The 52,446-nt window shown below is 69.7% G+C and carries 66 protein-coding genes and 3 pseudogenes (1 of these 69 running past the window's edge); 13 read left to right on the forward strand and 56 right to left on the reverse strand.

Features of this window, described 5'->3' with window-relative positions; all coding sequences use genetic code 11:
• Positions 1 to 1,057 carry the 3' portion of a class I SAM-dependent methyltransferase gene (locus C3488_RS01860; RefSeq protein ID WP_258053251.1) on the forward strand. 116 nt of this gene lie to the left of the window's left edge, so 1,057 of the gene's 1,173 nt are visible here — the last part of the coding sequence; its start codon lies off the left edge, out of view; its stop codon occupies positions 1,055 to 1,057.
• On the opposite strand, the gene C3488_RS01865 is transcribed toward C3488_RS01860, so the two are convergent.
• The 10 genes and pseudogenes from C3488_RS01865 to tsaB all read right to left on the reverse strand — a co-directional run bounded on the left by C3488_RS01865 (position 1,054) and on the right by tsaB (position 7,754).
• Positions 1,054 to 2,337: an RNA polymerase sigma factor gene (locus C3488_RS01865; protein WP_258053252.1), complete on the reverse strand. Its 1,284-nt coding sequence runs from the start codon at positions 2,335 to 2,337 to the stop codon at positions 1,054 to 1,056. The genes C3488_RS01860 and C3488_RS01865 overlap by 4 nt on opposite strands.
• 44 nt (positions 2,338 to 2,381) lie before the next feature.
• The gene (locus C3488_RS01870; protein WP_103837509.1) at positions 2,382 to 2,738 is read right to left on the reverse strand and encodes a YciI family protein; all 357 of its coding nucleotides are present in this window, start codon (positions 2,736 to 2,738) and stop codon (positions 2,382 to 2,384) included.
• Positions 2,739 to 2,860: 122 nt separating this feature from the next.
• The gene (locus C3488_RS01875) at positions 2,861 to 3,940 is read right to left on the reverse strand and encodes an LCP family protein (RefSeq protein ID WP_103837510.1); all 1,080 of its coding nucleotides are present in this window, start codon (positions 3,938 to 3,940) and stop codon (positions 2,861 to 2,863) included.
• Between the two features lie 158 nt (positions 3,941 to 4,098).
• On the reverse strand, positions 4,099 to 4,224 hold the full coding sequence (locus tag C3488_RS42490) for a hypothetical protein (RefSeq protein WP_374955391.1): 126 nt from the start codon (positions 4,222 to 4,224) through the stop codon (positions 4,099 to 4,101).
• Positions 4,181 to 4,884, reverse strand: a pseudogene (locus C3488_RS42495) (substrate-binding domain-containing protein). Before C3488_RS42495 ends, C3488_RS42490 begins: the two are co-directional and overlap by 44 nt.
• Positions 4,885 to 4,965: 81 nt before the next feature.
• Positions 4,966 to 5,145, reverse strand: a complete 180-nt coding sequence (locus tag C3488_RS42320) for a LacI family DNA-binding transcriptional regulator (protein ID WP_308460650.1) — start codon at positions 5,143 to 5,145, stop codon at positions 4,966 to 4,968.
• A 72-nt stretch (positions 5,146 to 5,217) separates the two neighbouring features.
• Complete coding sequence (locus C3488_RS01885) at positions 5,218 to 5,475, reverse strand: hypothetical protein (RefSeq protein ID WP_103837511.1); 258 nt, start codon at positions 5,473 to 5,475, stop codon at positions 5,218 to 5,220.
• Positions 5,472 to 6,569, reverse strand: coding sequence for a tRNA (adenosine(37)-N6)-threonylcarbamoyltransferase complex transferase subunit TsaD (gene tsaD / locus C3488_RS01890; protein WP_103837512.1), 1,098 nt, complete (start codon positions 6,567 to 6,569; stop codon positions 5,472 to 5,474). The genes C3488_RS01885 and tsaD overlap by 4 nt, the downstream gene beginning before the upstream one ends.
• Positions 6,562 to 7,092, reverse strand: coding sequence for a ribosomal protein S18-alanine N-acetyltransferase (gene rimI / locus C3488_RS01895; protein WP_103837573.1), 531 nt, complete (start codon positions 7,090 to 7,092; stop codon positions 6,562 to 6,564). Before rimI ends, tsaD begins: the two co-directional genes overlap by 8 nt.
• 8 nt (positions 7,093 to 7,100) lie before the next feature.
• Entirely contained in the window at positions 7,101 to 7,754 is a 654-nt protein-coding gene (gene tsaB / locus C3488_RS01900; protein WP_103837513.1) for a tRNA (adenosine(37)-N6)-threonylcarbamoyltransferase complex dimerization subunit type 1 TsaB, read from the reverse strand.
• A gap of 123 nt (positions 7,755 to 7,877) precedes the next feature.
• Between tsaB and C3488_RS01905 the strand changes: the two genes are divergently transcribed.
• Complete coding sequence (locus C3488_RS01905; protein WP_181138845.1) at positions 7,878 to 8,432, forward strand: hypothetical protein; 555 nt, start codon at positions 7,878 to 7,880, stop codon at positions 8,430 to 8,432.
• A 43-nt stretch (positions 8,433 to 8,475) separates the two neighbouring features.
• Here C3488_RS01905 and C3488_RS01910 read toward each other — a convergent pair whose 3' ends face one another.
• From C3488_RS01910 to C3488_RS01940, 7 genes are all read right to left on the reverse strand, one after another.
• Positions 8,476 to 8,658 carry a hypothetical protein gene (locus C3488_RS01910; protein WP_103837515.1) on the reverse strand — a complete coding sequence of 61 codons (183 nt, stop codon included), beginning with the start codon at positions 8,656 to 8,658 and terminating at the stop codon, positions 8,476 to 8,478.
• A gap of 150 nt (positions 8,659 to 8,808) precedes the next feature.
• Complete coding sequence (tsaE, locus tag C3488_RS01915; protein WP_103837516.1) at positions 8,809 to 9,336, reverse strand: tRNA (adenosine(37)-N6)-threonylcarbamoyltransferase complex ATPase subunit type 1 TsaE; 528 nt, start codon at positions 9,334 to 9,336, stop codon at positions 8,809 to 8,811.
• Entirely contained in the window at positions 9,305 to 10,537 is a 1,233-nt protein-coding gene (locus C3488_RS01920; protein WP_103837517.1) for an alpha/beta fold hydrolase, read from the reverse strand. Before C3488_RS01920 ends, tsaE begins: the two co-directional genes overlap by 32 nt.
• Positions 10,538 to 10,605: 68 nt before the next feature.
• The gene (gene alr / locus C3488_RS01925) at positions 10,606 to 11,769 is read right to left on the reverse strand and encodes an alanine racemase (protein ID WP_103837518.1); all 1,164 of its coding nucleotides are present in this window, start codon (positions 11,767 to 11,769) and stop codon (positions 10,606 to 10,608) included.
• Positions 11,770 to 11,938: 169 nt separating this feature from the next.
• Positions 11,939 to 13,372 (reverse strand): NAD(P)H-hydrate dehydratase, encoded by a 1,434-nt coding sequence (locus C3488_RS01930; RefSeq protein ID WP_103837519.1) that lies wholly within the window; start codon positions 13,370 to 13,372, stop codon positions 11,939 to 11,941.
• Between the two features lie 83 nt (positions 13,373 to 13,455).
• Positions 13,456 to 13,827: a holo-ACP synthase gene (locus tag C3488_RS01935; protein WP_103837520.1), complete on the reverse strand. Its 372-nt coding sequence runs from the start codon at positions 13,825 to 13,827 to the stop codon at positions 13,456 to 13,458.
• Between the two features lie 269 nt (positions 13,828 to 14,096).
• Positions 14,097 to 14,264, reverse strand: coding sequence for a hydrophobic protein (locus tag C3488_RS01940; RefSeq protein WP_103837521.1), 168 nt, complete (start codon positions 14,262 to 14,264; stop codon positions 14,097 to 14,099).
• A gap of 211 nt (positions 14,265 to 14,475) precedes the next feature.
• Here C3488_RS01940 and C3488_RS01945 point away from each other — a divergent pair, with 211 nt between their 5' ends.
• On the forward strand, positions 14,476 to 14,649 hold the full coding sequence (locus C3488_RS01945; protein WP_103837522.1) for a CsbD family protein: 174 nt from the start codon (positions 14,476 to 14,478) through the stop codon (positions 14,647 to 14,649).
• Positions 14,650 to 14,775: 126 nt separating this feature from the next.
• On the opposite strand, the gene C3488_RS01950 is transcribed toward C3488_RS01945, so the two are convergent.
• The gene (locus tag C3488_RS01950; RefSeq protein WP_103837523.1) at positions 14,776 to 15,504 is read right to left on the reverse strand and encodes an SDR family oxidoreductase; all 729 of its coding nucleotides are present in this window, start codon (positions 15,502 to 15,504) and stop codon (positions 14,776 to 14,778) included.
• A gap of 151 nt (positions 15,505 to 15,655) precedes the next feature.
• Here C3488_RS01950 and C3488_RS01955 point away from each other — a divergent pair, with 151 nt between their 5' ends.
• Entirely contained in the window at positions 15,656 to 16,132 is a 477-nt protein-coding gene (locus C3488_RS01955) for an Rrf2 family transcriptional regulator (RefSeq protein WP_103837574.1), read from the forward strand.
• Positions 16,133 to 16,169: 37 nt separating this feature from the next.
• On the opposite strand, the gene C3488_RS01960 is transcribed toward C3488_RS01955, so the two are convergent.
• Positions 16,170 to 17,150 carry a YafY family protein gene (locus C3488_RS01960; RefSeq protein WP_103837575.1) on the reverse strand — a complete coding sequence of 327 codons (981 nt, stop codon included), beginning with the start codon at positions 17,148 to 17,150 and terminating at the stop codon, positions 16,170 to 16,172.
• Between the two features lie 167 nt (positions 17,151 to 17,317).
• Here C3488_RS01960 and C3488_RS01965 point away from each other — a divergent pair, with 167 nt between their 5' ends.
• Positions 17,318 to 17,740, forward strand: coding sequence for a VOC family protein (locus tag C3488_RS01965; protein WP_103837524.1), 423 nt, complete (start codon positions 17,318 to 17,320; stop codon positions 17,738 to 17,740).
• 136 nt (positions 17,741 to 17,876) lie between these two features.
• On the opposite strand, the pseudogene C3488_RS41230 reads toward C3488_RS01965, so the two are convergent.
• The 4 genes and pseudogenes from C3488_RS41230 to C3488_RS01985 all read right to left on the reverse strand — a co-directional run.
• Positions 17,877 to 17,978: pseudogene (locus C3488_RS41230) on the reverse strand (ATP-binding protein); the annotation flags it as partial.
• A 9-nt stretch (positions 17,979 to 17,987) separates the two neighbouring features.
• Complete coding sequence (locus tag C3488_RS01975; RefSeq protein ID WP_103837525.1) at positions 17,988 to 18,650, reverse strand: M15 family metallopeptidase; 663 nt, start codon at positions 18,648 to 18,650, stop codon at positions 17,988 to 17,990.
• 235 nt (positions 18,651 to 18,885) lie between these two features.
• Complete coding sequence (gene glmS / locus C3488_RS01980; RefSeq protein ID WP_103837526.1) at positions 18,886 to 20,733, reverse strand: glutamine--fructose-6-phosphate transaminase (isomerizing); 1,848 nt, start codon at positions 20,731 to 20,733, stop codon at positions 18,886 to 18,888.
• 107 nt (positions 20,734 to 20,840) lie between these two features.
• Complete coding sequence (locus C3488_RS01985) at positions 20,841 to 21,635, reverse strand: hypothetical protein (RefSeq protein ID WP_103837527.1); 795 nt, start codon at positions 21,633 to 21,635, stop codon at positions 20,841 to 20,843.
• 225 nt (positions 21,636 to 21,860) lie between these two features.
• Between C3488_RS01985 and coaA the strand changes: the two genes are divergently transcribed.
• Together coaA and C3488_RS01995 are read left to right on the forward strand one after the other, a co-directional pair.
• A complete protein-coding gene (gene coaA / locus C3488_RS01990) occupies positions 21,861 to 22,829 on the forward strand; it encodes a type I pantothenate kinase (protein ID WP_181138846.1) in 969 nt (322 codons plus the stop codon).
• Positions 22,830 to 22,845: 16 nt separating this feature from the next.
• A complete protein-coding gene (locus C3488_RS01995; protein ID WP_103837529.1) occupies positions 22,846 to 23,793 on the forward strand; it encodes a DUF389 domain-containing protein in 948 nt (315 codons plus the stop codon).
• Here C3488_RS01995 and glmM read toward each other — a convergent pair.
• From glmM to rplM, 3 genes are all read right to left on the reverse strand, one after another.
• Positions 23,790 to 25,148: a phosphoglucosamine mutase gene (gene glmM / locus C3488_RS02000; RefSeq protein WP_103837530.1), complete on the reverse strand. Its 1,359-nt coding sequence runs from the start codon at positions 25,146 to 25,148 to the stop codon at positions 23,790 to 23,792. The genes C3488_RS01995 and glmM overlap by 4 nt on opposite strands.
• Positions 25,149 to 25,562: 414 nt before the next feature.
• Positions 25,563 to 26,075 carry a 30S ribosomal protein S9 gene (rpsI, locus tag C3488_RS02005; protein WP_103837531.1) on the reverse strand — a complete coding sequence of 171 codons (513 nt, stop codon included), beginning with the start codon at positions 26,073 to 26,075 and terminating at the stop codon, positions 25,563 to 25,565.
• A 42-nt stretch (positions 26,076 to 26,117) separates the two neighbouring features.
• Positions 26,118 to 26,561 carry a 50S ribosomal protein L13 gene (rplM, locus tag C3488_RS02010; RefSeq protein WP_103837532.1) on the reverse strand — a complete coding sequence of 148 codons (444 nt, stop codon included), beginning with the start codon at positions 26,559 to 26,561 and terminating at the stop codon, positions 26,118 to 26,120.
• Between the two features lie 316 nt (positions 26,562 to 26,877).
• On the opposite strand from rplM, the gene C3488_RS02015 reads away from it, so the two are divergent.
• The 6 genes from C3488_RS02015 to C3488_RS02040 all read left to right on the forward strand — a co-directional run bounded on the left by C3488_RS02015 (position 26,878) and on the right by C3488_RS02040 (position 35,300).
• The gene (locus C3488_RS02015; RefSeq protein WP_103837533.1) at positions 26,878 to 27,753 is read left to right on the forward strand and encodes a hypothetical protein; all 876 of its coding nucleotides are present in this window, start codon (positions 26,878 to 26,880) and stop codon (positions 27,751 to 27,753) included.
• Positions 27,754 to 27,777: 24 nt separating this feature from the next.
• Positions 27,778 to 29,148, forward strand: a complete 1,371-nt coding sequence (locus C3488_RS02020) for a glycoside hydrolase family 26 protein (protein ID WP_103837534.1) — start codon at positions 27,778 to 27,780, stop codon at positions 29,146 to 29,148.
• A 261-nt stretch (positions 29,149 to 29,409) separates the two neighbouring features.
• Entirely contained in the window at positions 29,410 to 30,861 is a 1,452-nt protein-coding gene (locus C3488_RS02025) for a glycosyltransferase family 2 protein (protein WP_103837535.1), read from the forward strand.
• 20 nt (positions 30,862 to 30,881) lie between these two features.
• Positions 30,882 to 32,108: a hypothetical protein gene (locus C3488_RS02030; protein ID WP_103837536.1), complete on the forward strand. Its 1,227-nt coding sequence runs from the start codon at positions 30,882 to 30,884 to the stop codon at positions 32,106 to 32,108.
• 16 nt (positions 32,109 to 32,124) lie between these two features.
• Positions 32,125 to 33,225, forward strand: coding sequence for an NDP-sugar synthase (locus tag C3488_RS02035; protein WP_103837537.1), 1,101 nt, complete (start codon positions 32,125 to 32,127; stop codon positions 33,223 to 33,225).
• 47 nt (positions 33,226 to 33,272) lie between these two features.
• The gene (locus tag C3488_RS02040; protein WP_103837538.1) at positions 33,273 to 35,300 is read left to right on the forward strand and encodes an acyltransferase family protein; all 2,028 of its coding nucleotides are present in this window, start codon (positions 33,273 to 33,275) and stop codon (positions 35,298 to 35,300) included.
• A 58-nt stretch (positions 35,301 to 35,358) separates the two neighbouring features.
• Here C3488_RS02040 and truA read toward each other — a convergent pair whose 3' ends face one another.
• The 30 genes and pseudogenes from truA to rplC form a co-directional block, all read right to left on the reverse strand.
• The gene (gene truA / locus C3488_RS02045) at positions 35,359 to 36,201 is read right to left on the reverse strand and encodes a tRNA pseudouridine(38-40) synthase TruA (RefSeq protein ID WP_103837539.1); all 843 of its coding nucleotides are present in this window, start codon (positions 36,199 to 36,201) and stop codon (positions 35,359 to 35,361) included.
• Positions 36,202 to 36,274: 73 nt separating this feature from the next.
• On the reverse strand, positions 36,275 to 36,781 hold the full coding sequence (gene rplQ, locus C3488_RS02050; protein WP_103837540.1) for a 50S ribosomal protein L17: 507 nt from the start codon (positions 36,779 to 36,781) through the stop codon (positions 36,275 to 36,277).
• Positions 36,782 to 36,969: 188 nt separating this feature from the next.
• Positions 36,970 to 37,992, reverse strand: coding sequence for a DNA-directed RNA polymerase subunit alpha (locus C3488_RS02055; protein WP_003966937.1), 1,023 nt, complete (start codon positions 37,990 to 37,992; stop codon positions 36,970 to 36,972).
• 146 nt (positions 37,993 to 38,138) lie between these two features.
• Positions 38,139 to 38,543: a 30S ribosomal protein S11 gene (gene rpsK, locus C3488_RS02060; RefSeq protein WP_003956432.1), complete on the reverse strand. Its 405-nt coding sequence runs from the start codon at positions 38,541 to 38,543 to the stop codon at positions 38,139 to 38,141.
• A 65-nt stretch (positions 38,544 to 38,608) separates the two neighbouring features.
• Positions 38,609 to 38,989 carry a 30S ribosomal protein S13 gene (rpsM, locus tag C3488_RS02065; RefSeq protein WP_067240336.1) on the reverse strand — a complete coding sequence of 127 codons (381 nt, stop codon included), beginning with the start codon at positions 38,987 to 38,989 and terminating at the stop codon, positions 38,609 to 38,611.
• Positions 38,990 to 39,188: 199 nt separating this feature from the next.
• On the reverse strand, positions 39,189 to 39,302 hold the full coding sequence (gene rpmJ, locus C3488_RS02070) for a 50S ribosomal protein L36 (RefSeq protein ID WP_003998809.1): 114 nt from the start codon (positions 39,300 to 39,302) through the stop codon (positions 39,189 to 39,191).
• 62 nt (positions 39,303 to 39,364) lie between these two features.
• Positions 39,365 to 39,586, reverse strand: coding sequence for a translation initiation factor IF-1 (gene infA, locus C3488_RS02075; protein ID WP_003948620.1), 222 nt, complete (start codon positions 39,584 to 39,586; stop codon positions 39,365 to 39,367).
• A gap of 345 nt (positions 39,587 to 39,931) precedes the next feature.
• Positions 39,932 to 40,768, reverse strand: a complete 837-nt coding sequence (map, locus tag C3488_RS02080; protein WP_103837541.1) for a type I methionyl aminopeptidase — start codon at positions 40,766 to 40,768, stop codon at positions 39,932 to 39,934.
• 202 nt (positions 40,769 to 40,970) lie between these two features.
• Positions 40,971 to 41,633: an adenylate kinase gene (locus tag C3488_RS02085; protein ID WP_103837542.1), complete on the reverse strand. Its 663-nt coding sequence runs from the start codon at positions 41,631 to 41,633 to the stop codon at positions 40,971 to 40,973.
• A complete protein-coding gene (secY, locus tag C3488_RS02090) occupies positions 41,633 to 42,946 on the reverse strand; it encodes a preprotein translocase subunit SecY (RefSeq protein WP_103837543.1) in 1,314 nt (437 codons plus the stop codon). The genes C3488_RS02085 and secY overlap by 1 nt, the downstream gene beginning before the upstream one ends.
• A 250-nt stretch (positions 42,947 to 43,196) precedes the next feature.
• A complete protein-coding gene (gene rplO, locus C3488_RS02095; RefSeq protein ID WP_059127184.1) occupies positions 43,197 to 43,652 on the reverse strand; it encodes a 50S ribosomal protein L15 in 456 nt (151 codons plus the stop codon).
• 2 nt (positions 43,653 to 43,654) lie between these two features.
• On the reverse strand, positions 43,655 to 43,837 hold the full coding sequence (gene rpmD / locus C3488_RS02100) for a 50S ribosomal protein L30 (protein ID WP_009190145.1): 183 nt from the start codon (positions 43,835 to 43,837) through the stop codon (positions 43,655 to 43,657).
• Positions 43,838 to 43,839: 2 nt separating this feature from the next.
• Positions 43,840 to 44,445, reverse strand: a complete 606-nt coding sequence (gene rpsE / locus C3488_RS02105) for a 30S ribosomal protein S5 (protein WP_003998815.1) — start codon at positions 44,443 to 44,445, stop codon at positions 43,840 to 43,842.
• A gap of 39 nt (positions 44,446 to 44,484) precedes the next feature.
• Positions 44,485 to 44,868 carry a 50S ribosomal protein L18 gene (rplR, locus tag C3488_RS02110; protein WP_028420764.1) on the reverse strand — a complete coding sequence of 128 codons (384 nt, stop codon included), beginning with the start codon at positions 44,866 to 44,868 and terminating at the stop codon, positions 44,485 to 44,487.
• A gap of 3 nt (positions 44,869 to 44,871) precedes the next feature.
• On the reverse strand, positions 44,872 to 45,411 hold the full coding sequence (rplF, locus tag C3488_RS02115; protein ID WP_103837544.1) for a 50S ribosomal protein L6: 540 nt from the start codon (positions 45,409 to 45,411) through the stop codon (positions 44,872 to 44,874).
• Between the two features lie 24 nt (positions 45,412 to 45,435).
• A complete protein-coding gene (gene rpsH / locus C3488_RS02120) occupies positions 45,436 to 45,834 on the reverse strand; it encodes a 30S ribosomal protein S8 (protein WP_103837545.1) in 399 nt (132 codons plus the stop codon).
• Positions 45,835 to 46,047: 213 nt separating this feature from the next.
• Complete coding sequence (locus C3488_RS02130; protein WP_003956452.1) at positions 46,048 to 46,233, reverse strand: type Z 30S ribosomal protein S14; 186 nt, start codon at positions 46,231 to 46,233, stop codon at positions 46,048 to 46,050.
• Between the two features lie 5 nt (positions 46,234 to 46,238).
• Positions 46,239 to 46,799: a 50S ribosomal protein L5 gene (gene rplE, locus C3488_RS02135; protein ID WP_103837547.1), complete on the reverse strand. Its 561-nt coding sequence runs from the start codon at positions 46,797 to 46,799 to the stop codon at positions 46,239 to 46,241.
• Positions 46,799 to 47,122: a 50S ribosomal protein L24 gene (rplX, locus tag C3488_RS02140; protein WP_103837548.1), complete on the reverse strand. Its 324-nt coding sequence runs from the start codon at positions 47,120 to 47,122 to the stop codon at positions 46,799 to 46,801. The genes rplE and rplX overlap by 1 nt, the downstream gene beginning before the upstream one ends.
• Before the next feature lie 2 nt (positions 47,123 to 47,124).
• Complete coding sequence (gene rplN / locus C3488_RS02145; protein ID WP_003998823.1) at positions 47,125 to 47,493, reverse strand: 50S ribosomal protein L14; 369 nt, start codon at positions 47,491 to 47,493, stop codon at positions 47,125 to 47,127.
• A 412-nt stretch (positions 47,494 to 47,905) separates the two neighbouring features.
• Complete coding sequence (rpsQ, locus tag C3488_RS02150; protein WP_031129706.1) at positions 47,906 to 48,190, reverse strand: 30S ribosomal protein S17; 285 nt, start codon at positions 48,188 to 48,190, stop codon at positions 47,906 to 47,908.
• Positions 48,190 to 48,414 (reverse strand): 50S ribosomal protein L29, encoded by a 225-nt coding sequence (rpmC, locus tag C3488_RS02155; RefSeq protein WP_018564811.1) that lies wholly within the window; start codon positions 48,412 to 48,414, stop codon positions 48,190 to 48,192. The genes rpsQ and rpmC overlap by 1 nt, the downstream gene beginning before the upstream one ends.
• Positions 48,414 to 48,833 (reverse strand): 50S ribosomal protein L16, encoded by a 420-nt coding sequence (gene rplP / locus C3488_RS02160; protein WP_103837549.1) that lies wholly within the window; start codon positions 48,831 to 48,833, stop codon positions 48,414 to 48,416. Before rplP ends, rpmC begins: the two co-directional genes overlap by 1 nt.
• Positions 48,834 to 48,838: 5 nt before the next feature.
• Positions 48,839 to 49,657: a 30S ribosomal protein S3 gene (gene rpsC, locus C3488_RS02165; RefSeq protein ID WP_055706471.1), complete on the reverse strand. Its 819-nt coding sequence runs from the start codon at positions 49,655 to 49,657 to the stop codon at positions 48,839 to 48,841.
• Entirely contained in the window at positions 49,657 to 50,004 is a 348-nt protein-coding gene (gene rplV, locus C3488_RS02170) for a 50S ribosomal protein L22 (protein WP_028420772.1), read from the reverse strand. Before rplV ends, rpsC begins: the two co-directional genes overlap by 1 nt.
• Before the next feature lie 41 nt (positions 50,005 to 50,045).
• The gene (gene rpsS, locus C3488_RS02175) at positions 50,046 to 50,327 is read right to left on the reverse strand and encodes a 30S ribosomal protein S19 (protein ID WP_086726223.1); all 282 of its coding nucleotides are present in this window, start codon (positions 50,325 to 50,327) and stop codon (positions 50,046 to 50,048) included.
• 12 nt (positions 50,328 to 50,339) lie between these two features.
• Entirely contained in the window at positions 50,340 to 51,176 is an 837-nt protein-coding gene (rplB, locus tag C3488_RS02180) for a 50S ribosomal protein L2 (RefSeq protein ID WP_103837550.1), read from the reverse strand.
• 40 nt (positions 51,177 to 51,216) lie between these two features.
• Entirely contained in the window at positions 51,217 to 51,636 is a 420-nt protein-coding gene (rplW, locus tag C3488_RS02185) for a 50S ribosomal protein L23 (RefSeq protein ID WP_103837551.1), read from the reverse strand.
• Positions 51,636 to 52,289: a 50S ribosomal protein L4 gene (gene rplD, locus C3488_RS02190; RefSeq protein WP_103837552.1), complete on the reverse strand. Its 654-nt coding sequence runs from the start codon at positions 52,287 to 52,289 to the stop codon at positions 51,636 to 51,638. The genes rplW and rplD overlap by 1 nt, the downstream gene beginning before the upstream one ends.
• A gap of 8 nt (positions 52,290 to 52,297) precedes the next feature.
• A pseudogene (rplC, locus tag C3488_RS02195) lies at positions 52,298 to 52,446 on the reverse strand (50S ribosomal protein L3); the annotation flags it as partial.

Below are 52,446 nucleotides of genomic sequence, written 5' to 3' on the forward strand. Positions count from 1 at the left end.
GCACCCCGCCGAGCTGGTCTCCGCGGCCCTCGCACAGGCGCGGCTGCGCGAGCGGGCGGCGGCGAAGTTCGGCGTGGGCGACGCGCAGCGGATGTTCTTCACTCCGAACGGCGTCGAGCAGTCCACCAGGGCCACGGTCGCCACCCACCGCGCCGAGCGCTTCCGGGCCCTCGGCGTGGCCTCCGTCGCCGACCTGTGCTGCGGCGTGGGCGGCGACGCCATCGCGCTCGCCCGGGCCGGCATCCGCGTCCTGGCCGTGGACCGCGACCCGCTGACGGCGGCCGCGGCGCGCGCGAACGCCGACGCGCTGGGCCTCGCCTCCCTGATCGAGGTCCGCGAGGCCGACGTCACCGAGGTGGACGTCTCCTCGTACGACGCCGTCTTCGTCGATCCCGCGCGGCGAGGAGGACGCGGCCGCATCTTCGATCCGGAGGCGTACTCGCCCCCGCTGTCCTGGGCGGTGGCCACGGCCCTGAAGGCCCGGCACGCCGCCCTCAAGGTGGCGCCGGGCATCCCGCACGAGATGGTGCCCGGCGAGGCGGAGGCCGAGTGGATCTCGGACGGCGGGGACGTGAAGGAGGCAGTGCTGTGGTTCGGCACGCGGCCGGGCGAGGTACGGGCCACGCTCCTGCCCGGACCGCGCGTGCTGCGCGGTCGCGGTCTGCCCGACCCGCCGGTGCGTCCGCTCGGCCGCTACCTCTACGAACCCGACGGCGCCGTGATCCGCGCCCACCTGGTGGCGGAGGTGGCCGAGGACGTGGACGGCGGGCTGATCGACGAGACGATCGCCTATGTGACGGCGGACGGGCGCCGCGACTCCCTGTACGCCACCGCGTACGAGATCACCGACCGGCTCCCCTTCAACGTGAAGAAGCTGAAGGCGCTGCTGCGGGAGCGGGAGGTCGGGATCCTGACCGTGAAGAAGCGCGGCTCGGCCGTCGAACCGGAGGAACTGCGCCGCAAGGTCCTGCCCAAGCCGCACGGCCCGAACGCGGTGACCGTGTTCCTGACCCGGGTCGCCGGGGCGCCCACCATGCTGCTCGGGCACCCCGTCTAACGACAGTCCTCCGCGCGCGCCGTGAGCAGCTCGCGCTCCCGTTCGTTGCGGGAGAGGGCTGCGGCCCGGACGAACTCCTCGCGGGCCTCGGCCGCGCGCCCGAGCCGGGCCAGCAGGTCGCCGCGGACGCTCGGCAGCAAGTGGTAGTCGCGCAGGGCCGGTTCGCCGGCCAGCCGGTCGACGATCTCCAGGGCCGGGCCCGGTCCCTCGGCCATGGAGACGGCGACCGCGCGGTTCAGCTCGACGACGGGTGACGGGCAGCGGGCGGACAGCAGACCGTACAGGGTGGCGATACGCGCCCAGTCCGTCTCCTCGTACGTGTGCGCGAGCGCATGGCAGGCGGCGATCGCGGCCTGCAGGACGTACGGGCCAGGGACCGAAGCCGACAGCTTGGGGGAGACCTCGTCGGCGCGTCCGAGGGCCGCGATGCCGCGGGCGATGAGCAGGCGGTTCCAGCGCGCCCGGTTCTGGTCCTTCAGCAGCACGGGCCCGCCGTCCGGCCCGGTGCGGGCCGCCGTGCGGGACGCCTGGAACTCCAGCAGCGCCGCCAGCCCGTGCACCTCGGGCTCCTTCGGCATCAGCTCGGCCAGCACCCGGGCCAGCCGCAGGGCGTCCTCGCACAGGGCGGGGCGCAGCAGGTCGTCGCCGGCCGTGGCCGCGTACCCCTCGTTGAAGACCAGGTAGATGACCTCGAGCACGGACCCGAGCCGGGCCTCCCGCTCGGGACCGTACGGCACCTCGAAGGCGACGCCCTTCGTCGCGAGCGTCCGTTTCGCGCGGACGATGCGCTGCGCGACGGTGGCCTCCAGTACGAGGAACGCGCGTGCGATCTCGGCCGTGGTCAGCCCGCCGAGCAGTCGCAGGGTGAGCGCGATGCGGGACTCGGCGGACAGCACCGGGTGGCAGGCGGTGAACACGAGGCGCAGCAGGTCGTCGTCGATGTCGTCCGGGTCGGACGGCACGTTCACGTGGTACGGCGCCGCCTCGAGGTCCCGCCCGACCTCCTCCAGCTTGCGCGCGTACCTCTCCCGGCGGCGCACGAGGTCGATCGCGCGGTGCTTGGCGGCGGCCATGAGCCAGGCGCCCGGGTTGTCGGGCACCCCGTCCCGCGGCCACTGCTCCAACGCGGCGACCAGGGCGTCCTGCGCCAGCTCCTCGGCGATCCCGACGTCCCGGACGATCCGCGCGACACCGGCGATGACGCGCGGGGACTCCATCCGGAAGACGGTCTCGATGGCGCCGACCGGGCCGTCGGGGGCAGGGGCGGGCTGCTGTTCCACAGCCCACCATGCAACACCCTCGGCGCGCGGACGCAAAGCGGCGCTCACGCCTCGGCGATCTCCCGGACCTCACAGGTGATCGTCCAGTACTCCTCGTGCACCTTCACGAACCGCTTGGCCCACTCGATCGCCTCGGCCCTGTCCTTGCACTGCATGAGCGCGTAGCCGCCGATGACCTCCTTCGACTCGGTGAACGGGCCGTCCGTGACGGAGAGTTTCCCGCCCTCCCAGCGCACCCGGGCGCCCTGGGCGGCCGGCGTGAGCCCGGCGGTGTCGAGCATGACCCCGGCCTTGGTGATCTCCTCGATCAGCTCGCCCATCCGCTGCATCAGCTCGGGGCTGGGGCCCTCCGCGGGCGCGGTGGTCTCGTCGACGCGCACGATCGACAGGTAACGCGGCATGGTGACTCCTCGGGTACGGCGGCCGGGCTGTTCCCGGCCTCACACCCCATACGTCGAACGACCGCGCCGAGGATCGACACGCCCCGCGGATTTTCTTCGATGAGTTTTTTTCCGCGCCTTCCTCACCGCAGCGAGGCCCACAGATCGCCCGCCGCCGGTTCCTTCGCCACCACGCGGTTGGCGTCCGAGGGGGCGGGCACCACCGGCATCATCACCGTCGTCACGTTCTTCGACGTCAGACCCCTCAGGCTCTCGCCCAGACGCGTCAGCTCCGGCAGCGAGTCCAGGCCCGTGTCCGTGGTCAGGCTGCCGGTGGTCGCGTCGGCGACCCGGTACAGCTTGGCGGGATCGGTGAGCAGGTCAGTCGAGGCGAGCTGGTCCAGCAGCGCCTTCACCAGTTTCTGCTGAAGGGCTATGCGGCCGAGGTCGCTGCCGTCGCCTATGCCGTACCGGGTGCGGGCCAGGGCCAGGGCCTGGGTGCCGTTCAGGTGGTGGGCGCCCGCCCTCAGGTCCAGATGGCTCTTGTCGTCGTCGATGTCCTGGTCCGTGGTCACCGACACACCGCCGAGCGCGTCCACCAGTTTGGCGAACCCCGAGAAGTCGATCTCCAGGAAGTGGTCCATGCGGATCCGTGTGATCGACTCGACGGTCTTGACCGCGCAGACGGGACCGCCCAGCTCGTAGGCGGTGTTGAACATCACCCCGTACGCCACCGCCGTCCTGCCGCCCGACGCCAGCGGGCACGACGGGCGGGTGACGAGGGTGTCGCGCGGGATGCTGACGACGGTGGCCTTCGTGCGGCCCGCGTCGATGTGCACCACCATCGCCGTGTCCGAACGCGCACCCGAGATGTCGCCCCCGCCGAGGGCGGCGTTCTGCTTGCCGCTGCGCGAATCGGAGCCCAGCACCAGGATGTTCAGGGCGCCGCTCGGCAGGGGTGAGGCGGACGCGGAAGGCGAGGGCGCCGGGCGCGTCGGGCGGTCGGTGCCCAGCGCGCGGTCGATGTCGACGCTCTTGATGTTGTGGTTGAGATGCCAGTACGCCCAGGCCGCCCCGGCGGCCGTGAGGACGACGCCGCACGCGATCACCGCGCCGACGAATCTGACCAGCCGTGTCCGCCGGCCGCCGCGTCTTCCCACGCCCCCGTCACCCTCCCCGTCCCCGTCCCCAGGTGCTTCAGCTGAAGCCACACGGAGGAACATAAGTCCGAATTATTGCGAGCAGAGACAGCGGAGCATCATTCTTCGGAAAATCTCACCTTCTCGTCCCACCCTCAGTCCGGCGGCCCTGCGGCCCTGCGGAGGGACACGAAAGTCTCGTAGGCCGGCACGTCAACTCCGGGTCGGCATGGCCCGGTTGGTCACACGGGAGGCGCCCCGGTGCTGCTGCGCACCACCAGGCTGGTCGCCGGCTCGACGCGGGTCGCCGCCGTGGGCGCTTCCTCACGGCCGAGGTCCAGTACCAGCCGCGCCGCCGCCTCCGCCATCTCCGTGAGCGGCTGCCGTACGGTCCAACGGCGGCCCCACCCAGCGAGCTACTGGCAGATCGTCGAAGCCGACCACGCCGAGGTCCTCCGCAATGCGCAACCCCAGCTCCCGCGCCGCCTCGTAGACCCCCAGCGCCTGGAGGTCGTTGCCCGCGAAGAGAGCCGTCGGCCGGTCCGGGCGGCGCAGCAGTTCGCGGCCGAGCCGGTAGCCCGCCTCGTGGTGGAAGTCGCCCGTCCGGACCAGGTCCGGATCCACGGGCGCCCGGCGGTCTCCAGGGGCGCCCGGTAGCCGTCGGCCCGCGCGCGGCTGCACATCATGCGCGCGGGCCCGCTGATCGCGCCGATCCGGGTGTGCCCCAGCTCGATCAGGTGCCGGGTCGCGGCGAGGCCGCCGTGCCAGTTGGTGGCGCCGACGGACGGCACGTCGTCGCCCGGGCCGCCCGCCGGGTCCATGACGACGAACGGGATGGAACCGCTGGTCAGCAGCGCGCGCTGGGAGGCGTCCAGGCCGGACGGCACGAGGATCACACCGTGCGGGCGGCGGGCGGCGACCTGGTCGGCCCAGGTACGGCCGGGAGTGAGCCGTCCCCCGCTCTCGGACAGCACCACGCTCAGCCCCCTCTCGCGCGCCACGTTCTCCACTCCGCGGATGACCTCCATCGCCCAGGAGCTCTCCAGCTCGTGGAAGACGAGGTCGATCAGCGGCGCACGTCCGGCTTCGGCCCGGCGCCGGCGATAGCCCTAGACGCGCAGCGGTTCCTCGACACGGGTCCGGGTCGCCGAAGCGACATCGGCCCGGCCGTTGAGCACCTTGGACACCGTGGGCGCCGACACCCCCGCCTCACGGGCTATCTCGGCGAGCGTGGCGGTCCGCCCGGAGCGCCGCGCTCCGTTCGTGCCGGCGGATTGCGCGGGAGTCATGCGCCGGTTCGCATGCCCGGAAGATTCGACACACCACCCGAACGATGCGGAAAGGGACGGGGTTGAGGCCCGTCAGTCCGCCGTCACCGACTCGAACCGCCACCGGTGCACCGCACGGGCGACCAACTCCCCGTCCGGCTCGGGCAGTTCGGGGAGGTAGGCGGTGAACTCCGCGTCCCACCAGGTGATGACGAGGACGCGGTCCTGCGGAGCCCGGAAGGTCTCGCGGCGCAGCGGCGGAGGCGTCAGCTCCTGGGCGCGGGCCCAGGCGAGCAGTTCCTCGCCCCGGCCGGCGACCGCCCGGGCCTCCCACATCAGCGCGACCGTCACGAGTAGAGGTTCTCCTTGCTCACCTCGTGCACATGGTCGTGGTCGGGCAGGTTGCCCGGCACATGCGGGTCCGTCACCGGCAGCGACGAGTCGGCCGACAGGTCCCAGGACGAAGCCGGACGGCCCCGGGCGACCATCTCCGCGCCCAGCGCGGCGACCATCGCGCCGTTGTCCGTGCAGAGCTTGGGGCGGGGCACGCGCAGGCGGATGCCGGCCGCCTCGCACCGCTCCTGGGCCAGGACGCGCAGGCGGGAGTTCGCCGCGACTCCGCCGCCGATCATCAGATGGTCGACGCCCTGGTCCTTGCAGGCGCGCACCGCCTTGCGGGTCAGCACGTCCACCACCGCCTCCTGGAAGGACGCCGCCACATCACGGACCGGCACCTCCTCCCCCGCCGCGCGCCTGGCCTCGATCCAGCGGGCCACGGCCGTCTTCAGACCGGAGAAGGAGAAGTCGTACGCCGGGTCCCGCGGGCCGGTCAGACCACGCGGGAACGCGATCGCCTCCGGGTCGCCCTCCTTGGCGTACCGGTCGATGACCGGGCCGCCCGGGAAGCCGAGGTTCAGCACGCGCGCGATCTTGTCGAAGGCCTCGCCCGCCGCGTCGTCGATCGTCGAACCCATCGGCCGTACGTCCGAGGTGATGTCCGTGGAGAGCAGCAGCGACGAGTGGCCGCCGCTGACCAGCAGCGCCATCGTCGGCTCCGGCAGCGCGCCGTGCTCGAGCTGGTCCACGCAGATGTGCGAGGCCAGGTGGTTGACGCCGTACAGCGGCTTGCCCAGCGCGTACGCGTACGCCTTCGCCGCCGACACGCCGACCAGCAGGGCTCCGGCCAGGCCCGGCCCGGCGGTGACCGCGATGCCGTCGAGGTCCTTCGCGGAGACTCCCGCGTCCTTCAGCGCGCGCTCGATGGTCGGCACCATCGCTTCCAGATGGGCGCGCGACGCGACCTCCGGGACGACCCCGCCGTAGCGCGCGTGCTCGTCGACGCTGGACGCGACGGCGTCCGCGAGGAGGGTGGTCCCGTGGACGATTCCGACTCCGGTCTCGTCGCAGGACGTCTCGATCCCCAGGACCAGGGGTTGGTCAGCCATTGATCTCGGTTCCTCGTACTGATGGGGAGCCCGCGGCGAAGGCGCCGTCGGGCGTGGTGGTCAGACGCATCACCAGGGCGTCCACGTTCCCCGGCTGGTAGTAGCCGCGCCTGAACCCGATGGCCTCGAAGCCGAAGCGCTCGTACAGCTTCTGCGCGCGTACGTTGTCGACCCGGCACTCGAGCATCACCTCGGCGCACTCGAACGCGGTCGCGGCGCGCAGCAGCTCGGTCAGCAGCCGCCCGCCGAGTCCCGTGCCCCAGTGGTCACGGGCCACGGCGATGGTCTGGATGTCGGCGAGCTCGCCCTGGGCGGCCAGCCCCGCGTAGCCGACGATGCGCTCGCCCACGACGGCCACGACGTAGCGGCGGGTGGCCTCCGGGCCCCGGGAGTGCGCGAGCTCGGACCAGAACATGCCCCGCGACCAGGCGTCCTCCGGGAAGAGGTCCTTCTCCAGCTCCAGCACGGGATCGATGTCCCACCAGCGCATCTCGCGCAGCCGGGGCGTCTCGGGCGGGGTCACGGGCTCGGTCACTTCGGCGTGACCACCTTGTAGCTCTTGGGCACCTGCGCGTCGGGGCGGCGCAGGTACAGCGGACGGGGTGCGGGCAGTTCCTCGCCCCGGGCGAGTTTCTCGGCGGCCAGGGAGGCGAGGGCCGCCGCCGAGACGTGCTCGGGCTCGTGGACGTCCGGGAAGGTGTCCGGGTACAGCAGCGCGCCGGCGCCGACGGCGGGCAGGCCCGCGACCTTCTCGGTGATCTCGGCGGGGCGGTCGACGGCGGGCTCGGTGACACGGGTGCGGGCGTCCTCGTAGCGCGCCCAGTAGACCTCCTTGCGGCGCGCGTCCGTGGCGACCACGAACGGCACGGTCAGGTCGGAGGCGTACGCGAGGCCGTCGAGGGTGCACAGGCCGTACACGGGCACGCCGAGCGCGAGTCCGAACGTGTCGGCGGTCATCAGGCCGACCCGCAGCCCGGTGTACGGGCCGGGGCCCACACCGACGACGACGCCGGTGACGGCGTCGAGCCGGGTGCCCGCCTCGGCGAGGATCCGGTCGACGGCGGGCAGCAGGAATTCCCCGTGCCGCCGGGCGTCGACCTGGCTCGTCGAGGCGACGACGGACGTGCCGTCGTGCAGCGCGACGGTCACGGCGGGAGTGGCGGTATCCAGAGCGAGCAAGAGCACGCAAACAGCGTACGGCGCCCGCGCCCCTCGCACGGCCGGGCCGGTCCGCATCGCGGCTGCTGCTACCGTCACAGCAAAGGTGTGCGACGCAAGCGCGTGCACGGTGTCGAGAGGTGGGCAAGGGTGGCTAGGAGCAGCTCGGGATTCGTGGCCGGGCTCACCGTGGCGGCCGTCGCCGCGGTCGGTTTCCTCGCCTACCAGGCGTCGGCGAACGTGCCCGACACGCTGGGCAAGCCGCAGGTGAAGAAGTCTCCGGGGGCCGGCGCGTCCAAGGCCGCGCGGGACAAGACGAAGGCGGCGGCGCTGCCCGGGAACTCCGGCACCGGGGAGCGGGTCGTGTACTCGCTCGACGACGACCGGGTGTGGCTGGTCGGCACGGACAACAAGGTGGAGCGGACCTTCACCGTGATGCCGGGGACGGTGGACCCGGCACCGGGCACGTACCCGGTGACGTCCCGGACCGCGGCCGGGACCGGTTCGGACGGCAAGCAGGTGGAGCACATCGTGCGGTTCGCGCTGAGCGACGGCGTGGTGTTCGGCTTCAGCGCGGCCGTGGACGGCTCGACGCCGAAGCCGGACGCGTCGAAGAAACTGGGTGGAATCCGCGAGAGCCGTGCGGACGGCACGGCGATGTGGGAGTTCGCGACGATCAACCAGAAGGTGGTCGTGGTCAAGTAGTGGTCGTCGTCAGCCGGCGGACGCCACGCCTTGCGCGACCGCCCTACGCGGCCCTGCGCCGGTCCTCGGTCACGGGAGCCGACTGGGGCTGCCCCGGCGCCGGGTCCCTCGGCGGCGTCGAGACCGCCTCGGCCGCGGCGCACGACGCGAGCAGATCCTTCATCGACACGCTGCCCGACCCGGGCACCACGCGCGGCTGCGCCTCGTCGCGTTCTGAAGCCGGCATGGACGCCTCCTGGTGTCGCGGGGGCGACAGGGTTAGGCAGACCTGACCACGGTCCTTACGACCATGTGACCACGCCGGATGCCCACGGCGCAATATCTTGCCGACGCCTTGTCGGGACGTTGCTCCGCATGGTGCACGGGTCCCACGCCGCTAGAGGGGCGCTCCCAGGTCCACCTGCGCCCAGCGCTCCCCGAACCCCGCGAGCGTCACATGCCTGACCTCGTCCGTCGTGTCGCCCACCGCCCGGTGGATCGTCACGTGCAGGCGGTCCTCCGTCAGCTCCTCGACCTTGCCCTCGCCCCACTCCACGACGACCACCGACTCCGGCAGCGAGACGTCGAGGTCGAGGTCCTCCATCTCCTCCAGGCCGCCGCCCAGCCGGTACGCGTCCACGTGGACCAGCGGGGGGCCGTCCCCGAGGGAGGGGTGCACGCGGGCGATCACGAAGGTCGGCGAGGTGACCGCCCCCCGCACTCCCAGGCCCTCGCCGAGCCCGCGGGTCAGCGTGGTCTTGCCCGCGCCCAGCTCGCCGTTCAGCAGCACGAGGTCGCCGGCGCGCAGCAGCTTGGCCAGCCGGCGCCCCAGTTCCTGCATCTGTTCGGGGGAGGTGACGGTGAGCTCGACGGTGACTCCCGGCGTGGGGGCCTCAGCCGGGCTGTGCGGTGCTGGTGCTTCCATAGCCCCCCACGGTAGCCCCTGCGGGGACCGCTCCCGAGCGCATCAGGAGGTCGGCGAGGCGGTCGGTGACGACCTCGGGGTGCTCCAGCATCACCAGGTGCCCGGCGTCCGGCACGAGCACCAGTTCGGCGTCCGGCAGCAGATCGGCGATCGCCTCGCTGTGCTCGCTGGGGGTGACCAGGTCCTGCACTCCGGCGAGGACGAGCACCGGAAGGTCGGCGAAGCGGGCGAGCGCCTTCGTCTTGTCGTGGTCGGTGAAGGCCGGGTAGAACTCGGCGACCACGTCGATCGGCGTGCTCTCGATCATTCGCTCGGCGAACCGGGCCACGGCCGGATCGATGTCCCGGGACGCGAACGAGTACCGCTTGATGATCCCCGCGAACAGGTCGGCGGTGGCCCTGCGTCCCTTCTCCACCAGCTCGGCCTGCTGCCCGAGTGCCCTCAGCACTCCGGGCAGGATGCGGCGTATCGCGTTGACGCCCGCGACGGGCAGTCCGAAGTTGACCTCACCGAGCCGCCCGGACGACGTACCCACGAGGGCGACCCCGACGACCCGGTCGCGGATCAGTTCCGGGTACTGGTCGGCGAGGGCCATGACCGTCATGCCGCCCATGGAGTGGCCGACGAGCACGATCGGCCCCTCGGGCACGGCCGCGTCGATCACGGCCTTCAGGTCGCGTCCGAGCTGGTCTATGGAGACCGGTGTGCCGTCGGCCTGCGCCATGCCCCGCCCGGAGCGGCCGTGGCTGCGCTGGTCCCAGTGCACGGTGCGGACGACGCCGCGCAGCGCGGCCCGCTGGAAGTGCCAGGAGTCCTGGTTGAGGCAGTAGCCGTGGCTGAAGACGACGGTGACCGGGGCCGGGGCCTTGCGCCCGAAGAGCCGGCGGCGGCGCTGCGCGGGGATCCTCTCCCCCGTCTCCACGTCGTCGACCTCGTAGTACAGCTCGGTGCCGTCGTCCGCGTACGCCTTGCCGGGGATGCCGCGGAGGGTGCCGTACGGCCCGGCCGAGTCGAGGGCCAGCCGGGCCTTCCTGCGCATGCCGCGGCCGACCGTCATCCGCTCGATCGCGACGCCGGCCGCGGCACCCGCCGCGACGACGCCTATCGCGGCGCCGGCGAGACCGGCGAGACGCCAGTTGCCGGCGGCAGCGACGGTCGCGTCGGCGACGGCCCCCGCCGCCTCCGCACTGCTCTCGCTCACGTCCCGCTCCTTCGTGCCGGGCTCCCCGCCCGTTCAGCCGTACGTCTGCCCCGGCTCACCCGTGTGGATTACCCATCCTGTTCCGCGTTCACCTTTACGTAGACGCGCGGGACGCGGGTTCCGATCCGGGTCACGATTTCGTAAGCGATGGTTCCGGCCGCCTGCGCCCAGTCCTCGGCGGTGGGTTCGCCCCGGTCGCCGGGGCCGAAGAGGACCGCCTCGGTTCCGGGCGGGGGCTCGTCGCCGCCCAGGTCCACGACGAACTGGTCCATGGCGATCCGCCCCGCGACGGTACGCAGCTTGCCGTCGACCAGGACCGGTCCCGTGCCGGAGGCGTGGCGCGGGATGCCGTCCGCGTAGCCGACCGGGACCAGGCCGAGGGTGGTGGCGCCGGGAGTGGTGTACAGGTGGCCGTAGCTGACGCCGTGGCCGCCGGGGACCTGCTTGACCAGGGCGAGCGATGCCTTGAGGGTCATCACCGGGCGCAGTCCGAGGTCGGCGGGGGTGCCGAGTTCGGGGCTCGGTGAGATGCCGTACATCGCGATTCCGGTGCGTACGAGGTCGAAGTGGGCCTCGGGCAGGGTCAGCGTGGCGGGCGAGTTGGCGATGTGCCGCACCTCGGGGCGCACGCCCTGCTGCTCGGCGTGCGCCACCATCTCGCGGAAGCGGGCCAGTTGGGCCTGGACGGAGGGGTGGCCGGGTTCGTCGGCGCAGGCGAAGTGGGACCACAGGCCGACGACGGTGACCAGGCCGTCGGCCTGGGCGCGCAGGGCCTCGGCGACGAGTTCCGGCCAGTCGCCGGGCTGGCAGCCGTTCCTGCCGAGGCCGGTGTCGGCCTTGAGGTGGACCCGGGCGGGCACGCCCGCCGCGGCGGCTGCCTCGCGCACCTCGTCGAGGGCCCACAGGCCGCTGACGGACACGTCGATGTCGGCCTCGACGGCACGCTGCCAGGGACCGCCGGGGGTCCAGAGCCAGCACAGGACGCGACCCGGCACTCCGGCCTCGCGCAGCGCGAGGGCCTCCTCGGGCGTGGCCGTGCCGAGCCACTCGGCGCCGGCTTCCAGGGCCGCGCGGGCGCACGGCACGGCCCCGTGGCCGTACGCGTCCGACTTCACGACGGCCATCAGCGCCGCGCCGGGCGCGAGGGCGCGCAGGGCACGCACGTTCGCCCGCAGGGCCGCCAGATCGATCTCGGCGCGGGCACGCAGGGGGGCTGTCTCGATTCGTTCCATCGCGCCCCAGTGTCTCAGAGGGGCCGGACGGCCCGGGGATGACGGTACCGGCGGGTAGCGTTCCGGCAGTCGGCGTCCCCCGACCGGTCCCGTTCCAAGCCCGTCCAGGTCAGTCCAGTTCAGTCCAGGTCAGTCCGGAGCGGTGCGGGGCCCGTGGCGGCCCGCCCGCTCAGCCCCGCACGTCCCGCCATGCCCCGGGAATGGCGTCGGCCACATCGTGCGCCCCCGCCGGCGCGCCGTCCGCCGCGTAGCGGCCCGCCAGGCCGTGCAGGTAGGCCGCCACGCTCGCCGCGTCCCGTGCCGAGAGGCCGGCCGCGAGAAGTGACCCCGACAGACCCGACAGCACGTCTCCGCTGCCCGCGGTCGCCAGCCACGGCGTGCCGGTGGCGTTCACGCGTACCGGGCCGCCATCGGGGTCCGCCACCAGCGTCGTCGAGCCCTTGAGGAGGACGGCCGCCCGGTAGCGGGACGCCAGCTCCCGCACCGCCGCGAGCCGCGCGCCCTCGACCTCCTCGCGCGCCACGCCGAGCAGCGCGGCGGCCTCGCCCGCGTGCGGGGTCATCAGCGTGGGTGCCGTACGGGCGCGTACGGCGTCCGGGTCGGCCAGCCTGAGCCCGTCCGCGTCGACGAGGACGGGTACGTCCGCCTCCAGCACCTCGGCCACGGTCGCCGCGTCGTCGCCCGCGCCGGGACCGACCACCCACGCCTGCACCCGTCCGGCCTTGGCGGGCCCCCGGTCGGAGATCAGCGTCTCCGGGAAGCGGGCGATCACCGCGCTCCCGGCAGGTCCCACGTACCGCACGGCTCCGGCCCCGCCGCGCAGCGCCCCCGAGACGGCGAGCACGGCCGCTCCGGGATAGCGCGCGGACCCGGCGGCGATGCCGACGACGCCCCGCCGGTACTTGTCGCTCTCGGCGCGCGGCACCGGCAGCAGCGCCGCCACGTCCGCGTGCTGCAGCGCCTCCAGCTCGGCCTCCTCGGGCAGTTCGAGCCCGATGTCGACGAGCCGTACGGAACCGGCGTACTCCCGCGCGGGATCGATGAGCAGCGCCGGCTTGTGCGTGCCGAAGGTCACGGTGAGGTCCGCCCGTACGGCGTCCCCCCGCACCTCCCCGCTGTCGGCCTCGACACCGCTCGGCAGGTCCACGGCCACGACGACCGCGCGCGAGGCGCCGGCGAGCGCGGCAAGCCGTGCCGCGTCGGACCGGAGCCCGCCCCTGCCGCCGATGCCCACGATCCCGTCGACGACGAGGTCGGCCGCCCGGATCACCTCCCCGGCGGCGTCAGAGGGGTCCGCGACTGTACCGCCCGCCCGGCGAAGGGCCGCGAGCCCGCCCTGGTGGGTCCTCTCGGGTGACAGCAGCACTGCCGCCACCCCGGCCCCGCGCCGGGCGAGCCGCGCCCCGGCATACAGGGCGTCACCGCCGTTGTCACCGCTGCCGACCAGCAGCACCACCCGGCTGCCGTACACCCGCCCCAGCAACTGGGCGCAGGCCGCGGCCAGTCCGGCGGCGGCGCGCTGCATGAGCGCCCCCTCCGGAAGCCGGGCCATGAGGGCACGCTCGGCCGTCCTCACCGTCTCCACGCTGTACGCAGTACGCATACGGCCGAGTCTCCCCCACCGCGCTCACACCATGACGAAGGGCGCGGAGTTGCCGGCGCCCGCCGCGGGGCCGGGATCGCACGCTATCCCTCGGCGACGACCACCGCCGACGCGACACCCGCGTCATGACTGAGCGACACATGCCAGAACTGCACGCCGAGTTCGGCCGCGCGGGCCGCGACCGTGCCCGTCACGCGCAGTCGGGGCTGACCGCTGTCCTCGACGTACACCTCGGCGTCGGTCCAGTGCAGCCCGCCCGGCGCGCCCAGCGCCTTGGCCACCGCCTCCTTCGCCGCGAACCGCGCGGCCAGCGAGGCGATACCGCGTCGCTCACCGCCCGGCAGCAGCAACTCGCTTTCCAGGAAGAGCCGTTCGGCCAGCCCGGGAGTACGTTCCAGCGCGGCCCGGAAGCGGTCGATCTCGGCCACGTCGATGCCGACTCCGATGATGCTCATGCGGGGCACCCTATGCGGCCCTGACCGCCGCTTCGTCGCGCGGCGGTCCGGAGGCCGGGCGCCGGGTTGGAGGCCGCTGGTTCCGGTTGGCGCACCGGCGCCCGACGGGCCACGGATGCCCTGGCAGCAGGGAGGTACGCACCATTTCACCCTTCCCACTCGTATGTGAGGCCGTATGTGCATACCGAGCAGACGGCAGGGTCCGTCGGCGGACACACGTAGGGCCCCGGACATGTCCGGGGCCCCGTGCGCGCGTTCGACCCGCACCGCTACCAGCGGTACCAGCGCCCCCGTCGGCCGCCACTCGCCGGGCGGACGACAAAGCCCAGCAGCCACACCGCAAGCACGATGACGGCAACCCACCACAGCGCCTTCAAGGCGAAGCCCGCACCGAAAAGGATCAGGGCCAAAAGAAGAACCAGAAGCAAGGGAACCATGTTTCATCAACCTCCGGCCGAGCGGGTTCCCCGTCGATGGCTCGGCACGCATCGAAGAACTCGGGTTTTCTTGAAGGCTTTCAGTGGAATTCTGATCGGTTCGCCGCGAATCCTGGTGCACAGCGCGGCGCATTACTGCGACGTTTGGGCGACACGGCGGGGGAAATCCGATCGTCACCGAACGCCGTGACGACGTAGGGATGTGACACCCATGGCTGAGAACCAGAAGGCGCAGGCCAAGACTGAGCAGGCCAAGGGCAAGGTCAAGGAGACGGTCGGCCGCACCGTCGGCAACGAGCGCATGGAGGCCGAGGGCCGCATGGAGCAGGCGCGCGGCGACGCCCGCGAGGCCAAGGAGAAGACCAAGGACGTCTTCCGGCACTGAGCCTCGCTCGGGGCAGGTTCGGGCACTCGCACCGAATGGGGTGCCCGAACCTGCCTTTCTTTTGCATTTTCGCTCTCGCGGACCATCGCTGAACGGCCATCAAGTGGCCGCCGTTTCGCGCAGGGGTCAGGAGAGCCAGTCGGTGTAGCGGGTGGGGGCGAGGCGGGCGTCCCTGTCGGTGAGGACGTCGCCCTTGACGACGGCGAACATGCCGGCGGTGGGGTCGGTGACGACGGTGCGGTTGTCGCCCTTGTGCGACAGGGTGATCCGGCCCAGCTCGTCCAGGTTGAAGATCTCGGGTCCGGCGATGTTGCGCATGCCGTTCAGCGGGGCACCCGCGGCCACCTCCGCCACCGCTGCGGCCACGTCCTTCGAGGCGATCGGCTGGATCGGGGTGGCGGGCAGCCGGACGGTGTCGCCCTCCGCGGTCCAGGACATGACGGCGTCCATGAACTCCATGAACTGCGTCGCCCGGACGATCGAGTAGGGGATCGACCCGGCCGCGAGGATGTTCTCCTGGAGCACCTTGGCCCGGTAGTAGTCCAGCTCCGGCACCTGGTCCACACCGACGATCGAGAGGATGACGAAGTGGCCGACGCCACCCTTGCGGGCCGCGGCCAGAAGGTTGTCCATCGAGGTCCGGAAGAACTCCGGGGAGGCTTCGTCGAAGGTCGGGGAGTTCGTGAGGTTGACGACGACGTCGGCTCCGTCCACCGCCCCGTCCAGTCCCTGACCGCTGATGACGTCGACTCCGGTGGACTGCGAGTGCGGCACCGCCTCGTGTCCGGCGGCGTTCAGGTCCTTGACGACCTGTGACCCGATCAGGCCGGTACCGCCGATGACTGCGAACTTCATGACACGCCTTCCGTCGGGAATATGTCCGCAATATGGCATATGAACCCTCTACGGGCGCGCCATGCGCCAAACTCGGACACGATCTGTCCGAGACTATACACGGACACACATTGTCCGAGTAACGCGGTCTGATTAGAGTGGCCGCGTGAAGATGTCCGGCGGAGTCGAGTGGGCCCTGCACTGCTGCGTCGTGCTCACGTCGGTCGAGGAGCCCGTGCCCGCGACCAGGCTGGCGGAATTGCACGACGTCTCGGCGAGCTATCTGGCCAAACAGCTGCAGGCGCTCTCCCGGGCCGGGCTCGTACGCTCGGTCCAGGGCAAGTCGGGCGGCTACGTGCTCACCCGGGAACCCGCCTCGATCACGGTGCTCGATGTGGTCGAAGCGGTGGACGGCCCCGGTCAGGCGTTCACGTGCACGGAGATCCGCCAGCGCGGCCCGCTGGCCACCCCCGCCGAGTCGTGCACCGCGCCCTGCCCGATCGCCCGCGCGATGACCGCCGCGGACACGGCCTGGCGGGAAGCCCTGCGCGCGGTCTCGATCGCCGACCTCGTCCAGGACGTCGCCTCGGGCTCCGGCCCCTCCGCGCTGGCCCGCGTCAGCAGGTGGCTGACCATGCCGGAGACCTGAAGCGCCGGACGAGCAGGGCCTGGAGCAGGCCGTCCGGCTACGTCTCGGATGCTCCGCCGCCCGCGTTGGCGTAGCGCACGGCCAGTACCCCGAAAGCACTGGTCAGTTGTGGTGGGCCGATGACTTGGATGTCGGTGTCGAAGCGCCCGACAGCGGCGGCGAGGCCGGTCCACGACCAGGAGCCGAGGGTGAGACGGCAGCGGTCGGGGCCCAGTTCCTCGACGATTCCGTCCTGCACGAAGGGGGCCACAGCCTGTGCGGGGAGGCCGAGGACGACCTCGCCACGGCAGGGCCAGTCGGTGGTGGAGCCGTCAGTCCCTCGGAAGCGGCCGGTGACGAACGCGGCTACGTCGTCGCCGGGGAGACCGCGTCGGGTGAAGCGCGGGCCGGTGGGGGTGCGGGGGCGTACGCGGTCGACGCGGAAGGTGCGCCAGTCGTCACGATCGAGGTCCCAGGCGATCAGGTACCAGTGGCCGCGCCAGGTGACGAGGTGGTGGGGCTGCGTCCGGCGGGGTTGTCCGGCGGGGCCGTTGGCGTCGTGGCCGTAGTCGAAGCGCAGTTCCTCACGGGCCTGGATGACGCGGCTCAGCTCCGTGAGGAGCTGCGTGCCGACGGTGGCCTTGCCGGCCTCGGGCGACCGGACGGCAGTCACCTGCAGCATGTCGATGCGCCGGCGCAGACGGGACGGCATGACCTGGCGCATGGTGGACAGGGCCCGTGCGGCGTCTTCGCCGATCGCGGTGCTGGTTGCCGCGGTCTGCAGGGCGACGGCCAGGGCGACGGCCTGGCCCTCGTCGAAGAGCAACGGGGGCAGGAGCGAACCGGCATCCAGGCGGTATCCGCCGGCCGGCCCCTTGAAGGCCAGGATCCTGTACCCGAGTTCGCGTAGGCGGTCGATGTCACGCCGCACCGTGCGCGGGGTGACGTCGAGCCGCTCGGCGAGGTCGTCACCGGACCAGTCGCGATGCGTCTGAAGCAGCGAGAGGAGCGCGAGCAACCGCGAGGACGTCTTCTGCATGTCGCCCATGCTGCCCTCATCACAGGACACAACCTGTCCGCTACCCGTGGAACGGTGCCTGTCGAGATCCGCCGGCGAGGCCACAGCCCCCGGCCACGAGGTCGCTGCCCGCAAGGCGCCATCACTGCGGCGGCGTATCTCGCCGAACCGCGAGCAAGGAGAAGGCCATGCCCATCACGACCACCACCCACCTGAACCTCCGAGGCGACGCACGGGCGGCGCTGGACCACTACCAGTCCGTCTTCGGCGGACGCCTCACCGCTGTCACGTACAAGGACACGGGCGAAGTGCAGAACGAGAACGAGGCGGACTGGGTGGTGTGGGGCGAGGTGGCGGGCGACAACGGCTTCCACGTCATGGCCTGCGACGTGCCCTCCCACCTGCCCCTGGAGCAGGGCCGCAACCCGTTCTTCGTCTCCGTGCGCGGTGACGACACGGACGAGATCAGTGCCCTGTGGCAGAAGCTGGCGGAGGACTCGACCGTGGTGCAGCCTCTGGGCCCATCGCAGTGGGCACCGCTGTACGGCATGCTCACCGACCGCTTCGGCGTGACGTGGGTCCTGGACGTGACAGCCCCGCACAACGGCTGATCAGCGGTGCCGCGGCCCGGCAGGAGCGAAGCGGAAGGGGACGGGTTCTGCCGGGTTTCCGGCACAGGTGGACCGGCAGGTGGTTGATCCGCAGGTGCAGCAGATTTCCGGGTTCTGTCGCAGTTCGGGGTGAGGCCTATGCGGCGGCAAGCTCGCACCACACGACCTTGCCCCGGTTGCCGCCCCTCGCCAGCGGCTGCCAGCCCCCCAGATCGGCGCACCCCCGGACGAGCGCGAGCCGAGTGCGTCACTCGCCCGCATCCTGCCGGCCCGGCCCGTAACAGGCGCTTGCCGCTCCGGTGACCAGCGCCCAGTAGCGGTCGCCGAACGACCAGTGCCACCACTCCGTCGGGTAGTTCACCAAGCCCGCGGCCGTCAGCGCACGCCGCAGAATCGCCCGGTGCGCGCGCGCCTGTTCGCTGATCCCGGCGGCGTCGGTGTAGCAGGCTCCGGCGCTCTCCTCCGGAGTCGCGTTCATGGGCGTCCCCATATCCAGCTCACGGCCGTCCGCATCCACGAGTGTCAGATCCACCGCCGCTCCCGCACTGTGCGGCGCGATCTCGGGTGGTGACACGAAGCGGCTCGCAGCCGACCGGATCTGCTCGTCGGACCATCCCGGCTGCTCGGCTCGCAGTCTCGTCGCATACTTCTCGAAATAGCGGCGCTGCAGCTCCGGGGGACGATAGCCCTCGACCACCAGGAACCGCAGGCCGGTCGGCAAGAGCGCATGCGCCCGGCGCAGACGCTCCAGTACGCCTTCCCGCAGGTAGAAGAAGGCGTCCGAGTCGCTCTGCTTCCTCAAGTCCACGAGGAGCGGACCGCCCCTTCGGATGTCGATCAGCGGCTCACCGCACTCGCGCACGGGGACGGCCGCGACCCGTGTGTCCGACATCAAGATGATCTCGCTCACCCCGCGATGATCTCGCAGGTGCTGCCGGAGTCATCACCGTGCTGTGGATCACCAGCGACCGGGTACCGGACGGCCTGGACCTCACCCGGCCCACCGGCCGCCGCATCCCCGCACCGGCCGCGTCCAGCGCACTGCACGCCACGCCCACCTACATCCGCGGCGACGACAGGAAGACGGCGTTCCGGCCGCGGCTGCCGCCCGGCCCGCGCCGCCCGGGCCCGGGCGGCACCCGCGCCTACTCCACCGTGACGGACTTCGCCAGGTTTCGCGGCTGGTCCACCTCGTTGCCGCGGGCGGTCGCCAGCTCGCAGGCGAAGACCTGCAGCGGCACCGTCGCGACCAGCGGCTGGAGCAGGGTGGGGGTCGCCGGGATGCTGATCAGGTGGTCGGCGTAGGGGACGACCGCCTCGTCGCCCTCCTCCGCGATCACGATCGTGCGGGCACCCCGCGCCCGGATCTCCTGGATGTTGGAGACGATCTTGTCGTGCAGGACCGAGCGCCCGCGGGGCGAGGGCACCACCACGACCACCGGCAGGTCCTGCTCGATCAGCGCGATCGGCCCGTGCTTCAGCTCGCCCGCGGCGAAGCCCTCGGCGTGCATGTACGCCAGTTCCTTGAGCTTGAGGGCGCCTTCCAGGGCGACCGGGTAGCCGACGTGCCGTCCCAGGAACAGCACCGTGTTCTTGTCGGCGAGGGAGCGCGCCAGCCGGCGTACCGGCTCCATGGTCTCCAGGACCCGCTCGACCTCGTCGGAGATCCTCGACAGATCGCGGATGACGTCGTGGATCTCGTCACCCCACTTCGTACCGCGCACCTGGCCGAGATACAGCGCCACCAGATAGCAGGCGACGAGCTGTGTCAGGAACGCCTTGGTGGACGCCACCGCGACTTCCGGGCCCGCATGCGTGTACAGCACCGCGTCCGACTCCCTGGGAATCGTCGAACCGTTGGTGTTGCAGATCGCCAGCACCTTGGACCCCTGCTCGCGGGCGTGCCGCAGGGCCATCAGGGTGTCCATGGTCTCGCCGGACTGGGAGATGGCGATGACCAGGGTGCGCGGGTCGAGGATGGGGTCCCGGTAGCGGAACTCGCTGGCCAGTTCCACCTCGCAGGGAATCCGCGTCCAGTGCTCGATGGCGTACTTGGCGATCAGTCCGGCGTGGAAGGCGGTCCCGCAGGCCACGATCACGACCTTGTCGACCTCGCGCAGTTCGGCGGGCGGGATCCGCAGCTCGTCCAGGCGCAGCGAACCAGCGGCGTCGATACGGCCGAGGAGCGTGTCGGCGACCGCCTTGGGCTGCTCGGCGATCTCCTTGAGCATGAAGTAGTCGTAGCCGCCCTTCTCGGCGGCCGAGGCGTCCCAGTCGACGTGGTAGGAGTGCACCTCGGCGGGCCGGCCGTCGAAGCCGGTGACCGTGACGCCGTCGCGGCGCAGTTCCACCACCTGGTCCTGGCCCAGCTCGACCGCGGACCGGGTGTGGGCGATGAACGCGGCGACGTCCGAGGCGAGGAAGGCCTCGCCCTCGCCGACGCCCACGACCAGCGGCGAGTTGCGCCGGGCGCCCACCACCACGTCGGGCTCGTCGGCGTGCACGGCGACCAGGGTGAACGCGCCCTCCAGGCGCCGGCACACCAGCCGCATCGACTCCGCGAGGTCCGCGGTCGCGGAGAACTCCTCGGCGAGCAGATGGGCGACGACCTCGGTGTCCGTCTCGGAGGCGAGGGTGTGGCCCCGTTCCTCCAGCTCGGCGCGCAGCACCGCGAAGTTCTCGATGATCCCGTTGTGGACGACGGCGACGCGGCCCGCGTTGTCGAGGTGCGGGTGCGCGTTGGGGTCGTTCGGCGCGCCGTGGGTGGCCCACCGGGTGTGCCCGATGCCGGTGGTGCCGGTCGGCAGGGGCCGGTCGACCAGCTCCTTCTCCAGGTTGACCAGCTTTCCGGCCTTCTTCGCGGCGGCCAGCCCGCCGTCCGCGAGCACGGCGACGCCTGCCGAGTCGTAGCCCCGGTACTCCAACCGCTTCAGCCCGGCCATCACCACGTCGAGCGCCGACTGCGATCCCACGTAACCCACGATTCCGCACATGATCCGCAGCCTACGGTCCGACGACCGCCGATACCCGCCCTCGCGTGCCCGAAATCGGAAATTCCCACCGGGGTACGAACGCCCGGTGGGGTGGTTCCCTCGGCGGCTCAGCCGAGCTTGGCGAGCTGCGCCTCGACGATCTCCGCGGGGAAGTCGAAGTCCTTGCCCGTGGTGGCGGCGGCGAAGTTGATGGCCGGGAAGTACGCGAGGGTGGCGCCCTTGCGGACGACGACGCCCTTCACCGGGGCCTTGACTCCTTCATCGGCGTCCATCGTCGAGGTCAGGGCCAGCGCGTCGTCGGCGCCCTGGGGTGCGGCGGTGGTGGCGACCTTGACGATCTTGGTCTTCTCGCCGTCCACGGTGAAGGCGAAGCCGCCGGCGCACTTGGCCGCGGCCGTCTTCAGGTCCGCGAAGGCCTTCTCGGCGCCGCCGTCGTCGTAGGAGGCCAGTGTCACCAGGACCTTCGCGCGGTCGATGGCGGCAAGCATGCGGTCCTCGGCGCTCGCGCCCGCGGCGGGCTTCTTCGCGTCGCCCGCCCATTCCCGCTTCACGGTGGCCGACGGCTTGCCGACGTAGGAACCGACCTGGAGGTACGCGAGCGGCGTGCAGGCCGCCTCGTCCGTCTTCGCCTTGTCCTGCGCGACGTCGTCCTTCGCCGGGACCTTGGTGACGACCTTGCCGCTCTTGACGTCCGCCTGCGTGAGCGCGGCCTTCTCCAGCTCGGCGACGGTGAGCGCCTTGGATGTGGCGGGAGTCGCCGAGGCCGTCTTGTCGGCCTGGGCGGTCTTGCCGCCGTCATCCTTGTTCCCGCCGTCGGCGGAGCCGCCGCAGGCGGTGGCCAGGACGGCGAGGGCGGCGACAGAGGCGGCGAGGGCGGTACGACGGACCACGACGGATGTCACGAAAGGGGGCTCTCTCTCTTCGAGTTGCGGAAGCCTTCCACAACGTTTTGCGTGCACTTTACGCACAGCGGCGCCACAGATGATCAGTGATTGGCCCCTCGGTGTCCCGACCGAGATGTCGGCGTGATCTTCGTCCCCCGACGTGCCGCTGCCACGTGACGTAGCCCACCCCCCACCCCGTTCAAACTCCGTTAACAATGGACTGTGATCTCTCCGGTCTCCTCGATGCCCCGGAGCGCCCACCGGCCGAAGCCGGAGGCGACTCCCTACGTCGACCTCACCCGTGCCGAGTGGAGTGCGCTGCGCGATAAGACGCCGCTGCCGCTGACCGCCGAGGAGGTCGAGAAGCTGCGCGGTCTGGGTGACGTCATCGACCTCGACGAGGTGCGGGACATCTACCTGCCGCTGTCCCGGCTGCTCAACCTGTACGTGAAGGCCACGGACGGCCTCAGGGGCGCCCTGAACACCTTCCTCGGCGAGCAGGGCTCCCAGTCCGGGACCCCGTTCGTGATAGGCGTCGCCGGGTCGGTCGCCGTGGGGAAGTCCACCGTGGCCCGTCTTCTCCAGGCCCTGCTGTCCCGCTGGCCGGAGCACCCGCGGGTCGAGCGGGTGACGACGGACGGGTTCCTGTTGCCCACGCGGGAACTGCAGGCGCGGGGCCTGATGGCGCGCAAGGGGTTCCCGGAGTCGTACGACCGCCGCGCGCTCACCCGTTTCGTCGCCGACATCAAGGCCGGCAAGGACGAGGTGACGGCACCCGTCTACTCCCACCTGATCTACGACATCGTTCCCGGCCGGAAGCTCACCGTGCGCCGCCCGGACATCCTGATCGTCGAGGGGCTGAACGTCCTCCAGCCCGCCCTGCCCGGCAAGGACGGCCGCACCCGGGTCGGCCTCGCGGACTACTTCGACTTCAGCGTGTACGTCGACGCGCGCACCGAGGACATCGAGCAGTGGTACCTCAACCGGTTCCGCAAACTGCGCGAGACCGCCTTCCAGGACCCCTCGTCGTACTTCCGCAAGTACACCCAGGTCTCCGAGGAGGAGGCCCTCGACTACGCTGGCACCATGTGGCGCACCGTCAACAAGCCCAATCTGGTGGAGAACATCGCCCCCACCCGCGGCCGCGCCACCCTGGTACTGCGCAAGGGCCCGGACCACAAGGTGCAGCGGCTGAGCCTGCGGAAACTGTGACGGCTACCCTGCGGGCATGCTGCATCTGCGCCTGATCACCCCCACCGAGCGCACGGCGGAGGTGGTGCGTCTGGTCGAGGGGACGGTCGGCACCACGCACCTCGTCGTCATACCGGGTGTCGCCCGCAACCCCGCCGGGGACGTCGTGATGTGCGACGTCGCCCGGGAGGCCGCGGACGAACTCCTCACCGCGCTCCAGGAGCTCGGCCTCGAAAGCACCGGTTCCATCGCCGTCGAGAACATCGACCTGTCGCTGTCCAAGCGGGCCGACAAGGCCGAGGCGGAGGCGCCGGGCGAGGGTGCGGACGCGGTGCTGTGGGAGCACCTGACGGAGGCCACTCACGAGGAGTCGACGCTGTCGATCACCTACCTCGCGTTCATCACGCTGGCCACCGTGATCGCCGCCTGTGGTGTGGTGCTCGACAACGCGATCCTGATCGTGGGCGCGATGGCGGTGGGTCCGGAGTTCGGCCCACTGGCGGGGATCGGCACGGCGTTGGTGCAGCGGGCGCCCCGGCTCGCGCTGCGCTCGCTGACCGCGCTGCTGGTGGGATTCGCAGTGGCGATGGCCGTGACGGTGGGGTTCAGCCTGTTCATGGACGCGGTCGGCCTGTTCAGCGAGGAGCAGCTGGAGGGCGCCCGGCCCAACACCGGCTTCGTCTACGCCCCCGACTGGTTCTCCTTCGTCGTGGCGGTCCTCGCCGGAGCCGCCGGCACGCTCTCCCTTACCTCCGCCAAGTCGGGCGCCCTCGTCGGGGTCGCCATCTCCGTGACGACGGTCCCGGCCGCCGCCAACGCGGCCGTCGCGCTGAGCTACGGCGACACCGCGCAGACCTGGGGCTCCACGAAACAGCTGCTGCTGAACCTGCTGGGCATCGTGGTGGCGGGGACGTTCACGCTGCTGGCCCAGAAGTGGATCTGGTCCAAGCAGCGCGAACGTTCCCTCGAGGCGAGGCGTCTCTAGCCGAGCGCCGACTTCACCGCGTCGGCCAGCCGTCCCGCCACCGACCGCGCCTGGTCGATGTCCGCGGCCTCGACCATGACCCGTACGAGGGGCTCGGTGCCCGACGGCCGCAGCAGTACCCGCCCGGTCGCGCCCAGCTCCCGCTCCGCCTCGGTCACGGCGGCCGCCAGGTCCGGAGACGACCCGACCCGGGACCTGTCCACGTCCGGCACGTTCACCAGCACCTGCGGCAGCCGCTCCATCACGGACGCCAGCTCCCGCAGCGTACGGCCGGTCTGGGCGACCCGCGCGGCCAGCAGCAGGCCGGTCAGGGTGCCGTCGCCCGTGGTGGCGTGGTCGAGGATGATCACGTGGCCGGACTGCTCGCCGCCGAGCGCGTAGTCCTTCTCCTTCATCTCCTCCAGCACGTACCGGTCGCCGACCGCGGTCTGCACGAGCTGGATGCCCTCGCGCTCCATGGCCAGCTTGAAGCCCAGGTTGGACATGACCGTCGCGACGACGGTGTCGGAGCGCAGCGCGGAACGTTCCCGCATCGCCAGCGCGAGCACGGCGAGGATCTGGTCGCCGTCCACCTCCTCGCCGGTGTGGTCCACGGCCAGGCAGCGGTCGGCGTCACCGTCGTGCGCGATGCCGAGATCGGCGCCGTGCTCGACGACGGCGGCCTTCAGCTTGTCCAGGTGGGTGGAGCCGCAGCCGTCGTTGATGTTGAGGCCGTCCGGCTCCGCGCCGATGGTGACGATCTCGGCACCCGCACGGGTGAACGCCTCGGGCGATACCCGGGAGGCTGCGCCGTGCGCCTCGTCGAGGACGATCTTCAGCCCGTCGAGACGGTTCGGCAGGACGCCCAGGAGATGGGCCACGTACTGGTCGAAGCCCTCCTCGTACGACGTCACCCGGCCGACCCCGGCCCCGGTGGGCCGGTCCCAGGGGGCGCCGGTGCGGTGCTCCTCGTACACGGCCTCGATCTTGTCCTCCAGCTCGTCGGCGAGCTTGTGGCCGCCGCGGGCGAAGAACTTGATGCCGTTGTCGGGCATGGCGTTGTGGCTGGCGGAGAGCATCACGCCGAGGTCCGCGCCGAGCGCGCCCGTCAGATACGCCACGGCCGGGGTGGGCAGCACGCCGACCCGCAGCACGTCCACGCCGGCGCTGGCGAGACCGGCGACCACGGCGGCCTCCAGGAACTCCCCGGACGCGCGCGGGTCCCGTCCGACCACCGCCTTCGGCTTGTGGCCCTCGAACGTGCCCGCCTCGGCCAGTACGTGGGCCGCCGCGACGGACAGGCCGAGCGCCATCTCGGCCGTGAGATCCGCGTTGGCGACACCGCGCACGCCGTCCGTGCCGAAGAGTCGTCCCACTGTGGTGTCCTCCGAACTTGCTGCGAATGTGCGGCTCTTGCCGAGTGTCCGGACAGAGGCGGAATACGTACGTCCCGCCGACGTCGTCCGCCGGCGTCACCCGGCTGTCGTAGTCCCGCGAACGTACATCCTGTGGACGTGTGTGCCACAGACGTACGTCCCGGCGAAACATGCCCGCGACGTACGTCCCGCGGACGCCACGACCCACCGGCCGACGTACCGCGGCCCTGTCCTGGGATGGCTTCCCCGAAGCCCCCGCCGGGACTGTCAGGATTGCTCCATAAGCCCCAAAAGCCGGTGATAAGCACCGTCCCCCGTAAACGAACCGCCCCGGCGGCACGGAACGTGCTGCCGGGGCGATGCGTGCATGCGCACAGCAGGCAGGGGGTCGCCCGCTGTGACCAGCGGACGCGATTAGCGCTTGCTGTACTGCGGAGCCTTGCGGGCCTTCTTCAGACCGGCCTTCTTCCGCTCGACCGCACGGTCGTCGCGGCGCAGGAAGCCGGCCTTCTTCAGCGGGCCGCGGTTGTTGTCGACGTCCGCCTCGTTCAGGGCGCGGGCGACACCGAGACGGAGCGCACCGGCCTGACCGGAGACGCCGCCACCCGCGATGCGGGCGATGACGTCGTAGCGGCCCTCGAGCTCGAGCACCTTGAAGGGCTCGTTGACCTCCTGCTGGTGCACCTTGTTCGGGAAGTAGTCCTCGAGCGTGCGCCCGTTGATCTTCCACTTGCCGGTGCCCGGGACGATCCGGACGCGGGCGATGGCGTTCTTGCGGCGGCCCAGGCCGGCGGCCGGCTGGGGCTCACCGAAGCGGGAGGCGAGGGACTCGGAGGTGTACTCACCCTCCAGCGGGACCTCGGTCTCGGTGGTGTAGCTGTCGATGTCAAGCTCTTCGAGCGGCTGCTCGGCAGTGGTCTCGGCCACGATTCTCCTCAGATTCTCTTCAGTCTTAGGGGGTGGCCGGACTTACTGCGCGACCTGGGTGATCTCGAACGGCACCGGCTGCTGGGCAGCGTGCGGGTGCTGGTCACCCTTGTAGACCTTCAGCTTCGAGAGCATCTGACGGCCCAGGGAGTTCTTGGGGAGCATGCCCTTGACGGCCTTCTCGATGGCCTTCTCGGGGTTGTTCGCCAGCAGGTCGTCGTAGCGGACCGAGCGCAGACCACCCGGGTAGCCGGAGTGGCGGTACGCCATCTTCTGGGTCCGCTTGTTGCCGGACAGGTGGACCTTGTCCGCGTTGATGATGATGACGAAGTCACCCGCGTCCACGTGGGGCGCGTAGATGGGCTTGTGCTTGCCGCGCAGGAGCGTGGCAGCGGTGGAGGCGAGACGGCCCAGGACGACGTCCTGCGCGTCAATGACGTGCCACTGACGCGTCACATCGCCGGGCTTGGGGCTGTACGTACGCACGGTTCGTAGCCTTCGCTTCTTCAGTGAGGTTCCTGACAAGGTCACCGAAGACGATCACGACAGCCCTGACCGCACAGCGGTGACGCAAGCCGCGTGCTGGTCGCTGGTCATCGGCCCGGTGGACCGGTGTAAGGGCCCCTCACGTGAGAATGAGCAAGCCAATACACACAACGAACAGCCAGGATAACGGCGCCCTCGAGTAGGGTCAAAACGAGGTCTTCGCCGCTGTTGCGCCTCGGGGCCGGTGGCTGTGCGGTCGCTGCCGGGGTTACCGAACGGGAACAAGCGTGCCCGTGGCCCGTCTAAGATGCGCCGCATGAGTTATGGGCAGGGGGAGCCCCAGTGGGATCCCTGGAAACCGAGTTCCCAGCAACCCCAGTGGGGCAGTCAGAGCAACTCGCCGGACTGGGCCGCGCTCGCCGAGGCCTCGGAGGCCCGCAACAAGCGCCGCCGACTGCTGATGATCGTCGGCGGTGCCCTGGCCACGGTCGGGATCGGCGCCGCCGTCGCCGTGGCGGTGGTGTCCGCGAACGGCGGCACCGGGCCCTCGAACAGGCCGGCCGGTGCCCTGCCGAGTACCGCGAAGATCCCGAGTGAGAGCGCCGACGCCGCCCCGTCCTTCGCGCCGACCTCGGCGCCTCCGCCGCTGAACCCGATGGACTTCATATCCAGCGCGAAGAAGGACACGGCCCCGATCAGCGCGGACACGCTGTTCCCCGGCACTCAGCTGACCGTGGGCACGAACGCCTACAAGAAGGGCCCCACCGCCTCCACCACGAACTGCGCGTCGGCCGCCCTCCGCACCCTGCCCGCGGTGCTCACCAGGAACGGCTGCACCCGCCTGATCCGCGCCACCTACACCAAGGACGGCGTCGCGGTCACGGTCGGAGTGGCCCTGTTCGACACCACGGCCAAGGCCACGAAGGCCAGGCAGGAGGCCGACAACAAGAGCATCATCGCGTCGCTGAGCGGCCAGGGCGTCCCCGAGTTCTGCCGTACGGCCGTCTGCCGCTCCACGACCAACACCTACGGCCGCTACGCGTACTTCACGCTCGCCGGGTTCACGGGCGGCAAGGACGTGACGACGAAGGACGCCAAGGTCTTCCAGGCCGGCGACGACCTGGCCGAGTTCACGTTCCGCCAGATCCGCCGCCGCGGCGAGGCACAGGCGTCGGCGGCGGCCAACCAGTGACCCGCCACACCACGGCCTGACGCCATGCGTCTGCGGGGGCGGATCAGGCTGATCGGGGCCGCGGCAGGGGCGGCGCTGGCGGCGCCGTTGGCGCTGTGGGCCTGCTCCGAGGAGCGCGGACAGCACCGGGGCGCGGGACTGGCCCCGACCGACCTGCGGGAACGCGACCCGCAGGCGACGCCCGCCGCACGCCGGGTGTACGCGATACTGGCGGGACTGGAGAACGACGCGCGCCGCGGCCGGCCGAGCCGCACGGTGATCGGCCAGCACGTGGAGTTGCACAACGAGCGGTACAACCCGGGGTACGGCGACTATCGAGGCACCAAGCAGCCGGGCTACTACTACCGCAAGGCGCGGGACATCACCGGACGGCTGCCCGGCTTCGTGGAACTCGACCTCGGTCCCGGCTACGGGCAGCCGGGCTGGGCGGTGGGCGAGGCCCGCTCGTACTCCCGTTCCTGGCCGAGCTGCCGCCGGATGTGGGGGTACGCCGAGGACGCCGTGGACCTGGCCGTCGGCGTGTGGGCGGGCCTGCCCCGCCCGGCCGACGGCTCCTACCACCCCTCCGGCACACACTGGGACTGCGCCTCGGGCACCGATGTCTCGCTGCCGCCCACCGGGGGCGGTCCGGCGGGCATCGTCGGGTTCTCCTTCCACCAGCCGTATCCGGGCAGCCCCGTCAAGGGCTTCGCGCAGACGCTGCACCGCACATCGCCCGCCGCGCAGGACCCCGGCTGGTTCGCCCGGGTGGTCACCCCGGGCAGCACCGAGCACCAGTCCCTCTTGCACGACCTCGAGTACCTCGCCGACCACCTGGGTTACCTCGCCGACCGTGGCGTTCCGGTCCTGCTGCGCCCGTACCACGAGATGAACACGGCACCGGGCAGGGGCTTCTGGTGGGCGGGCCAGGACCCGGCCGCGTACCGGCAGCTCTGGCGTGTGACCTACGACTATCTGGTGGGACGGCGCGGCCTGCACAACCTGATCTTCGTCTGGGCGCCGAACTCCTGGGACGGGTCCTACGGACACGAGCCGCACTCCTATTACCCGGGCGACCGTTACGTGGACGTCGTGGGCGTCGACGACTACAGCGACACCCCTGCCGAGCCCTTCGGCACGGGGGGCTGGACCGAGGTCTGGTACCGCGGCCTGGAGCAGTACGGCAAGCCCCGGATCATCGCGGAGTCCTTCCACGTGCCGCTCAACGCGGCGCAGCCGGACACCCTGTCCCGGACCCCGTGGGTGTTGTGGACGGTGTGGGGCCAGGCGCTGACCTACGACAACCTCTCCTCGCCCCGGGGCAAGAACACCGTGACCGACGTCAAACGAACCTATGGGTCATCCAGAGTGATCAGTGGCGGCGGATGGGCACAACCGGTCACCAACGATCACTAATCGCTGATCGTTGCGTTAACTTTTGACTACATGATTCACACGGGCTTTTCTTAAGGTCCTTAAATGTGTAAGCATCATCCACCTGTTCGGCCGACGATCCTGGCGCCTGGGGGGGCATCTGAGGGCAGCGGCCGAGACGCCGAAGAAGGCGTTGGGGGACGTAGAACCCGGAGTGTGAGTGCGCGACGCGCTTGATGCGTCATGCCGAGATCTGCCGCTTCCTCGACGCGCCACCGATCTCACGGGAGTTCCGCAGTCCGCATGGCATCGACACTTGCCCACGAGGGTGCGCCGCAGTCACGGCACAGCACCAAGCTCGCGAAGCGCACCGCGTCCTGGAAGCCGGGCATCCTGCCCTTCCTCCTGCCGTTCGTCCAGCTGGTCGTCTTCGGACTGTGGTCCTACCGGCCCAGCTCCTCGCCGCTGAGCTGGGCCCTCACAGTCGTCTGGTCCCTGCCGGTGGTCGGTGTCCTCGTCGGCATCCAGGGCGCCCTGCTCATCCGCCGCCGGGTGCGGCACATCGACAGGATGACCCCGCCCGCCCCCGCGGAGCAGGACTTCCTGATCGCCCTCGTGCCGACCATCGGACGGCACGACACCTACCCCGCGCTGGAGCGCTCGGTCCTCTCGTACGTCGAGCACCTGCCGGAGTGGTTTCCGTACATGCGGGTCGACGTACTCACCGAAGAGGGCTGCGAGGCGGCCGAGGCGATCGACCGGCTCGCCGACTCCCACCCGCTGATCCGCGTGGTCACCGTGCCCAAGGACTATGTCCCCGCCAACGGGACCCGGTTCAAGGCCCGTGCCAACCACTACGCCCACGAACTGCGCATCCACGAGGGCGAGGCCCTCGACCACGTCTGGGTGCTGCACATGGACGACGACACCGGAGTCGGCCCCGACACCGCCTCCTCCCTCGCCCAGTTCATCAACCGGCAGCGCCGCGCCCACCCCGACGAGGCCAAACACATGGCCCAGGGGATCCTCACGTATCCCCGCGAGAACGCGGTCAACACCTTCACCTGGCTCGCAGACGCCGTGCGCCCCGCCGACGACATCGCCCGCTTCCGCGCGCTGACCGGCATGGGCACTCCGGCCGCCGGTGTCCACGGCGAGCTGCTGGTGCTGCGCGCCTCCATCGAGGCCACCATCGGCTGGGACTTCGGCCCCAAGGAGATCGTCGAGGACGCCCGCCTCGCCCTGACCTTCTGCCGCAAGTACCCCGGCCGCAGCGACTGGTTCAACGGCCGCTGCTACGGCGCCTCCCCCGCCACCTCCGCCGACTTCGTCAAGCAGCGCGAGAGGTGGGCCTGGGGCCTGGTGGCACTCTGCTTCAACAAGGCCGTGCCCTGGCGCTACCGCTGGTTCCTGTCGATCTGCGTGGCCACCTGGATCCTCGGTCCGCTTCAGCACATCACCGCCGTGCTGCTCATCGGCTGGCTCATCAACGACATGAACACCTCGCCGGTCACCCAGTCGGTGGTCATCCTGTGGGCCCTCAACTTCGCCTACGTCATCTGGACCTACTGGGAAGGTCTGCGGCTGAACGCACTCGCGTCGGTCAGCGGCCGGCGCAAGTGGTGGGAGCCGATCGTCGTCGTCGCTCTCATCCCCGTCTTCTCCGTGCTGGAAGGGCTCGGCGGCTTCAAGGGCTTCATGAAGTTCGTCCGACGCGAGGAGAACAAGTTCGTCGTGATCGCCAAGCCCGCCTGACCACCCGGAAGACAACTGACATGCGTTCGCGACTTCCCCTGCTCGCCATCTTTCCGGTGACCGTCCTCACCGTCGTGCTGGGTGCCCCCTTCGTCGTCGGCAACCACCCGGTGCGCTGGGAAGGGGGCTCCGCCATGCCCAGGATCGTCCTGGACGACTCCGGGAGCGGCAGCACCAAGCACCAGGGCACCCCCCGGGGGACGGCCACCTCGTCCCCGCACTCCTCCGCGGAGGCCCTCAAGGTCGACAAGCCCTGGAAGCCGGGCATGCCGCAGTGGGGCGTGCAGATCTACTGGGAGGAGGAGAAGAACAAACGATCCGACGTGTTCATCGAGGACCAGGCCCGCAAACAGGCGAAGTACCTCATCGGCCTGGGCGCGAACTCGGTGTCCCTCTCCTTCCCCTTCTTCACCGGAGGCCTCACGTCCGACGTGACGTCGGCCGGCGCCAAGACCCCGTCCCCCGAGCGGCTGGGACGGGTTCTGAAGGTGTTCAAGGACGCCGGGTTCCGTACGACGCTCCGTCCCGTCATGGACGAGGCGTCCCTGAACCCGCCGACCGGCTGGCGCGGCAGCATCGCCCCCGCGTCCCGCTCCGCCTGGTTCCGCTCCTACCGGACGTTCCTCACCCCGTATCTGAAGGTCGCCGACGAGGAGAAGGCGGACTCCTTCGTCATCGGCACGGAGCTCAACTCGATGGAGGGCGACCCGGGCTGGGACGCGCTCGTCAGCTTCGCCGAGAAGGCCTTCTCCGGCGACGTCGGCTACGACGCCAACTGGGACAAGTACGTCACCAGCCGCATCAACATGCCGGTCAACCACCTCGGTATCGACGCCTACTTCCCCGTCAAGGTGCCCGACACCGCCCCCGTGGACCGGCTGGTGCGGGGATGGGACGAGTGGCTCGACAAGAAGTCGACCGGCGACCTGCCCCACATCACCCTCTCCGAGGCCGGCATCGGCGCCATGAAGGGCGCGTACCACGCCCCCGGCGACTTCTACACCAGGCGCGCCGTCAACACGCAGGTCCAGGCGAACTGGTACTCCGCGGTCTGCAAGGTCGTCCAGCAGCGCCACATGAGCGGCGTCTACTGGTGGTCGCTCTGGTTCGACGACGACCCCAACACACCGCCGAACGACAAGACCGCATCCCGTCTGGACTTCGCCGGCCGCCCCCAGACCGAGAAGGCCATCAAGTCCTGCTTCACGTCCGATTACGCAGGACCCGGCACCGCCACCACAAACTGACCGAGCGAAGGCAATCATGCAAGAAGCCATCATCCTGGTGGGCGGCAAGGGGACTCGCCTGCGCCCGCTGACGAACCACACTCCGAAGCCGCTGCTCAACGTCGCGGGCTCCTCCTTCATCAGGCACCAGATAGCCAAGCTGATGGACGCGGGCGTGGAGCACGTGGTGTTCGCCACCTCGTATCTCGCCAGCCTCTTCGAGGAGGAGTTCAAGGACTTCACCCAGGATCTGCGGATCTCCTACGCCGTCGAGGAGGTCCCGCTCGGCACCGGCGGGGCGATCCGCAACGCCGCGCGCATGCTGCGGGGCGGCTCGGCGGACGAGCCGGTCCTCATCCTCAACGGCGACATCCTGTCCGGCGTGGACATGCCCGCCATCCTGGCGCGACACGTGGAGCGCGAAGCGGATGTGACCCTGCACCTCACCAGGGTTCCCGACCCGCGCGCTTTCGGCCTCGTCCCGACCGACGAGGACGGCCGGGTGCTGGCCTTCCTCGAGAAACCAAAGACGCCCGAGGAGTGCGTCACCGACCAGATCAACGCAGGCTGCTACGTCTTCACGCGGTCCGTCCTCGACGCCATCCCGGCCGACCGTGAGATCTCGGTCGAGCAGGAGACCTTCCCCCAACTCGTCGCCCAGGGACGGCGCGTGTTCGGCCACACCACCGAGGAGTACTGGCGCGACCTCGGTACGCCGCTGGCCTTCGTTCACGGATCGTCCGACCTGGTCACCGGCAAGGCGACTTCGCCCCTCGTGGGGCGGCCGGCCGACGCCCTGATCCACCCCACGGCGATCGTCGACCCGACCGCGCAGGTCACGGGCGGCTCGACGATCGGCCCGCACTCCGTCGTCGGCCCGCACGTGGTCGTCGACCGCTCCATCATCGGCGCGAGTGTCACCGTGGCCGAGGGCGCCCGGATCCACGAATCCGTGGTGGACCACGACTCCTCGATCGGCAGCGAATCGGTCCTCCACGAGGTCGTGGTGGGCTGCCACTCGCACGTCGGTGCGCACAACGAGCTGCCCGCCCAGCTGAGGCTGTCGTGCGGCATCCGCATCCCGGCCCAAGGGGTGCGTGTCAGCGGTACGGCTGTCGCCTGCCCGACGATCCACTGAACTCGTCTGCCGGCCGAACGGCTTGACCGCACAGTTACTGGAGAACCGTGACCCGCCATAGCTCAACGGCCGTACAACCGGAGCGCCTTCGCACGTACCGGCCGGACATTCAGGGCCTGCGCGCCGTGGCCATCATGATGGTCGTCAGCATGCACTGCGGCATCCTCGACATCCACGGCGGCGTGGACGTCAGCTTCGTGCTGAGCGGCTTCCTCATCGGCGGCCAGCTCCTGGCCGAGATCGACAAGACCGGCAAGGTGTCCCTGACCAGATTCTGGGCCCGCCGGTTCAGGCGGCTCACCCCGCCGATGGCCCTCGTCATCGTCGGCACCGCGGTCCTGGCCTGGATGTACGGCAGCCCGCTCAGGTTCCGCGCCTTCATGGAGGACGGCCTCGCTGCCTCCCTCAGCTTCCTGAACTGGCGCCTGGTCGAGAACGGCACCGACTACTTCGCCAACGACGGGTCGCAGACCCCGTACCAGCACTTCTGGTCGCTGGGCATCGAGGAACAGTTCTACTTCGCCGCCCCGATCCTCCTCGTCGCACTCGTCTGGATCAGCCGCAAGATCTTCCGCAACCGCGCCCTGGTCGCGCTGTTCCTGACGGCCGTAATCGCCGGATCGTTCTATCTGGGCTGGTCGAAGACCTCCGAGAACCAGCCCCTCGCATACTTCAGCACTCATACCCGGATCTGGGAGATCACCTGCGGCGTCCTGCTCGCCCTCGCCGCTCCCCTGGTCTCCCGCATGAACACCGCTGTGGCCGCGATCATCTCGTGGCTGGGGCTCGGCACCGTGCTCGTCACCGCGATGCTCATCACCAGCACGACACCGCTGCCCGGCTATGCGGTGGCCGGCCCGGTCATCGGCGCCGTCATGGTCATCGCCGGTGGCTGCGCCAATCCGCGGTTCGGCGCGGAGCGGCTGCTCGACAATCCCGTCCTCGACTTCGTCGGCAACGTCAGCTACGGCTGGTATCTGACCCACTGGCCGCTCCTGGTGCTCTGGCCGTCCATCACCGACCGGGATTTCACGTTCCAGGAGCGGATGCGTGTCGTCGTCCTGTCGTTCCTGGTGGCCGTCGTCCTGCATTACGCGGTCGAGCGCAGGTTCAAGAAGAACGTGTCGCTGGTCGCCCGCCCCTGGAAGGGCGTGTTCACCGGCGGATTCACCACCGCGGGCACGGCCGGCGCGATGGTCCTCGCCACGATCGTGCCGCTGCACCTGGCGACCTCGTCCCCGTCGAACACGGTCGCGGTCGGGTACACCAGCGAGGCGTCGGTCAAGGACTCCGTGCACCGCACACAGCTCTCCGCGACCGTGCAGGGCGCTCTGCAGAGCGCGCCCAAGAACATCGCCGAGGCCGGCTGCATCGACAACATCGACGTCCCCAAGTTCGTGATGCGCGACGGCTGCGTCGCCGGCGACCCGAAGGGCTCCAAGACCCTTGTCATCATGGGGGACTCCCACGCCTGGCAGTGGAACGACCTCTACGACGAGATCGGCAAGGAACTCGGCGTACGGGTGGTGACCATGGAAAAAGGCGGCTGCTCGCCGCAGGCGTACCGCATCATCAACCCCCAGTTGAACCGCGAGTACACCGAGTGCGACAGCTGGCGCCAGTCGGCCTTCGCGGAGCTCAAGAAGATCCGCCCGGACGTCCTCGTGATTGCCGACCGAGCGCGCGGTGAGGCGAACCGGGCCGGCGCCGAGGCCTCGTTCAAGGTGTTCAAGGGGACCGGCGCCAGGCTCGTCTACATGACGGACACTCCGGAGCCCGGCCAGAACATCCCGGATTGTCTCGCGAGCCACATGGACACCATCACGCTCTGCAACCGCAAGCAGTGGCAGGCGCTGGAGTACACCGAGGTCCGCGCCATGGAGCAGGCAGTGGCCAAGAAGTACGGTGCGGACATCATCGACACGGCGCCCGCGTTCTGCGCCGAGGGCGTGTGCCCGGCGGTCATCGGCGACCAGGTCGTCTACTTCGACAACAGCCACATCACGTCGTCGTACTCCAAGACCCTCAAGCCCTTCCTCCAGCCCACCCTGAAGGAGATCCTGGACAGGGCATAGGCCGCGTCCCAACCGCGCCCCGGCCCGGCTCCGGCCGGGGCCGGCCGGGGCCGGCCCGTCACTGCCCTCGGACCCGCACCCGCCGCGCCTGCCGCTGCCGCTCGGCAAGCTGGTCGTCCGCCGGGTAGGCGACCTCCTCCAGGGTCAGCCCGAGCGGGCGGACGACGTGGACGGCGCTGTCGCGGACGCCGGCGTCGAGGACCTTGCGCGGCCACTCCACGCCACGGTGGCCGTCGCCCACGAACAGCAGGGCGCCGACCATGGAGCGCACCTGGTTGTGACAGAAGGCATCGGCGCGGACCTCGATCTCGACGACACCGTCCGCCCCCCGGCGCACCCCGAAGTCGAAGATCTCCCGTATCGTCGTCGCCCCCTCGCGTTTCTTCGCGTACGCCGCGAAGTCGTGCTCCCCGATCAGGGACTTGGCGGCCGTGTCCATCGCGTCGACGTCCAGGGGCCAGTCGTGCCACAGCACGTGGTGGCGCAGCAGCGGATCGACGCCGCCGGGGTTGTCGGTGACCCGGTAGGCGTAGCGCCGCCAGATGGCGGAGAAGCGGGCGTTGAAGCCGCTGGGGGCCTCGCGCAGGGCCCACACCCTGACGTCCCTGGGCAGCCGTCCGGCGAGCCGCTTGAGCAGCTTGCCGCGGTGTTCGCCCCACACCTGAAGCGGCAGATCGACATGGGCGACCTGCCCCCGGGCGTGCACCCCGGCGTCGGTCCGTCCGGCGACGGTCAGCTCGTACGTCTCCGGGGAGCGGGTGACGGTGCGCAGGGCGTCCTCGATCTCCCCCTGCACGGTCCGCCTGCCGCCGGCCTGCTTGGCCCATCCGTGGAACTCGGTGCCGTCGTAGGACAGGTCGAGGCGGACGCGGACGTAACCGGGCTGTACTTCGTCACTCACGTGGGAATCCTCTCAGGTACGCGAAAGCGGGTCCGCCCGGCAAGGGCGGACCCGCTCAGCGCGAGGTGGAACCTCAGGCGTCCTTCGACTCCTCGGCAGCGGCCTCCTCGGCCGGCGCCTCGGTGGCCTCGTCGGCCTTGGTCTCCTCAGCCTTGGCCTCGGCCTCCTTGACGGCACGCTTGGTCGCCGCCTCGGCCTCGCCGACCGCCTTCTGCTGCACCGTCAGCGCCTCGACCAGCTCGATGACGGCCATGGGCGCGTTGTCGCCACGGCGGTTACCGATCTTGGTGATGCGGGTGTAACCACCCGGACGGTTCTCGTACCGCGGGCCGATCTCGGTGAAGAGCGTGTGGACGATGCTCTTGTCCGTGATGACCTGGAGCACCTGACGGCGGTTGTGAAGGTCGCCCTTCTTCGCCTTGGTGATCAGACGCTCGGCGTACGGGCGCAGGCGGCGGGCCTTCGCCTCGGTGGTGGTGATACGACCGTGCTCGAACAGCGACTTCGCGAGGTTCGCGAGGATGTGCTTCTCGTGCGCGGCACTGCCGCCCAGACGGGCACCCTTGGTGGGCTTCGGCATCGTGTTTCTCCTAGGTGTCTGCCCCGGCCGTGTCAGGTACCGGGGTCAGTATCCGAGCGGGCGGTCGCCCGTCGGAGATCCAGGCCCCCGAAGGGGCCTGGAGGGGCCGCGCCCCGTCAGGGGCGCGGGGAACTGCGCGACCAGCCGGAGCGGACCCGCAGCCAAAATCCGGCGTCCTCGCGGAGCGCCTAGTACTGCTCGGTCTCGACGAAGCCCGCGTCCGCGTCGTCGTCCGCGCCGAAGGCGTCCGCGGCGGCGGTCGGGTCGAATCCGGGCGGGCTGTCCTTGAGCGCGAGGCCCATGCCGGCCAGCTTCGCCTTGACCTCGTCGATGGACTTCGCACCGAAGTTGCGAATGTCGAGGAGGTCCGCCTCGGAGCGCGCGACGAGCTCACCCACGGAGTGGATGCCCTCACGCTTGAGGCAGTTGTACGACCGAACGGTGAGCTCCAGCTCCTCGATCGGCAGCGCCAGGTCGGCGGCAAGGGCGGCGTCCGTCGGGGACGGGCCCATGTCGATGCCCTCGGCGTCGATGTTCAGCTCGCGCGCGAGACCGAACAGCTCGACCAGCGTCTTACCGGCGGAGGCCATGGCGTCACGCGGACGCATCGCCTGCTTGGTCTCGACGTCGACGATCAGCTTGTCGAAGTCGGTGCGCTGCTCGACACGCGTGGCCTCGACCTTGTACGTGACCTTCAGCACGGGGCTGTAGATCGAGTCGACCGGGATACGACCGATCTCCTGGCCCACCTGCTTGTTCTGCACGGCGGAGACGTAACCACGGCCACGCTCGACCGTGAGCTCCATCTCCAGCTTGCCCTTGCCGTTGAGCGTGGCGAGGACCAGGTCGGGGTTGTGCACCTCGACACCGGCCGGGGGCGCGATGTCGGCGGCGGTGACCAGACCCGGGCCCTGCTTGCGCAGGTACATCACGACCGGCTCGTCGTGCTCCGAGGAGACGACCAGCTGCTTGATGTTGAGGATCAGGTCGGTGACGTCCTCCTTGACGCCCGGCACGGTGGTGAACTCGTGCAGGACGCCGTCGATGCGGATGCTGGTGACAGCAGCGCCGGGGATCGACGACAGGAGCGTACGGCGGAGGGAGTTGCCGAGGGTGTAGCCGAAGCCCGGCTCCAGCGGCTCGATCACGAACCGGGAGCGGAACTCGTCGACGACCTCTTCGGTCAACGAGGGACGCTGAGCGATCAGCATGTGTGGATCAGATCCTTCAGTCGGGGGCGCCCGCTATATGACGCCCGACCACACCGCACCCGGAGGGGCGCGGGTACTGCAAGGGTACGGGCGGTACGCCCCGAACCGGGACCGTACCGCCCGAATCCTTCAAGCCGGGCCCTGCCTCAGACGCGGCGGCGCTTCGGCGGGCGGCAGCCGTTGTGCGGGGTCGGGGTGACGTCCTGGATGGAGCCGACCTCGAGGCCCGTGGCCTGCAGGGAGCGGATCGCGGTCTCACGACCGGAGCCCGGGCCCTTGACGAACACGTCGACCTTGCGCATGCCGTGCTCCTGGGCGCGGCGGGCGGCCGACTCGGCGGCCATCTGCGCGGCGAACGGCGTGGACTTCCGGGAGCCCTTGAAGCCGACGTGGCCGGCGGAGGCCCAGGAGATCACGTTGCCGGACGGGTCGGTGATCGAAACGATGGTGTTGTTGAACGTGCTCTTGATGTGCGCGTGACCGTGAGCGACGTTCTTCTTTTCCTTGCGGCGCACCTTCTTGGCAGCGCCCTGACGTCCCTTGGGGGGCATCCTTTAACTCCTACGGGAGGTGGTCGGTCCTACAGCGAAGACCGTGGACAGGTGTCCGCTGCGGACTACTTCTTGCCCGGCTTCTTCTTGCCGGCGATGGCGCGACGCGGGCCCTTACGGGTACGGGCGTTGGTGCTGGTGCGCTGACCGCGGACGGGCAGACCGCGACGGTGACGCAGACCCTGGTAGGTACCGATCTCGACCTTGCGGCGGATGTCGGCCTGGATCTCGCGACGGAGGTCACCCTCGGTCTTGATGTTGTTGTCGACGTACTCGCGGATCGCGACCAGCTGCTCCTCGGTCAGGTCCCGAACACGGGTGTTCGGGTCGACGCCGGTCGCAGCCAGCGTCTCCTTCGAGAGGGTCCGGCCGATGCCGAACACGTAGGTGAGGGCGATCTCCACGCGCTTTTCGCGCGGGATGTCGACACCGGAAACGCGTGCCATTCAATGGCTCCTGGTGATCTTCGGAGGTCTTCCACAGGACCGGTTCCCAGCCGCCGTATCAGGTACGAACTGGGTCCCCGGCCTCCGAACCGGGGGTGTCAAGCCGCCTCAAGCGGCTTGGGCCCTGCGTATGAACAAATTCAGCTCGCGTCGCGCGAAACTCTGCGATAGCGGTGCAGAGGGTGCGGTCGGTCGTGCGTCAGCCCTGGCGCTGCTTGTGGCGCGGGTTCTCGCAGATGACCATGACCCGGCCGTGACGGCGGATCACCCTGCACTTGTCGCAGATCTTCTTGACGCTCGGCTTGACCTTCATGGGATGTGAGGTTCTCCGGGTCAGTTGCCGGCGGTCCCGCTCACGCGGGACGTGGGCAAGATCTACTTGTAGCGGTAGACGATCCGGCCACGCGTCAGGTCGTACGGAGACAGCTCCACCACGACCCGGTCGTCAGGGAGGATGCGGATGTAGTGCATACGCATCTTGCCGCTGATGTGTGCCAGGACCTGGTGGCCGTTCTGGAGCTCGACCTTGAACATGGCGTTCGGAAGAGACTCGACGACAGTGCCCTCGATCTCGATGGCACCTTGCTTCTTGGCCACGCTTCGCCCTTCGAATCGACTACCTTGATCGACTCCTGGTGCGCCTTACGCGTGCATGCGGACATGCGGGTGCACAAGAGCCGACGAGTCAGTCTACGTCAGCGCACCCGGAAAGACGAATCGCGGAAGTCTGCCCCATCGGGGTGATCGCTATGCACGGGGGGCGGTTCCTCGACCGGCGTCAGGCCGACGGATCCGGCGCCGCCGTGACCCCGTGCTCGGCGAGCTTCGCCTTGCCCCCGGCCTCTCCTCGACGCCGCTCTCGCGGGCTCGGCGCCCGGGGCGCCCACAGGCTTCGAGCGGCTGCGCCGGCCTGCGACCGGCGGTCGTGGGTCCAGGCCGGCGTCAGGCCAGCGGATCCGGCGCCGCCGTGACCCCGTGCTCGGCGAGCTTCGCCTTGCCCCCGTCGGGAGCCGTCAGCACCAGGGGACCGTCCTCCGTGAGGGCGACGGAGTGCTCCCAGTGGGACGACCATGTGCCGTCCGTCGTGATGACCGTCCAGTCGTCCGACAGGACCTCGGTCTTCGGCGTGCCGAGCGACACCATCGGCTCGATCGCCAGGCAGAAACCGGGCACCAGCTTCGGGCCCTTGCCGCGGCGTCGGTCCACGTAGTTCAGCAGGTGCGGGTCCATGTGCATCTCGGTGCCGATGCCGTGGCCGCCGTAGTCCTCGATGATCCCGTACCGGCCGCCGCCCGGCTTCGGCTGCCGCCGGATGTACGTCTCGATGGCCCGGGAGACGTCGACGAGGCGGTTGCCCTGCTTCATCGCCGCGATGCCGGCCCACATGGACTCCTCGGTCACCCGGGACAGCTCGATGAGCTCCGGGGCGTGTCCGGAGCCGACGAACGCGGTGAACGCCGCGTCGCCGTGCCAGCCGTCCACGATCGCCCCGGCGTCGATGGAGATGATGTCGCCGTCCTTGAGGACCACCTCGTCGGAGGGGATGCCGTGGACGACGACCTCGTTGACCGAGGTGCAGATGGTCGCCGGGAAACCGCCGTACCCCAGGAAGTTCGACTTCGCCCCGTGCTCGGCCAGCACCTTGCGGGCGACCTCGTCCAGGTCCTTCGTCGTGGCGCCCGGCACGGCCGCCTCGCGCGTGGCCTCGTGCACGGCGGCGACGACCAGCCCCGCCTCACGCATCTTGGCGATCTGCTCGCGGGTCTTGATCTGCACCATGGGGGCTGCGGCCTTTCTGGACCGGGAAGAGACGGACACCAACAAAGATACGGGGCCGCGCGTCCGGCCCGTCCGGCGCTTCGGGACAGGCCGTCGGGCCGGGCGCCCGCGTCAGGGGGGCGCCCCGGACGCACCGGCACCCCATACGACGGCCGCGGCCCCCGTCAGGGAACCGCGGCCGTGGAGCGCCGGGCGGGGGCGACTACCTGCCGCCCGCCTTCTGCTGGAGCGCCTCCATCGCGCGTGCCGTGACCTCTTCCACCTTGCCGAGGGCCGAGATCGTGACCACCAGGCCCTGGGCCTTGTAGTAGTCGATGATCGGCTCGGTCTGGGTGTGGTAGACCTCGAGCCGCTTGCGGACCGTCTCCTCGGAGTCGTCGTCCCGCTGGTACAGCTCGCCGCCGCAGACGTCGCACACGCCTTCCTGCCTCGGCGTCTTGTACGACACGTGGAACACGTGCGACGAGTCGTTGCGGCACACGCGGCGGCCAGCGATGCGCTTGACGACCTCGTCCTCGGGTACCTCCAGGTCGAGCACCGCGTCCAGCTTCATGCCCTCGGCCTCGAGCATGTCGTCGAGCGCCTCGGCCTGCGAGACGTTGCGCGGGAAGCCGTCCAGGAGGAAGCCGTTCTGGGCGTCCTGCTGCTCCATGCGGTCCTTGGCCATCGCGATGGTGACCTCGTCGGGCACCAGGTTGCCCGCGTCCATGTAGGACTTCGCGAGTTTCCCGAGCTCCGTCTGCCGGCTGATGTTGGCGCGGAACAGGTCGCCCGTGGAGATGTGGGGGATCGACAGGTTCTTGGCGAGGAACGCGGCCTGCGTCCCCTTGCCGGCACCAGGCGGCCCGACGAGCACGATTCGCATCAGCGGAGGAACCCTTCGTAATTGCGCTGCTGGAGCTGGCTCTCGATCTGCTTCACCGTCTCGAGGCCGACACCCACGATGATCAGGATGCTGGTGCCACCGAACGGGAAGTTCTGGCTCGCCCCGAAGCCCACCAACGCCACTGTCGGTACGAGAGCGATCAGACCCAGGTACAGCGAACCCGGCCAGGTGATCCGGTTGAGTACGTACGACAGATACTCAGCGGTGGGCCGACCGGCCCGGATGCCCGGGATGAAGCCACCATACTTCTTCATGTTGTCCGCGACTTCCTCGGGGTTGAACGAGATCGCCACGTAGAAGAACGCGAAGAACACGATCAGCAGGAAGTAAAGGGTGATGTAAATCGGGTGGTCACCCTTGGTGAGGTTCTGCTGGACCCAGGACTTCCACCCGGAGTTGCCCCCGGCGAACTGCGCGATCAGCGCCGGGATGTAGAGCAGCGACGACGCGAAGATGACGGGGATCACACCCGCCTGGTTGACCTTGAGCGGGATGTACGTGGACGTGCCGCCGTAGGAGCGGCGGCCGATCATCCGCTTGGCGTACTGCACGGGGATGCGGCGCTGTGCCTGCTCGACGAAGACCACCAGGCCGACCATGACCAGGCCGACCAGGATGACCGTGCCGAACTCGATCCAGCCGCCGGCCAGGGTGCCCTGCTTCTTGATCGCCCAGAGCGCGGACGGGAAGGTCGCGGCGATCGAGATGAACATCAGGATGGACATGCCGTTCCCGATGCCGCGGTCGGTGATCAGCTCACCGAGCCACATGACGACGGCGGTACCGGCGGTCATGCAGATGACCATCGTGATGGTGGTGAAGATCGACTGGTCGGGCACGATCGAGGACGCCACCGGGCAGCCCGAGAACAGGGCGCCACTGCGGGCGGTGGCCACCAGGCCGGTGCCCTGGAGGATCGCCAGCGCCACCGTCAGGTAGCGGGTGTACTGCGTGATCTTCGTCGTACCGGCCTGGCCCTCCTTCTTGAGGGCCTCGAGGCGCGGGATGACCACGGTCAGCAGCTGGAGAATGATGCTCGCCGTGATGTACGGCATGATGCCCAGCGCGAAGACCGTGATCTGGAGCAGCGCGCCGCCGCTGAACATGTTGACCAGACCGAACAGGCCCTGCTGTCCTTTGGCCACGTCGATACAGGTCTGAACGCTCTTGTAGTCGACGCCGGGGATCGGGATGTGCGTACCGACCCGGTACACCACGATGATGCCCAGCGTGAAGAGCAGCTTCTTGCGCAGGTCGGGCGTCCTGAACGCCCGGGCGAACGCGGTGAGCACGGTGCCTCCTGCGACCCCCGCGCAACTGCGTCAAGGGTGACGGTCTGAGTTTCCGACTGAACAACGACAACAACGACATACGTAACGGTCGACTGCCGCTCCGGGTGCCCGTACCGCGACACCCGGTGAAATGGGCAGTGCAGGCCACCTTACCCGCGAGACTGCCTCCCTTGGAACGACCGACCGGGGATACCTCTGTGTGAGGTATCCCCGGTCGGGATCGTTCAGGTCATCGAGACGCCCGAAGGTTTCAGACGAGCTCGGTGACGGTACCGCCGGCGGCGGTGATCTTCTCCTTGGCGGAGCCGGAGACGGCGTCGACCGTCACCTGCAGTGCCACGGAGATCTCGCCCTGGCCGAGCACCTTGACGAGCGCGTTCTTGCGAACGGCACCCTTGGCCACCAGACCCTCGACGGTGACCTCGCCACCCTCGGGGTAGAGCGCGGCCAGCTTGTCGAGGTTCACGACCTGGTACTCGGTCTTGAACGGGTTCTTGAAGCCCTTCAGCTTCGGGAGGCGCATGTGCAGCGGCATCTGGCCGCCCTCGAAGCGCTCCGGAACCTGGTAGCGGGCCTTCGTGCCCTTGGTACCACGACCGGCCGTCTTACCCTTCGACGCCTCACCACGACCGACACGGGTCTTGGCGGTCTTGGCGCCCGGGGCGGGACGGAGGTTGTGGATCTTCAGCGGGTTCTGCTCCGCCATGATCAGTCGACCTCCTCGACCGTCACGAGGTGGCGGACGGTGTGCACCATGCCGCGGAACTCGGGGCGGTCCTCCTTGACGACCACGTCACCCAGGCGCTTGAGGCCCAGGGAACGCAGGGTGTCGCGGTGGTTCTGCTTGCTGCCGATGTAGGACTTCGTCTGCGTGATCTTGAGCTGCGCCATGATTACGCACCCACCCCGGCACGCGCACGCAGCAGGGCCGCGGGGGCGACGTCCTCGAGCGGCAGACCACGGCGGGCCGCGATCTCCTCGGGACGCTGCAGGCCCTTCAGGGCCTCCACGGTCGCGTGCACGATGTTGATCGCGTTGTCGGAGCCGAGCGACTTCGACAGCACGTCGTGGATACCGGCGCACTCGAGCACGGCACGCACCGGACCACCGGCGATAACACCGGTACCGGGCGACGCGGGCTTGAGCAGCACGACGCCGGCAGCCTTCTCACCCTGGATCGGGTGCGGGATGGTGCCCTGGATCCGGGGGACCTTGAAGAAGTGCTTCTTGGCCTCCTCAACGCCCTTGGCGATGGCGGCCGGCACCTCCTTGGCCTTGCCGTATCCGACACCCACGGTGCCGTCACCGTCGCCCACCACGACCAGCGCGGTGAAGCTGAAGCGACGACCACCCTTCACAACCTTGGCGACGCGGTTGATCGCGACGACGCGCTCAACGTACGCGGTCTTCTCGGCGGCAGCTGCGCCGCCGTCACGGCCCTTCCGGTCCCGCCGCTCGCCGCCACCGGCACCGCCACCGCGGCGCTGGGGTCCAGCCATTGGAATTACCTCTCTCTGTCTCCGCTAGCTACGGCAGGCTCAGAACTTGAGCCCGGCTTCGCGGGCGGCGTCCGCCAGAGCGGCGATGCGCCCGGCGTACTGGTTGCCACCACGGTCGAACACGACGGCCTCGACACCGGCGGCCTTGGCACGCTCGGCGACCAGGGCGCCGACCTGCTTGGCCTGCGCGGACTTGTCGCCCTCGCCACCGCGGATCGAGCTGTCCAGCGTGGACGCCGACGCCAGGGTGTGGCCCTTGAGGTCGTCGATCACCTGCGCCACGATGTGGCGGTTCGAGCGGGTCACGACCAGACGGGGACGCTCCGCCGTACCGGAGATCCGCTTGCGGATCCGGATGTGACGGCGCTTGATCGCGGCGCGCTTGTAGGCGTCGCCCTTGAGGATCTTCTGCCCGTATGCCATGGCTTACTTACCCGCCTTTCCGACCTTGCGGCGGATGACTTCGCCCTCGTACTTGACGCCCTTGGCCTTGTACGGGTCGGGCTTGCGCAGCTTGCGGATGTTGGCCGCAACCTCGCCGACCTTCTGCTTGTCGATGCCCTCGACCGAGAAGCGGGTCGGGGTCTCCACCTTGAAGGTGATGCCCTCGGGCGCCTCGACGGTGATCGGGTGGCTGTAGCCGAGCGCGAACTCGAGGTTCGAACCCTTGGCCGTCACGCGGTAACCGACACCGCTGATCTCGAGCTTCTTCACGTAACCCTGGGTCACGCCGGTGATCATGTTCGCCACCAGCGTGCGGGACAGGCCGTGCAGGGCCTTGTTCTGACGCTCGTCGTTGGGGCGGGTCACCGAGAGGGTGCCGTCCTCGCCCTTGGCGATGTCGATCGGCGCGGCAACGGTGTGGGTCAGTTCGCCCTTGGGGCCCTTGACCGAGACCGTACGGCCGTCGATGGTGACGTCCACGCCGGCGGGAACCGCGATGGGGAGCTTGCCGATGCGCGACATAGCTGTTTCCTCCGTTCCCTTCTGCTACCAGACGTAGGCGAGGACTTCCCCACCCACGCCCTTCTTGCCGGCCTGCTTGTCGGTGAGGAGCCCGTGCGACGTGGAGATGATCGCCACGCCGAGGCCGCCGAGCACCTTCGGCAGGTTGGTGGACTTCGCGTACACCCGGAGACCGGGCTTGGAGATCCGCTTGATGCCCGCGATGGAGCGCTCACGGTTGGGGCCGAACTTCAGCTCGAGGACGAGGTTCTTGCCGACCTCGGCGTCCTCGACGCGCCAGCCCGTGATGAAGCCCTCCTGCTGGAGGATCTCCGCGATGTGCGACTTGATCTTGGAGTGCGGCATCGTCACGGTGTCGTGGTACGCCGCGTTCGCGTTCCGCAGACGCGTGAGCATGTCTGCGATCGGATCAGTCATGGTCATGAATTGGCCTTCGGCCTCTCTCGCCGGGGTTTCCTGGTGCGCCATCCCTCTCCCCGATCCGAGACGGGACGGGTGCGGCGCGGTGGACCTACGGCGTAGTAAGTCGTAAGGGCGGCGACAGACGCCCAACCCCACAAGCCTAAGGCATGCGGGCTGGGCGTCCTGCCGCCCCGGTTGCTTACCGAGAGCCCTGGGGAATCCCCAAGTGGGGGATTACCAGGAGCTCTTGGTCACGCCCGGCAGCTCGCCACGGTGAGCCATCTCACGAAGGCACACGCGGCAGAGGCCGAACTTGCGGTACACGGAGTGCGGACGGCCGCAGCGCTGGCAGCGGGTGTACGCGCGCACACCGAACTTGGGCTTGCGAGCAGCCTTCGCGATGAGAGCCTTCTTCGCCATCTCGCTCACGCCTCCTTGAAGGGGAAGCCGAGGTGACGGAGAAGGGCACGGCCCTCTTCGTCGTTGGTCGCCGTGGTGACCACGGTGATGTCCATACCCCGGACGCGGTCGATCTTGTCCTGGTCGATCTCGTGGAACATGACCTGCTCCGTGAGACCGAAGGTGTAGTTGCCACGGCCGTCGAACTGCTTGGGGGACAGGCCGCGGAAGTCGCGGATGCGCGGCAGCGCGAGCGACAGGGTGCGGTCCAGGAACTCCCACATGCGGTCGCCACGGAGCGTGACGTGGGCACCGATCGGCTGGCCCTCACGCAGCTTGAACTGCGCGATGGACTTGCGGGCCTTGGTGACGGCCGGCTTCTGACCGGTGATCGTGGTGAGGTCGCGGATGGCGCCCTCGATCAGCTTGGAGTCGCGGGCGGCGTCGCCCACACCCATGTTGACCACGATCTTGACGAGGCCCGGAACCTGCATGACGTTCTCGTACTTGAACTGCTCACGCAGCTTCTGGACGATCTCGTCGCGGTACTTCTGCTTCAGACGCGGAGTCACGGTGGTGGTCGTCATCAGATGTCCTCACCCGTCCGCTTGGCAACGCGGATCTTGTTGCCGTTCTCGTCGAAGCGGTAGCCGACGCGGGTCACGACCTTGTTGCCGTCCTTCTCCACGACCAGCTGAACGTTGGACACGTGGATGGGGGCCTCGGTCGTGATGATGCCGCCGGCCTGCGAGCCGCGAGCGGTCGGACCAGCCTTGGTGTGCTTCTTGACCCGGTTGACACCCTCGACCAGGACGCGCTCCTCGCGCGGGAAAGCGGCAATGACCTTGCCCTGCTTGCCCTTGTCCTTGCCGGTGATGACCTGGACCAGGTCGCCCTTCTTGATCTTCATGCTTACAGCACCTCCGGCGCGAGCGAGATGATCTTCATGAACTTCTTCTCGCGCAGCTCACGGCCGACCGGGCCGAAGATGCGGGTGCCGCGAGGGTCGCCGTCGTTCTTCAGAATGACGGCGGCGTTCTCGTCGAAGCGGATGTACGAGCCGTCCGGACGGCGGCGCTCCTTGACGGTGCGAACGATGACCGCCTTGACGACGTCACCCTTCTTCACGTTGCCACCGGGGATCGCGTCCTTGACGGTGGCGACGATGACGTCACCGATGCCCGCGTAGCGGCGACCGGAGCCACCGAGCACACGGATGCAAAGGATCTCCTTCGCACCAGTGTTGTCGGCGACACGCAGTCGCGACTCCTGCTGGATCACGTCTATCTCCTGATCGTCTGCCGGTTCCCTCCGGGGTGAGCCGGAGAGCCTGGCGGAACTGTCCTGCGGGGATACCCCCGCAGGAATTACTGGCCGATTCCGGCCGGGGGCCGCGTGCACGCCCACGCTGTGCGCGCGAACCACTCGCGGACCGGCCAGCCCCGGCGGAGGCCCTTCGGGCCCCGCCGAGCGGCGGTTTCGCCCCGCGGATCGCTCCGCGGGAGTTTTACGGTCTGGCGAAAACCCCTGCCGGGGCCTGTCGGCCGGGCGGACCGGGTCACGGTGCGGGCCCGCGCTGCAAGGCGCGGACGCCCGCTCGCGGCTCGGCCGTGGGCCGGGCTTCGCCCGCAGGCCCGGGGGCCTGCGGGGCCAAGTCCCCGGCGGGGGTCAGCGGCGGCGTAGCCCCCGCTTGTTACTTCGCCTTCTCGAGGATCTCGACGACGCGCCAGCGCTTGGTCGCGGACAGCGGCCGGGTCTCCATCAGGAGGACGCGGTCGCCGACACCCGCGGCGTTCTGCTCGTCGTGCGCCTTGAGCTTGTTCGTACGGCGGATGACCTTGCCGTACAGGGCGTGCTTCACGCGGTCCTCGACGGCGACGACGACGGTCTTGTCCATCTTGTCGCTGACGACGTAACCCTCACGGGTCTTGCGGAAGCCGCGCGCCTCAGTCTTCTCAGTCACGTTGTTCTCGCTCATCAGGCGTTCTCCACCGTTTCGATGCCCAGCTCACGCTCGCGCATCAGGGTGTAGATCCGCGCGATGTCCTTGCGGACCGCCTTCAGACGGCCGTGGTTCTCGAGCTGGCCCGTCGCCGCCTGGAAGCGGAGGTTGAACAGCTCTTCCTTGGCCTCGCGGAGCTTGCCCAGAAGCTCCTCGTTGCCCAGCTCGCGCAGCTCGGACGCCTTGGTACCGGCCGACATCACGCTTCACCTGCCTCGCGCTTGACGATCCGGCACTTCATCGGCAGCTTGTGGGCCGCACGAGTCAGCGCCTCACGGGCGATCTTCTCGTTGGGGTACGACAGCTCGAACATCACGCGTCCGGGCTTGACGTTGGCGATCCACCACTCCGGAGAACCCTTACCGGAACCCATGCGGGTCTCGGCGGGCTTCTTGGTGAGCGGACGGTCCGGGTAGATGTTGATCCAGACCTTGCCACCACGCTTGATGTGACGCGTCATGGCGATACGAGCGGCCTCGATCTGACGGTTCGTCACGTACGCCGGGGTGAGCGCCTGGATGCCGTACTCGCCGAACGCAACCGTCGTGCCACCCTTGGCAGCGCCGTCGCGCTTGGGGTGGTGCTGCTTGCGGTGCTTGACCCTACGGGGGATCAGCATGTCGGTCAGGCCTCCGTTCCGGTGCTCTCAGCCGGAGCGGCGGGGGCCTCGGCCTTGGGGGCCTCGGCGCCGGCAGCCTGCTGCGGCTTGCGACCGCGCCGCTCGCCACCGCGGCCACCACGGGCCGGGCGGTCGGCGCCACCGCGGGCCGGGCGGTTGCCCGCACGGGCGGCGGCGTTCTCGGCGCGGACCTCGGCGATGTTCTTGACGTCGCCCTTGTAGATCCAGACCTTCACACCGATGCGGCCGAAGGTCGTCTTGGCCTCGAAGAAGCCGTAGTCCACGTTCGCACGGAGCGTGTGCAGGGGCACACGGCCCTCGCGGTAGAACTCCGAGCGGGACATCTCGGCGCCGCCGAGGCGGCCACCGCACTGGATCTTGATGCCCTTGGCGCCCGCCTTCATCGCCGACTGCATGCTCTTGCGCATGGCGCGACGGAAGGAGACGCGGGAGGAGAGCTGCTCGGCGACGGCCTGGGCCACGAGCTGAGCGTCGGTCTCGGGGTTCTTGACCTCGAGGATGTTCAGCTGGACCTGCTTGCCCGTGAGCTTCTCGAGGTCGCCGCGGATGCGGTCGGCCTCGGCGCCACGGCGGCCGATGACGATGCCCGGACGCGCGGTGTGGATGTCCACGCGGACGCGGTCACGGGTGCGCTCGATCTCCACCTTGGAGATGCCGGCGCGCTCCATGCCGGACGTCATCATCCGACGGATGGCGACGTCTTCCTTGACGTAGTCCTTGTAGAGCTTGTCGGCGTACCAACGCGACTTGAAGTCGGTCGTGACACCGAGCCGGAACCCATGCGGGTTTACCTTCTGGCCCATTACCGGGTTCCTTCCTTGCTGCTGACGACCACGGTGATGTGGCTGGTCCGCTTGCGGATCCGGTAGGCACGGCCCTGGGCACGCGGACGGAACCGCTTCAGGGTCGGGCCCTCGTCGACGTAGGCCTCGGAGATGTAGAGGCTGTCGACATCGGTGTGGTCGTAGTTGTGCGCGGCGTTGGCGATGGCGCTGTCCAGCACCTTGCCGACCGGCACGGAGGCTGCCTGCGGAGCGAATCGCAGGACGGCCTGGGCCTCCGTGGCGTCCATGCCACGGATGAGGTCCACCACGCGGCGGGCCTTCATGGGCGTGACGCGGATGTACCGCGCCTGGGCCCTGGCTTCCATGGTTGTCCCTTCAGTTACTTACGTGTCTGAATGCGATCCGCTTAGCGGCGCTTCGACTTCCGGTCTTCCTTGACGTGGCCCCGGAAGGTGCGGGTCGGCGAGAACTCGCCGAGCTTGTGGCCGACCATCGACTCGGTGACGAACACCGGGATGTGGGTCTTGCCGTTGTGCACCGCGATCGTGTGGCCCAGCATGGCCGGGACGATCATCGAGCGACGGGACCAGGTCTTGATGACGTTCTTGGTGCCGGCTTCGTTCTGGACATCCACCTTCTTCATCAGGTGGTCGTCGACGAAGGGCCCCTTCTTCAAGCTACGAGGCATCTCAACCCGTCCTTAGCGCTTCTTGTTCGTCTTGCGGCGGCGGACGATGTACTTGTTGCTCGCCTTCTTGGGAGAACGCGTACGACCTTCCTTCTGGCCCCACGGGGACACGGGGTGACGGCCACCGGAGGTACGGCCCTCACCACCACCGTGCGGGTGGTCGACCGGGTTCATGACCACACCACGCACGGTCGGGCGGACGCCCAGCCAGCGCTTGCGGCCCGCCTTGCCCCAGTTGATGTTCGACTGCTCGGCGTTGCCGACCTCGCCGACGGTGGCGCGGCAGCGGACGTCGACCAGGCGGATCTCACCGGACGGCATGCGCAGGTGGGCGTAGGCGCCCTCCTTCGCCAGCAGCTGCACGGAGGCACCGGCGGAGCGGGCGAACTTGGCGCCGCCACCGGGACGGAGCTCGATCGCGTGGATCGTGGTACCGACCGGGATGTTGCGGAGGGCCAGGTTGTTGCCCGGCTTGATGTCGGCCCCGGGACCGTTCTCCACGGTGTCGCCCTGCTGCAGGTTGCGCGGGGCGAGGATGTAGCGCTTCTCGCCGTCGGCGTAGTGCAGCAGCGCGATGCGCGCGGTGCGGTTGGGGTCGTACTCGATGTGCGCGACCTTCGCCGGCACGCCGTCCTTGTCGTGACGACGGAAGTCGATCACGCGGTAGGCGCGCTTGTGGCCACCACCCTGGTGGCGGACGGTCACACGACCGGAGTTGTTACGGCCACCCTTGCTGTGCAGGGGGCGGACCAGCGACTTCTCCGGCGTGGACCGCGTGACCTCGACGAAGTCGGCGACGCTGGACCCACGACGGCCCGGCGTAGTCGGCTTGTACTTGCGGATTCCCATTTCTCAGTCCTCGTCCGATATCGGACGATCCGGACCGCCCTTAGGCGGTCGGACCGCCGAAGATGTCGATACGGTCGCCCTCGGCGAGGGTCACGATCGCGCGCTTGGTCGCCGCACGCTGGCCGAAGCCGGTGCGGGTCCGCTTGCGCTTGCCCTGGCGGTTGATCGTGTTGACCCCGGTGACCTTGACCGAGAAGACCGCCTGGACGGCCTGCTTGATCTGGGTCTTGTTGGCGCTCGGGTCCACGATGAACGTGTACTTGTTCTCGTCGAGGAGCGCGTAGCTCTTCTCGGAGACGACCGGCTTGATCAGCACGTCACGGGGGTCCGTGTACGACTTGCTCAGCGGGGTCTCGACGGTGTTCTTGCCCTCGGCGGCGTGACGACGCGCCTTGGCGACGCGCGCGGCCTTGGCGGCCTTGGCGGCCTTCGAGGCAATGGCGGGGTGACGGATAGCCATCAGACCTCGCTCCCTTCGGTGTCAGTGGCCTTCGGGCCGGACACGAAGGACTCGAAAGCGGCCTGGGTGAAGACCACGTCGTCGGAGACGATCACGTCGTACGTGTTCAGCTGGCCCGGCTCCAGGATGTGGACCTGGGGCAGGTTGCGAGCGGACAGCACGGCCTTCTCGTTCTCGCGGTCGACGACCAGCAGCACGTTCTTGCGCTCGCTGATCTTGGCGAGGAGAGCCTTGGCGGCCTTGGTGGAGATGTCCGACTCGACCACGTCGGTCACGACGTGGATGCGGTTGTTGCGGGCCCGGTCGGTGAGGGCGTGGCGCAGGGCCGCGGCCTTCATCTTCTTCGGGGTCCGCTGCGAGTAGTCGCGCGGCACGGGACCGTGCACGACGCCACCACCGGCGAACTGCGGCGCGCGGGTCGAACCCTGGCGGGCGCGACCGGTGCCCTTCTGGCGGTACGGCTTCTTGCCGCCACCACGGACCTCGCCACGCGTCTTCGTCTTGTGCGTGCCCTGGCGGGCAGCGGCCAGCTGCGCGACGACGACCTGGTGGATCAGCGGGATGCTGACCTTCTCAACGCCGAAGATCTCCGCGGGGAGCTCGACGGTACCGGCCTTCTCGCCCGCCGGCGAAAGGATGTCAACAGTGCTCATCGGTTACCTCAGGCCCCCTTGGCCGCGGTGCGGACCAGGACGAGGCCGCCGTTCGGACCGGGAACCGCGCCCTTGATGAGCAGCAGACCCTTCTCCGCGTCAACGGCGTGGACGGTCAGGTTCTGGGTGGTGACCCGCTCGTTGCCCATGCGACCCG

It is taken from the genome of Streptomyces sp. Ru72, assembly GCF_002920635.1.
GTDB lineage: Bacteria > Actinomycetota > Actinomycetes > Streptomycetales > Streptomycetaceae > Streptomyces.

What these genes read in the sequence shown, in the direction of transcription:
- C3488_RS01870 (WP_103837509.1), bottom strand. Translation starts at nt 2,738, where the DNA reads ATGCCGCGTTACCTGTCGATCGTGCGCGTCGACGAGACCACCGCGCCC.
- C3488_RS01875 (WP_103837510.1), bottom strand. Translation starts at nt 3,940, where the DNA reads ATGTTCCTCCGTGTGGCTTCAGCTGAAGCACCTGGGGACGGGGACGGG.
- C3488_RS42490 (WP_374955391.1), bottom strand. Translation starts at nt 4,224, where the DNA reads ATGGCGGAGGCGGCGGCGCGGCTGGTACTGGACCTCGGCCGTGAGGAA.
- C3488_RS42320 (WP_308460650.1), bottom strand. Translation starts at nt 5,145, where the DNA reads ATGACTCCCGCGCAATCCGCCGGCACGAACGGAGCGCGGCGCTCCGGG.
- tsaD (WP_103837512.1), bottom strand. Translation starts at nt 6,569, where the DNA reads ATGGCTGACCAACCCCTGGTCCTGGGGATCGAGACGTCCTGCGACGAG.
- C3488_RS01910 (WP_103837515.1), bottom strand. Translation starts at nt 8,658, where the DNA reads ATGCCGGCTTCAGAACGCGACGAGGCGCAGCCGCGCGTGGTGCCCGGG.
- tsaE (WP_103837516.1), bottom strand. Translation starts at nt 9,336, where the DNA reads ATGGAAGCACCAGCACCGCACAGCCCGGCTGAGGCCCCCACGCCGGGA.
- alr (WP_103837518.1), bottom strand. Translation starts at nt 11,769, where the DNA reads ATGGAACGAATCGAGACAGCCCCCCTGCGTGCCCGCGCCGAGATCGAT.
- C3488_RS01930 (WP_103837519.1), bottom strand. Translation starts at nt 13,372, where the DNA reads ATGCGTACTGCGTACAGCGTGGAGACGGTGAGGACGGCCGAGCGTGCC.
- C3488_RS01935 (WP_103837520.1), bottom strand. Translation starts at nt 13,827, where the DNA reads ATGAGCATCATCGGAGTCGGCATCGACGTGGCCGAGATCGACCGCTTC.
- C3488_RS01940 (WP_103837521.1), bottom strand. Translation starts at nt 14,264, where the DNA reads ATGGTTCCCTTGCTTCTGGTTCTTCTTTTGGCCCTGATCCTTTTCGGT.
- C3488_RS01945 (WP_103837522.1), top strand. Translation starts at nt 14,476, where the DNA reads ATGGCTGAGAACCAGAAGGCGCAGGCCAAGACTGAGCAGGCCAAGGGC.
- C3488_RS01950 (WP_103837523.1), bottom strand. Translation starts at nt 15,504, where the DNA reads ATGAAGTTCGCAGTCATCGGCGGTACCGGCCTGATCGGGTCACAGGTC.
- C3488_RS01955 (WP_103837574.1), top strand. Translation starts at nt 15,656, where the DNA reads ATGTCCGGCGGAGTCGAGTGGGCCCTGCACTGCTGCGTCGTGCTCACG.
- C3488_RS01960 (WP_103837575.1), bottom strand. Translation starts at nt 17,150, where the DNA reads ATGCAGAAGACGTCCTCGCGGTTGCTCGCGCTCCTCTCGCTGCTTCAG.
- C3488_RS01965 (WP_103837524.1), top strand. Translation starts at nt 17,318, where the DNA reads ATGCCCATCACGACCACCACCCACCTGAACCTCCGAGGCGACGCACGG.
- glmS (WP_103837526.1), bottom strand. Translation starts at nt 20,733, where the DNA reads ATGTGCGGAATCGTGGGTTACGTGGGATCGCAGTCGGCGCTCGACGTG.
- coaA (WP_181138846.1), top strand. Translation starts at nt 21,861, where the DNA reads ATGCCCCGGAGCGCCCACCGGCCGAAGCCGGAGGCGACTCCCTACGTC.
- C3488_RS01995 (WP_103837529.1), top strand. Translation starts at nt 22,846, where the DNA reads ATGCTGCATCTGCGCCTGATCACCCCCACCGAGCGCACGGCGGAGGTG.
- C3488_RS02015 (WP_103837533.1), top strand. Translation starts at nt 26,878, where the DNA reads ATGAGTTATGGGCAGGGGGAGCCCCAGTGGGATCCCTGGAAACCGAGT.
- C3488_RS02020 (WP_103837534.1), top strand. Translation starts at nt 27,778, where the DNA reads ATGCGTCTGCGGGGGCGGATCAGGCTGATCGGGGCCGCGGCAGGGGCG.
- C3488_RS02025 (WP_103837535.1), top strand. Translation starts at nt 29,410, where the DNA reads ATGGCATCGACACTTGCCCACGAGGGTGCGCCGCAGTCACGGCACAGC.
- C3488_RS02030 (WP_103837536.1), top strand. Translation starts at nt 30,882, where the DNA reads ATGCGTTCGCGACTTCCCCTGCTCGCCATCTTTCCGGTGACCGTCCTC.
- C3488_RS02035 (WP_103837537.1), top strand. Translation starts at nt 32,125, where the DNA reads ATGCAAGAAGCCATCATCCTGGTGGGCGGCAAGGGGACTCGCCTGCGC.
- rplQ (WP_103837540.1), bottom strand. Translation starts at nt 36,781, where the DNA reads ATGCCGAAGCCCACCAAGGGTGCCCGTCTGGGCGGCAGTGCCGCGCAC.
- C3488_RS02055 (WP_003966937.1), bottom strand. Translation starts at nt 37,992, where the DNA reads ATGCTGATCGCTCAGCGTCCCTCGTTGACCGAAGAGGTCGTCGACGAG.
- rpsK (WP_003956432.1), bottom strand. Translation starts at nt 38,543, where the DNA reads ATGCCCCCCAAGGGACGTCAGGGCGCTGCCAAGAAGGTGCGCCGCAAG.
- rpsM (WP_067240336.1), bottom strand. Translation starts at nt 38,989, where the DNA reads ATGGCACGCGTTTCCGGTGTCGACATCCCGCGCGAAAAGCGCGTGGAG.
- rpmJ (WP_003998809.1), bottom strand. Translation starts at nt 39,302, where the DNA reads ATGAAGGTCAAGCCGAGCGTCAAGAAGATCTGCGACAAGTGCAGGGTG.
- map (WP_103837541.1), bottom strand. Translation starts at nt 40,768, where the DNA reads ATGGTGCAGATCAAGACCCGCGAGCAGATCGCCAAGATGCGTGAGGCG.
- C3488_RS02085 (WP_103837542.1), bottom strand. Translation starts at nt 41,633, where the DNA reads ATGCGAATCGTGCTCGTCGGGCCGCCTGGTGCCGGCAAGGGGACGCAG.
- rplO (WP_059127184.1), bottom strand. Translation starts at nt 43,652, where the DNA reads ATGGCGGAGCAGAACCCGCTGAAGATCCACAACCTCCGTCCCGCCCCG.
- rpmD (WP_009190145.1), bottom strand. Translation starts at nt 43,837, where the DNA reads ATGGCGCAGCTCAAGATCACGCAGACGAAGTCCTACATCGGCAGCAAG.
- rpsE (WP_003998815.1), bottom strand. Translation starts at nt 44,445, where the DNA reads ATGGCTGGACCCCAGCGCCGCGGTGGCGGTGCCGGTGGCGGCGAGCGG.
- rplR (WP_028420764.1), bottom strand. Translation starts at nt 44,868, where the DNA reads ATGGCATACGGGCAGAAGATCCTCAAGGGCGACGCCTACAAGCGCGCC.
- rplF (WP_103837544.1), bottom strand. Translation starts at nt 45,411, where the DNA reads ATGTCGCGCATCGGCAAGCTCCCCATCGCGGTTCCCGCCGGCGTGGAC.
- rpsH (WP_103837545.1), bottom strand. Translation starts at nt 45,834, where the DNA reads ATGACCATGACTGATCCGATCGCAGACATGCTCACGCGTCTGCGGAAC.
- C3488_RS02130 (WP_003956452.1), bottom strand. Translation starts at nt 46,233, where the DNA reads ATGGCGAAGAAGGCTCTCATCGCGAAGGCTGCTCGCAAGCCCAAGTTC.
- rplE (WP_103837547.1), bottom strand. Translation starts at nt 46,799, where the DNA reads ATGACGACCACCACCGTGACTCCGCGTCTGAAGCAGAAGTACCGCGAC.
- rplX (WP_103837548.1), bottom strand. Translation starts at nt 47,122, where the DNA reads ATGAAGATCAAGAAGGGCGACCTGGTCCAGGTCATCACCGGCAAGGAC.
- rpsQ (WP_031129706.1), bottom strand. Translation starts at nt 48,190, where the DNA reads ATGAGCGAGAACAACGTGACTGAGAAGACTGAGGCGCGCGGCTTCCGC.
- rpmC (WP_018564811.1), bottom strand. Translation starts at nt 48,414, where the DNA reads ATGTCGGCCGGTACCAAGGCGTCCGAGCTGCGCGAGCTGGGCAACGAG.
- rplP (WP_103837549.1), bottom strand. Translation starts at nt 48,833, where the DNA reads ATGCTGATCCCCCGTAGGGTCAAGCACCGCAAGCAGCACCACCCCAAG.
- rpsC (WP_055706471.1), bottom strand. Translation starts at nt 49,657, where the DNA reads ATGGGCCAGAAGGTAAACCCGCATGGGTTCCGGCTCGGTGTCACGACC.
- rplV (WP_028420772.1), bottom strand. Translation starts at nt 50,004, where the DNA reads ATGGAAGCCAGGGCCCAGGCGCGGTACATCCGCGTCACGCCCATGAAG.
- rpsS (WP_086726223.1), bottom strand. Translation starts at nt 50,327, where the DNA reads ATGCCTCGTAGCTTGAAGAAGGGGCCCTTCGTCGACGACCACCTGATG.
- rplB (WP_103837550.1), bottom strand. Translation starts at nt 51,176, where the DNA reads ATGGGAATCCGCAAGTACAAGCCGACTACGCCGGGCCGTCGTGGGTCC.
- rplW (WP_103837551.1), bottom strand. Translation starts at nt 51,636, where the DNA reads ATGGCTATCCGTCACCCCGCCATTGCCTCGAAGGCCGCCAAGGCCGCC.
- rplD (WP_103837552.1), bottom strand. Translation starts at nt 52,289, where the DNA reads ATGAGCACTGTTGACATCCTTTCGCCGGCGGGCGAGAAGGCCGGTACC.